General features: G+C 39.8%; 46 protein-coding genes, 20 tRNA genes and 6 rRNA genes (2 of these 72 cut by a window edge). 69 read left to right on the forward strand and 3 right to left on the reverse strand.

What is annotated here, in order from left to right:
* The 18 genes from veg to spoVT all read left to right on the forward strand — a co-directional run.
* A protein-coding gene (veg, locus tag MHH98_RS00270; RefSeq protein WP_038179237.1) for a biofilm formation stimulator Veg crosses the window boundary here: on the forward strand, positions 1 to 128 show its final stretch. Its footprint begins 136 nt before the window's first position; the window shows 128 of its 264 coding nt (coding positions 137-264); the start codon falls outside the window, past its left edge; it ends in the stop codon at positions 126 to 128.
* A gap of 127 nt (positions 129 to 255) precedes the next feature.
* On the forward strand, positions 256 to 438 hold the full coding sequence (locus tag MHH98_RS00275; RefSeq protein ID WP_340710448.1) for a small, acid-soluble spore protein, alpha/beta type: 183 nt from the start codon (positions 256 to 258) through the stop codon (positions 436 to 438).
* Positions 439 to 677: 239 nt separating this feature from the next.
* On the forward strand, positions 678 to 1,544 hold the full coding sequence (ispE, locus tag MHH98_RS00280) for a 4-(cytidine 5'-diphospho)-2-C-methyl-D-erythritol kinase (protein ID WP_038179241.1): 867 nt from the start codon (positions 678 to 680) through the stop codon (positions 1,542 to 1,544).
* A gap of 56 nt (positions 1,545 to 1,600) precedes the next feature.
* Positions 1,601 to 2,413: a pur operon repressor gene (purR, locus tag MHH98_RS00285; RefSeq protein ID WP_038179243.1), complete on the forward strand. Its 813-nt coding sequence runs from the start codon at positions 1,601 to 1,603 to the stop codon at positions 2,411 to 2,413.
* A gap of 17 nt (positions 2,414 to 2,430) precedes the next feature.
* Positions 2,431 to 2,805, forward strand: coding sequence for a RidA family protein (locus MHH98_RS00290; RefSeq protein WP_038179245.1), 375 nt, complete (start codon positions 2,431 to 2,433; stop codon positions 2,803 to 2,805).
* 273 nt (positions 2,806 to 3,078) lie between these two features.
* Entirely contained in the window at positions 3,079 to 3,375 is a 297-nt protein-coding gene (gene spoVG / locus MHH98_RS00295; protein ID WP_038179247.1) for a septation regulator SpoVG, read from the forward strand.
* Positions 3,376 to 3,847: 472 nt separating this feature from the next.
* On the forward strand, positions 3,848 to 5,218 hold the full coding sequence (gene glmU, locus MHH98_RS00300) for a bifunctional UDP-N-acetylglucosamine diphosphorylase/glucosamine-1-phosphate N-acetyltransferase GlmU (RefSeq protein WP_076035402.1): 1,371 nt from the start codon (positions 3,848 to 3,850) through the stop codon (positions 5,216 to 5,218).
* A 22-nt stretch (positions 5,219 to 5,240) separates the two neighbouring features.
* Positions 5,241 to 6,200, forward strand: coding sequence for a ribose-phosphate diphosphokinase (locus MHH98_RS00305; RefSeq protein ID WP_038179251.1), 960 nt, complete (start codon positions 5,241 to 5,243; stop codon positions 6,198 to 6,200).
* 84 nt (positions 6,201 to 6,284) lie between these two features.
* A complete protein-coding gene (locus MHH98_RS00310; RefSeq protein WP_038179254.1) occupies positions 6,285 to 6,896 on the forward strand; it encodes a 50S ribosomal protein L25/general stress protein Ctc in 612 nt (203 codons plus the stop codon).
* 231 nt (positions 6,897 to 7,127) lie between these two features.
* Positions 7,128 to 7,274 carry a teichoic acid D-Ala incorporation-associated protein DltX gene (dltX, locus tag MHH98_RS00315; protein ID WP_076035401.1) on the forward strand — a complete coding sequence of 49 codons (147 nt, stop codon included), beginning with the start codon at positions 7,128 to 7,130 and terminating at the stop codon, positions 7,272 to 7,274.
* 17 nt (positions 7,275 to 7,291) lie between these two features.
* Positions 7,292 to 8,812: a D-alanine--poly(phosphoribitol) ligase subunit DltA gene (gene dltA, locus MHH98_RS00320; RefSeq protein ID WP_076035400.1), complete on the forward strand. Its 1,521-nt coding sequence runs from the start codon at positions 7,292 to 7,294 to the stop codon at positions 8,810 to 8,812.
* On the forward strand, positions 8,809 to 9,978 hold the full coding sequence (dltB, locus tag MHH98_RS00325; RefSeq protein WP_038179258.1) for a D-alanyl-lipoteichoic acid biosynthesis protein DltB: 1,170 nt from the start codon (positions 8,809 to 8,811) through the stop codon (positions 9,976 to 9,978). The genes dltA and dltB overlap by 4 nt, the downstream gene beginning before the upstream one ends.
* Before the next feature lie 17 nt (positions 9,979 to 9,995).
* Positions 9,996 to 10,229 (forward strand): D-alanine--poly(phosphoribitol) ligase subunit 2, encoded by a 234-nt coding sequence (gene dltC / locus MHH98_RS00330; protein ID WP_038179260.1) that lies wholly within the window; start codon positions 9,996 to 9,998, stop codon positions 10,227 to 10,229.
* A complete protein-coding gene (gene dltD, locus MHH98_RS00335) occupies positions 10,226 to 11,401 on the forward strand; it encodes a D-alanyl-lipoteichoic acid biosynthesis protein DltD (RefSeq protein ID WP_038179262.1) in 1,176 nt (391 codons plus the stop codon). Before dltC ends, dltD begins: the two co-directional genes overlap by 4 nt.
* Positions 11,402 to 11,549: 148 nt before the next feature.
* The gene (pth, locus tag MHH98_RS00340; RefSeq protein ID WP_038179264.1) at positions 11,550 to 12,107 is read left to right on the forward strand and encodes an aminoacyl-tRNA hydrolase; all 558 of its coding nucleotides are present in this window, start codon (positions 11,550 to 11,552) and stop codon (positions 12,105 to 12,107) included.
* A 61-nt stretch (positions 12,108 to 12,168) separates the two neighbouring features.
* Entirely contained in the window at positions 12,169 to 12,396 is a 228-nt protein-coding gene (locus MHH98_RS00345) for an anti-sigma-F factor Fin family protein (RefSeq protein WP_038179266.1), read from the forward strand.
* A 146-nt stretch (positions 12,397 to 12,542) separates the two neighbouring features.
* Positions 12,543 to 16,070, forward strand: coding sequence for a transcription-repair coupling factor (mfd, locus tag MHH98_RS00350; RefSeq protein WP_038179269.1), 3,528 nt, complete (start codon positions 12,543 to 12,545; stop codon positions 16,068 to 16,070).
* A gap of 82 nt (positions 16,071 to 16,152) precedes the next feature.
* Positions 16,153 to 16,689: a stage V sporulation protein T gene (gene spoVT, locus MHH98_RS00355; protein WP_038179271.1), complete on the forward strand. Its 537-nt coding sequence runs from the start codon at positions 16,153 to 16,155 to the stop codon at positions 16,687 to 16,689.
* 44 nt (positions 16,690 to 16,733) lie between these two features.
* Here the strand turns inward: spoVT and MHH98_RS00360 are convergent, their stop codons facing one another.
* On the reverse strand, positions 16,734 to 17,051 hold the full coding sequence (locus MHH98_RS00360) for a hypothetical protein (RefSeq protein WP_038179273.1): 318 nt from the start codon (positions 17,049 to 17,051) through the stop codon (positions 16,734 to 16,736).
* A gap of 237 nt (positions 17,052 to 17,288) precedes the next feature.
* On the opposite strand from MHH98_RS00360, the gene MHH98_RS00365 reads away from it, so the two are divergent.
* The 7 genes from MHH98_RS00365 (at position 17,289) to MHH98_RS00390 (ending at position 22,950) form a co-directional block, all read left to right on the forward strand.
* A complete protein-coding gene (locus MHH98_RS00365; protein WP_038179275.1) occupies positions 17,289 to 18,896 on the forward strand; it encodes a putative polysaccharide biosynthesis protein in 1,608 nt (535 codons plus the stop codon).
* A gap of 15 nt (positions 18,897 to 18,911) precedes the next feature.
* Complete coding sequence (gene mazG, locus MHH98_RS00370; protein ID WP_340712165.1) at positions 18,912 to 20,378, forward strand: nucleoside triphosphate pyrophosphohydrolase; 1,467 nt, start codon at positions 18,912 to 18,914, stop codon at positions 20,376 to 20,378.
* 3 nt (positions 20,379 to 20,381) lie between these two features.
* Entirely contained in the window at positions 20,382 to 20,672 is a 291-nt protein-coding gene (locus MHH98_RS00375) for an RNA-binding S4 domain-containing protein (RefSeq protein ID WP_038179279.1), read from the forward strand.
* Between the two features lie 459 nt (positions 20,673 to 21,131).
* Entirely contained in the window at positions 21,132 to 21,431 is a 300-nt protein-coding gene (yabP, locus tag MHH98_RS00380; protein ID WP_038179281.1) for a sporulation protein YabP, read from the forward strand.
* Entirely contained in the window at positions 21,428 to 21,892 is a 465-nt protein-coding gene (yabQ, locus tag MHH98_RS22035; RefSeq protein WP_038179283.1) for a spore cortex biosynthesis protein YabQ, read from the forward strand. Before yabP ends, yabQ begins: the two co-directional genes overlap by 4 nt.
* Positions 21,893 to 21,970: 78 nt before the next feature.
* Positions 21,971 to 22,393, forward strand: a complete 423-nt coding sequence (locus MHH98_RS00385) for an FtsB family cell division protein (RefSeq protein WP_038179285.1) — start codon at positions 21,971 to 21,973, stop codon at positions 22,391 to 22,393.
* A gap of 125 nt (positions 22,394 to 22,518) precedes the next feature.
* Positions 22,519 to 22,950: a S1 domain-containing RNA-binding protein gene (locus tag MHH98_RS00390; protein WP_038179287.1), complete on the forward strand. Its 432-nt coding sequence runs from the start codon at positions 22,519 to 22,521 to the stop codon at positions 22,948 to 22,950.
* 245 nt (positions 22,951 to 23,195) lie between these two features.
* On the opposite strand, the gene MHH98_RS00395 is transcribed toward MHH98_RS00390, so the two are convergent.
* Together MHH98_RS00395 and MHH98_RS00400 are read right to left on the reverse strand one after the other, a co-directional pair.
* Positions 23,196 to 23,267 (reverse strand) — tRNA-Glu (locus MHH98_RS00395).
* A gap of 38 nt (positions 23,268 to 23,305) precedes the next feature.
* Positions 23,306 to 23,379 (reverse strand) — tRNA-Met (locus MHH98_RS00400).
* A 183-nt stretch (positions 23,380 to 23,562) separates the two neighbouring features.
* Between MHH98_RS00400 and MHH98_RS00405 the strand changes: the two genes are divergently transcribed.
* The 44 genes from MHH98_RS00405 to cdaA all read left to right on the forward strand — a co-directional run.
* The gene (locus MHH98_RS00405) at positions 23,563 to 25,977 is read left to right on the forward strand and encodes a SpoIIE family protein phosphatase (RefSeq protein ID WP_051448547.1); all 2,415 of its coding nucleotides are present in this window, start codon (positions 23,563 to 23,565) and stop codon (positions 25,975 to 25,977) included.
* A gap of 16 nt (positions 25,978 to 25,993) precedes the next feature.
* Positions 25,994 to 27,406: a tRNA lysidine(34) synthetase TilS gene (gene tilS, locus MHH98_RS00410; protein ID WP_038179289.1), complete on the forward strand. Its 1,413-nt coding sequence runs from the start codon at positions 25,994 to 25,996 to the stop codon at positions 27,404 to 27,406.
* A gap of 29 nt (positions 27,407 to 27,435) precedes the next feature.
* On the forward strand, positions 27,436 to 27,978 hold the full coding sequence (gene hpt, locus MHH98_RS00415; RefSeq protein WP_038179291.1) for a hypoxanthine phosphoribosyltransferase: 543 nt from the start codon (positions 27,436 to 27,438) through the stop codon (positions 27,976 to 27,978).
* A gap of 129 nt (positions 27,979 to 28,107) precedes the next feature.
* Positions 28,108 to 30,129: an ATP-dependent zinc metalloprotease FtsH gene (gene ftsH / locus MHH98_RS00420; protein ID WP_340712166.1), complete on the forward strand. Its 2,022-nt coding sequence runs from the start codon at positions 28,108 to 28,110 to the stop codon at positions 30,127 to 30,129.
* Between the two features lie 120 nt (positions 30,130 to 30,249).
* The gene (locus MHH98_RS00425; protein WP_340712167.1) at positions 30,250 to 31,014 is read left to right on the forward strand and encodes a type III pantothenate kinase; all 765 of its coding nucleotides are present in this window, start codon (positions 30,250 to 30,252) and stop codon (positions 31,012 to 31,014) included.
* 18 nt (positions 31,015 to 31,032) lie between these two features.
* Positions 31,033 to 31,914, forward strand: coding sequence for an Hsp33 family molecular chaperone HslO (gene hslO / locus MHH98_RS00430; RefSeq protein ID WP_038179296.1), 882 nt, complete (start codon positions 31,033 to 31,035; stop codon positions 31,912 to 31,914).
* 364 nt (positions 31,915 to 32,278) lie between these two features.
* Positions 32,279 to 33,208 (forward strand): cysteine synthase A, encoded by a 930-nt coding sequence (gene cysK, locus MHH98_RS00435; RefSeq protein ID WP_038179298.1) that lies wholly within the window; start codon positions 32,279 to 32,281, stop codon positions 33,206 to 33,208.
* 217 nt (positions 33,209 to 33,425) lie between these two features.
* Complete coding sequence (locus MHH98_RS00440) at positions 33,426 to 34,805, forward strand: anthranilate synthase component I family protein (protein WP_340713515.1); 1,380 nt, start codon at positions 33,426 to 33,428, stop codon at positions 34,803 to 34,805.
* Positions 34,802 to 35,395, forward strand: a complete 594-nt coding sequence (gene pabA / locus MHH98_RS00445) for an aminodeoxychorismate/anthranilate synthase component II (RefSeq protein ID WP_076035397.1) — start codon at positions 34,802 to 34,804, stop codon at positions 35,393 to 35,395. The genes MHH98_RS00440 and pabA overlap by 4 nt, the downstream gene beginning before the upstream one ends.
* Positions 35,395 to 36,231, forward strand: a complete 837-nt coding sequence (pabC, locus tag MHH98_RS00450; protein ID WP_038179302.1) for an aminodeoxychorismate lyase — start codon at positions 35,395 to 35,397, stop codon at positions 36,229 to 36,231. The genes pabA and pabC overlap by 1 nt, the downstream gene beginning before the upstream one ends.
* Positions 36,231 to 37,082 (forward strand): dihydropteroate synthase, encoded by an 852-nt coding sequence (gene folP / locus MHH98_RS00455; RefSeq protein ID WP_340712168.1) that lies wholly within the window; start codon positions 36,231 to 36,233, stop codon positions 37,080 to 37,082. Before pabC ends, folP begins: the two co-directional genes overlap by 1 nt.
* 50 nt (positions 37,083 to 37,132) lie before the next feature.
* Positions 37,133 to 37,501: a dihydroneopterin aldolase gene (gene folB, locus MHH98_RS00460; protein WP_038179306.1), complete on the forward strand. Its 369-nt coding sequence runs from the start codon at positions 37,133 to 37,135 to the stop codon at positions 37,499 to 37,501.
* A complete protein-coding gene (gene folK / locus MHH98_RS00465) occupies positions 37,498 to 38,019 on the forward strand; it encodes a 2-amino-4-hydroxy-6-hydroxymethyldihydropteridine diphosphokinase (protein ID WP_038179308.1) in 522 nt (173 codons plus the stop codon). Before folB ends, folK begins: the two co-directional genes overlap by 4 nt.
* A complete protein-coding gene (locus MHH98_RS00470; RefSeq protein WP_038179310.1) occupies positions 37,971 to 38,177 on the forward strand; it encodes a helix-turn-helix domain-containing protein in 207 nt (68 codons plus the stop codon). Before folK ends, MHH98_RS00470 begins: the two co-directional genes overlap by 49 nt.
* A 29-nt stretch (positions 38,178 to 38,206) precedes the next feature.
* Positions 38,207 to 39,235 carry a tRNA dihydrouridine synthase DusB gene (dusB, locus tag MHH98_RS00475; RefSeq protein WP_076065984.1) on the forward strand — a complete coding sequence of 343 codons (1,029 nt, stop codon included), beginning with the start codon at positions 38,207 to 38,209 and terminating at the stop codon, positions 39,233 to 39,235.
* Between the two features lie 170 nt (positions 39,236 to 39,405).
* Positions 39,406 to 40,890 (forward strand): lysine--tRNA ligase, encoded by a 1,485-nt coding sequence (lysS, locus tag MHH98_RS00480; RefSeq protein ID WP_445684001.1) that lies wholly within the window; start codon positions 39,406 to 39,408, stop codon positions 40,888 to 40,890.
* Between the two features lie 566 nt (positions 40,891 to 41,456).
* Positions 41,457 to 43,009: ribosomal RNA gene (locus tag MHH98_RS00485) — 16S ribosomal RNA — on the forward strand.
* A 184-nt stretch (positions 43,010 to 43,193) separates the two neighbouring features.
* Positions 43,194 to 46,123 (forward strand): 23S ribosomal RNA (locus MHH98_RS00490).
* 128 nt (positions 46,124 to 46,251) lie between these two features.
* Positions 46,252 to 46,367: ribosomal RNA gene (rrf, locus tag MHH98_RS00495) — 5S ribosomal RNA — on the forward strand.
* A 9-nt stretch (positions 46,368 to 46,376) separates the two neighbouring features.
* A tRNA-Val gene (locus MHH98_RS00500) sits at positions 46,377 to 46,452 on the forward strand.
* A gap of 17 nt (positions 46,453 to 46,469) precedes the next feature.
* A tRNA-Thr gene (locus MHH98_RS00505) sits at positions 46,470 to 46,545 on the forward strand.
* 12 nt (positions 46,546 to 46,557) lie between these two features.
* Positions 46,558 to 46,633, forward strand: a tRNA-Lys gene (locus MHH98_RS00510).
* A gap of 20 nt (positions 46,634 to 46,653) precedes the next feature.
* Positions 46,654 to 46,738: transfer RNA gene (locus MHH98_RS00515), tRNA-Leu, on the forward strand.
* Positions 46,739 to 46,763: 25 nt separating this feature from the next.
* A tRNA-Gly gene (locus MHH98_RS00520) sits at positions 46,764 to 46,838 on the forward strand.
* Positions 46,839 to 46,844: 6 nt separating this feature from the next.
* Positions 46,845 to 46,933: transfer RNA gene (locus MHH98_RS00525), tRNA-Leu, on the forward strand.
* A 32-nt stretch (positions 46,934 to 46,965) separates the two neighbouring features.
* Positions 46,966 to 47,042 (forward strand) — tRNA-Arg (locus MHH98_RS00530).
* Between the two features lie 4 nt (positions 47,043 to 47,046).
* Positions 47,047 to 47,123: transfer RNA gene (locus MHH98_RS00535), tRNA-Pro, on the forward strand.
* Positions 47,124 to 47,142: 19 nt separating this feature from the next.
* A tRNA-Ala gene (locus tag MHH98_RS00540) sits at positions 47,143 to 47,218 on the forward strand.
* 147 nt (positions 47,219 to 47,365) lie between these two features.
* A 16S ribosomal RNA gene (locus MHH98_RS00545) occupies positions 47,366 to 48,918 on the forward strand.
* Positions 48,919 to 49,013: 95 nt separating this feature from the next.
* Positions 49,014 to 49,090: transfer RNA gene (locus tag MHH98_RS00550), tRNA-Ile, on the forward strand.
* Between the two features lie 13 nt (positions 49,091 to 49,103).
* Positions 49,104 to 49,179: transfer RNA gene (locus MHH98_RS00555), tRNA-Ala, on the forward strand.
* Between the two features lie 96 nt (positions 49,180 to 49,275).
* Positions 49,276 to 52,205, forward strand: a 23S ribosomal RNA gene (locus tag MHH98_RS00560).
* Between the two features lie 128 nt (positions 52,206 to 52,333).
* Positions 52,334 to 52,449: ribosomal RNA gene (rrf, locus tag MHH98_RS00565) — 5S ribosomal RNA — on the forward strand.
* Together the 16S, 23S and 5S rRNA genes with 11 tRNA genes alongside form the textbook arrangement of a ribosomal RNA operon.
* A gap of 837 nt (positions 52,450 to 53,286) precedes the next feature.
* A tRNA-Asn gene (locus tag MHH98_RS00570) sits at positions 53,287 to 53,361 on the forward strand.
* 13 nt (positions 53,362 to 53,374) lie between these two features.
* Positions 53,375 to 53,447 (forward strand) — tRNA-Thr (locus MHH98_RS00575).
* 144 nt (positions 53,448 to 53,591) lie between these two features.
* Positions 53,592 to 53,666 (forward strand) — tRNA-Glu (locus tag MHH98_RS00580).
* Positions 53,667 to 53,693: 27 nt separating this feature from the next.
* Positions 53,694 to 53,769 (forward strand) — tRNA-Val (locus MHH98_RS00585).
* 10 nt (positions 53,770 to 53,779) lie between these two features.
* A tRNA-Tyr gene (locus MHH98_RS00590) sits at positions 53,780 to 53,863 on the forward strand.
* A 32-nt stretch (positions 53,864 to 53,895) separates the two neighbouring features.
* Positions 53,896 to 53,970: transfer RNA gene (locus tag MHH98_RS00595), tRNA-Gln, on the forward strand.
* Between the two features lie 13 nt (positions 53,971 to 53,983).
* Positions 53,984 to 54,056, forward strand: a tRNA-Lys gene (locus MHH98_RS00600).
* 301 nt (positions 54,057 to 54,357) lie between these two features.
* Positions 54,358 to 55,263 carry an arginase gene (gene rocF, locus MHH98_RS00605; RefSeq protein WP_038186584.1) on the forward strand — a complete coding sequence of 302 codons (906 nt, stop codon included), beginning with the start codon at positions 54,358 to 54,360 and terminating at the stop codon, positions 55,261 to 55,263.
* A 259-nt stretch (positions 55,264 to 55,522) separates the two neighbouring features.
* Positions 55,523 to 56,086 (forward strand): RNA polymerase sigma factor SigW, encoded by a 564-nt coding sequence (gene sigW, locus MHH98_RS00610; RefSeq protein ID WP_038186582.1) that lies wholly within the window; start codon positions 55,523 to 55,525, stop codon positions 56,084 to 56,086.
* A gap of 13 nt (positions 56,087 to 56,099) precedes the next feature.
* Entirely contained in the window at positions 56,100 to 56,720 is a 621-nt protein-coding gene (locus MHH98_RS00615) for an anti-sigma factor family protein (protein ID WP_038186576.1), read from the forward strand.
* Between the two features lie 116 nt (positions 56,721 to 56,836).
* On the forward strand, positions 56,837 to 57,671 hold the 5' portion of the coding sequence (gene cdaA, locus MHH98_RS00620) for a diadenylate cyclase CdaA (RefSeq protein ID WP_038186573.1). Its footprint extends 8 nt past the window's final position; only the first 835 of its 843 coding nucleotides appear in the window; its start codon is at positions 56,837 to 56,839; its stop codon lies off the right edge, out of view.

Here is a 57,671-nt window from a genome sequence, read left to right on the forward strand (position 1 = left end):
TTGTAGTTGATCTTGATCAAGATGAAAACGCTTTTGAGCGAGTTTCTTACAGCTACACAGATATTTTAACAGAAGCAGTAGAGATTACATTTGACGATGACATCAAAGAATTGGTCATTGCCAAGTAAGTGCATTTATAATCGAATATTTTTTTCGGACACTTGTAACGTATTCTTTGCGTAAGAATATTTTATGAGTGTTTTTGTTTTTTTTTGAACATACTATAACTGTCAGTCATCTAAGGAGGAATTTCGAATGGCTAGAAAACGTATCATGTCGGATCGTTTGAAAGAAGAAATCGCAAAAGACCTTGGATTTTACGATGTAGTAGAGCGAGAAGGATGGGGCGGGATCAAATCACGAGATGCCGGTAATATGGTCAAAAGAGCAATCGAAATGGCACAACAGCAATTAGCTGATGAAGCAAAATCAAAGTAGATTGATGATTGTCCAAAATTGATGCACTGACAATTGGCTGCCTCACAGCTTGAGCTTTCAACTGTGAGGTAGCTTTTCGTTTTTAAAATAAAGAATTAACAGGTATAAAAATCTCACAAACGGTGAGGTTGAAGTTTATTTACAAAGGTCTTCCTGTGGTAGAATAATAATCAGTGAAAAAAGCACGAATAATAGAATCACTTTTTTGTATAAAAACCTGCTAGGAAGGGGGCAGCGTTATGCTTTACGTAAAAGCACCTGCCAAGATTAATTTAACACTAGATGTACTTTACAAACGTCCCGATGGTTATCATGAAGTAGAGATGATTATGACAACGGTTGATCTCGCTGATAGAGTCGGCCTTAGAAGTAGAAAAGATGGGCTTATTAAAATTCATTCGACAGATCGCTTTGTACCTGATGATCAAAGGAACCTAGCTTATCAAGCAGCTAAGTTATTAAAAGATACATACAACATAGATAAAGGTGTATCTATTACTATTGATAAACATATTCCAGTAGCAGCTGGACTAGCTGGAGGTAGTAGCGATGCTGCCGCAACTTTGAAAGGTTTAAATACATTATGGAATTTAAACCTAACTATGGATGAAATCGCAGAATTAGGAGCTAAAATTGGCTCCGACGTATCTTTTTGTGTTTACGGTGGCACTGCACTTGCAACAGGCCGAGGAGAGCGCATACAGGCAATTTCTGCGCCCCCAAGTTGCTGGGTAGTATTAGCTAAGCCGACGATTGGTGTCTCAACAGCGGCTGTTTATGGTGGTTTAAACATGGATGAGGTTGTCCATCCGAATACACATCAGATGATTCAAGCCATTGAAGAGGATGATTATGAATTACTTTGTGATACTGTCGGGAATGTACTAGAAACGGTTACATTAAAATTACATCCAGAAGTAGCAGTGATTAAAGAACAAATGAAACGTTTTGGAGCGGATGCCGTATTAATGAGTGGTAGCGGTCCAACGGTGTTTGGCCTCGTACAGAATGAGGCCCGTGTAAGTCGTATTTATAATGGATTAAGAGGCTTTTGTGATGAAGTATATGCAATTCGTATGCTTGGAGATCGCGATTCCCTTGATTAAATACGTATAATTGTGGTATTTTTTGTATAAATCATTCGTGTTCAGGAGAGGATTTCATGAAATGGAAGCGTAGCGAACGTCTTGTAGACATGACGCATTATTTATTGGAGCATCCACAGCAGTTGATCCCTCTTACATTTTTCGCAGAATTGTATCAATCGGCCAAATCTTCTATTAGTGAGGATTTATCGATTGTTAAAGATACATTTGAGGAAAGAGGGATTGGTCTTCTTGTGACTGTTCCAGGAGCTGCTGGGGGAGTAAAATATATTCCTAAAATGCCAGAAGAGGCTGTTAAAGAAGTTATGCAAGAGCTCTTAAAAGAGTTAAGTCATTCAGATCGACTATTGCCAGGTGGATACTTATTTATGACAGATTTACTCGGTAATCCCGAATTAATGAACCGCGTAGGAAAAGTATTTGCCTCGGCATTTTGCGATAAAGAAATTGATGTTATTATGACAGTAGCAACAAAAGGTATTTCAATTGCCCACGCTATTGCGAGACATTTGAATGTACCTGTAGTTGTAGTACGTCGTGATAACAAAGTAACAGAAGGCTCCACTGTAAGTATTAACTATGTATCTGGATCATCGCGTCGTATTCAAACGATGGTGCTATCAAAGCGTAGCATGCAAAGTGGCCAACGTGTACTTATTACCGACGACTTTATGAAAGTTGGCGGTACAATGAATGGCATGAAAAACTTGCTAGAGGAATTCGACTGTACACTAGCTGGTATTGCTGTGTTAGTAGAGGCTGAACATCTAGACGAGCGCTTAGTAGATGATTATTATTCACTTGTAAAATTAAAAGAAGTGAATGAAAAGGATCGTACAATTGCTTTAAGTGAGGGAAACTATTTTTAGAAGGGTGGAAATGAAAGATGGAAGTAGTAGCAACAAAAAATGCGCCAGCAGCAATTGGCCCATACGTACAAGGTATGATTTTAAATAATGTTTTTTATAGCTCAGGTCAAATTCCTTTAACACCAGCCGGAGAGTTTGTAGATGGCGACATCACTGAACAAACAAACCAAGTTTTTGAGAATCTAAAAGCAGTTCTTAAAGAAGCAGGCACTTCTTTAGAAAAAGTAGTTAAAACAACAGTGTTTATAGCGGATATGAATGACTTCGCAGCAATGAATGAAGTATATGCGGCGCAATTTGGTGAGCATAAACCTGCTCGTACAACTGTAGAAGTTGCACGTTTGCCAAAAGATGCAAAAGTAGAAATTGAAGTCATAGCAGTAATCGGCTAAGTAGAGAGTAGCTTTAAGAAAAGATGAAATATGAAAAGACTATCAATAAGCTTAAGCTTATTAGATAGTCTTTTTTGTATATAATCATTTTATTTGTAAAAACTGGATAGGATAAATAAGTAATTTAAAGACAATTAGTGACTAATACATAATAGGATTGTAAACATTCGAAATTTTTAAAAAATAAATAAGGAAAAAGAAGGAATCTATAAATTTACATAGAATAAAGTAGATAGAGTCATTTTGGCATCTTAGATGAGAGGTGGTGAGAGAATGGAAGTTACAGATGTAAGATTACGTCGTGTACAAACTGATGGACGTATGCGTGCCATTGCTTCCATCACACTTGACAACGAATTTGTAGTTCATGATATTCGCGTCATTGATGGTAACGCAGGGCTATTCGTAGCAATGCCTAGTAAGCGCACTCCAGACGGAGAATTTCGTGACATTGCACATCCGATTAATTCTGGAACTCGTACGAAAATTCAAGAAGCTGTACTTAAAGCTTATGAAGAGTCGAGTGATGAAGAAGCGACGGTTTATGAAGAACATCAGGAAATTCAATAATCCGCAAATTTAGAGCCCATTCATATAGAATGGGCTCTTTTTCGTGTATATTAAATTTTTTACGTTTGCTAGTTTAGTAAATAGAGAAATAGGAGTCTACAAACTACTTAGATAAGAAATAATTAATAGATTTTTATGCTGATAATACAATTATATAAAAATTTGTATTAAATCTTCGCATGTGAATATTCTTTATAGACTTAAAATCTATTTATTTATTAGTCATATATATAGTGTTAAAGAAACTAAATTAGAGGGATATTTGAATATTGCTATTTATTTATATGGGATAAACGCTTTAAAAGTAAGTTTTATTTTAAAAGTATAGTTACTGGAATTTTTTTATAAAAAAACAAAAGATTTTAATAATAAATTGTTTGTCATAGTTTTGTCAAGTGGGGAAGCCTTGAAAATTAACTAAATTTGCTTTATAGTCAAAAGAGAAAATCAGCTAAAATGGAGGACTTGCGAAATGACGAATGTTTATGCCGTTATACTGGCTGCTGGCCAAGGTACGCGTATGAAGTCCAAATTATATAAAGTTCTTCATCCGGTTTGTGGAAAACCAATGGTTGAGCATGTAGTTGATCATATTCAAACATTAGATGTTGAACGTATAGTAACGATCGTAGGTTATGGTGCTGAAAAGGTAAAGGAACAACTTGGTGAAAAAAGTGAGTATGTATTACAAGCGGAACAGCTTGGTACTGCACATGCCGTTCAACAGGTGGAACCGATCCTTGGAGATTTAGAAGGCACAACGATTGTAATTTGTGGGGATACACCTTTAATTCGCCCCGAAACAATGAAAGCGTTGTTCGAGCATCATGAATCTAATCATGCCAAAGCAACAATTTTAACTGCTATTGCTGAAGACCCTACTGGCTATGGTCGAATTCTTCGCTCTACAGATCAACAGGTTGCTCAAATTGTTGAACAAAAAGATGCAACTCCTGAACAACGACAAGTAAAAGAAATCAACACTGGCACATATTGCTTTGATAATAAAGCGTTATTTGCTGCGTTGAAACTTGTAAAAAATGATAATGCCCAAGGTGAATACTATTTACCGGATGTCATTGAAATTTTACAAAAACAAGGTGAAGTAGTTGCGGCATATGTAACTGAAAACTTTGCTGAAACGCTTGGTGTTAACGACCGCTTTGCTTTATCTCAAGCTGAAGAAACAATGCGTGCTAGAATTAACGAACAACATATGCGCAATGGGGTGACGATTATTAACCCTAGTAACACATATATAAGCGTTGATGCACAAATTGGTCGTGATACAGTCATCCAACCAGGTGTTATCATAGAAGGTGCTTCTAGCATTGGAGAAGATTGCATCATTGGTCCTAATAGTCATATTCAAAATAGCCGAATTGGAAATCGTACGACTGTCCATTCTTCTGTAGTACGTGAAAGCGTCATCGGTGAGGATACAGCTGTTGGTCCATTTGCACATATCCGACCAGATTCTGATTTGGGCGATCGTGTGAAGATTGGAAACTTCGTTGAAGTGAAGAAAACAAAAATAGACAATGGTAGTAAAGTGTCTCATTTATCGTACTTAGGAGACGCTGAAGTAGGTACTGAAGTCAATATAGGTTGCGGTACAATTACCGTCAATTATGATGGGAAAAACAAGTTTAAAACAGTGATTGAAGATAATGCTTTTGTGGGTTGTAACTCTAATTTAGTTGCACCCGTAACGGTAGGAAAAGGCTCATATGTAGCAGCTGGTTCGACAATTACAAAAGATATACCCGCTGACGCACTAGCAATTGCACGTTCTAGACAAGAAAATAAAGATAATTATGTTACCAAACTAAAATTAAAATAATTAAAATTACCAGGAGGCCATCATGCCGTATCAATATGCCAACTCAAAGTTAAAAATCTTTTCATTAAACTCGAATATACCTTTAGCTGAAGAAATTGCTAAAGAAGTAGGTGTCGAGCTAGGAAAATGCTCCGTTAAACATTTCAGTGATGGAGAAATTCAAATTAATATTGAGGAAAGTATTCGTGGTTGTGACGTATTTATCGTACAGTCTACTTCAGCTCCAGTAAACGAAAACTTAATGGAATTACTTATTATGGTAGATGCCGTGAAACGTGCTTCAGCGCGCACAGTAAACGTAGTATTACCTTACTATGGTTATGCTCGCCAAGATCGTAAAGCGCGTGCACGTGAACCGATTACGGCTAAATTAGTGGCTAACTTACTAGAAACTGCAGGAGCTACTCGTGCAATCGTTCTTGACTTGCATGCTCCACAAATTCAAGGCTTCTTCGACATCTTAATGGATCACTTAATCGGTGTACCGCTATTATCTGATCATTTCAAAGCAAAAGGTTTCAAATCAGAAGATGTTGTTATCGTATCACCAGACCATGGTGGTGTAACACGTGCTCGTAAAATGGCGGATCGCTTAAAAGCTCCAATAGCTATAATTGACAAACGTCGTCCACGTCCAAACGTTGCAGAAGTTATGAATATTGTTGGTAGTGTTGATGGTAAAGTAGCAATCTTAATCGATGATATTATTGATACGGCAGGTACAATTACAATCGGTGCTGACGCATTAGTTAAAGCAGGTGCTAAAGAAGTTTACGCTTGCTGTACACACCCTGTATTATCAGGTCCAGCTATTGAGCGCATTGATAACTCTGTTATTAAAGAATTAGTGATTACAAACTCTATTCAATTACCGGATGAGAAAAAATCACCTAAAATTAAACAACTATCTGTTGCAACTCTATTAGCTGATGCAATTGTAAGAATCTATGAGAACAAATCAGTAAGTACTTTATTTGATTAATAATGGTAAATGTTTGAATTCCTAGCTAACAGGGTACATATATTAATGTGACTATGTTAACTAGGAAGGGAGACATGTATCTATATGAGTACTGTAGTTCATGCAAAAAAGCGTAAGGTTGAAAATCATTCTGCACTAACTGAACTTCGACAAAGAGGTTTTGTACCAGCTGTGGTATATGGTTATAAAACAGAGGCAACTCCAATTACGATTAATGCAAGAGAGTATGAAAAAGCATTACGTTTAGATGGTAAAAATTCCATAGTAACATTAGAAATTGATGGTGAAAAATTAAACGCCGTATTAAATGAAGCTCAAAAATGTGCATTGAAGGGGACATTAGTTCACTTAGATTTTTTAGCAGTTAATATGTCAGATGCTTTAGAAGTGAGTGTACCAGTAAATCTTACTGGCGATTCATTAGGGGCAAAAGAGGGCGGCATTCTCCAACAGCCTAATCGTGAAGTAACAATTAAAGTTAAACCATCAGATATTCCTGAATCAATAGAGGTTGATATTTCAACGTTAGAGATTGGTGACACTTTAGCTGTTGGTGATATTCGTAGCACGTCAACATTCGAAATTCTAGATACGGATGACTTTCTTCTTGTTACGGTATCTGCGCCTACAGTTGAAACTGAATCAACAGAAGTTGATGAAAAAGCAACTTCTGAAGAGATTATCGGTGCAAGATAAAATAAATTTCAAAAAAAGGCTTACCATCTATAAATAAGGATGGTAAGCCTATTTCTTTACCCTAACTACTATTTATTTGAAAAAATGTAGTCTTTAGGTCTTCATGTTGTTGAAGGTAGGAACAACTTTTACTTCATTACGTCTAATGTAATGGTATTGACATGATATTGTAATAATAGATGAAATGGTGTATCGTAAATGATTAAATTGTAGAAATGTGAGGTAAATAGGATGGAGAAAGTAAGAAAGCTTTGGAATCATACTGTAACGTATGTGAGTATGCGGACGATTTATTACTTGGCGATTCTCATTTTACTCGTTCTCTTATATGGTTTTCAGGATATGAATGCCGGTCCATTCATATATACAGAATTTTAAAGTTAGGAGGGTTACCATTGAATATACTTTCGGCTATTCAAAATATAGCCTTAAATAATGAAGATTCTATTGCATTTCAAAATGGAGATGCGACATTAAGTTATGGAGATTTATGGAAACAGTCAGAATCATTAGCCGCGTATTTAACCACTTTAAATCTCCCGAAGAAAGCACCTATTATAGTATACGGTCATATGGCACCCATGATGGTTAGCTCCTTTTTAGGAGTCGTAAAATCAGGTCACCCATATATTCCAGTGGATGTATCAATTCCAAAAGAACGCATTCAAAAAATTATTAATTGCTCAGGTGCAGCATTTCTCATCGAAACAGAGAATCTAGAAAGAGATTCACTTCAGGAGTCATCAATTTCTTATATGTCTGAAGATCAATTAGCAAATATAGTTGCTAAACACTCCAATGGAACATCAACATCTACTTGGGTGAAAGAAAATGATAATTTTTATATTATTTATACATCTGGTAGTACAGGAAATCCTAAAGGTGTTCAAATTTCAGCTCAAAATTTAGAGAGCTTTGTTAATTGGATGCATGAAGATTTCCCGATAACAGAGGGCAAGGTATTTTTAAATCAAGCACCATTTTCATTTGATTTGTCAGTAATGGACCTTTACCCTGCACTAACGACGGGTGCTACATTATTCGCAATTACAAAAGAGATGATAGCAAATCCTAAGGTTTTGTTTGGGCAATTAGCACAGTCAAAAACAAATGTTTGGACATCCACTCCATCATTCGTACAAATGTGTTTAATGAATCCTGAATTTAATAGTGGGATGCTACCGTCGTTAAATACGTTCCTATTTTGCGGAGAAGTATTGCCGACAGAAGTTGCAAACAAGTTATTGAAATTGTTCCCGAACGCACGCATTTTCAATACATATGGACCAACAGAGGCAACTGTAGCTGTTTCAGCAATAGAAGTAACCGCTGAATTATTAGATGATCATATTTCTTTACCAATAGGTTATATAAAAGGTGATACTCAAATGCTTATTATAGATGAGGATGATCAAATTTTACCTGATGGTGAAAAAGGTGAAATGATTATTGTTGGACCAAGTGTTAGTAAGGGATATTTAGGAGAAGAAACATTAACTGAAAAAGTCTTTTTTGAATATAAAGGGCAACAAGCGTATCGTACAGGTGATGTCGGATATCAGAAAAAAGGCTTACATTTCTATAGTGGTCGTGCAGATTTCCAAGTCAAGGTTCATGGCTATAGAATGGAAATCGAAGAAATAGAAAACCATTTATTACAATGCCAGTATGTAGATTCATGTGTAGTTGTACCGATTTATAAAAATGAGGCTATTGATTTTTTAGCAGCATATATCGTGCCTAAAGAACACGCTTTTGAAAAAGAATATCAATTATCAAGCGCTATAAAAAAGGAACTAGCAAAAGGTTTGCCAGCATATATGATTCCAAGAAAATTTAATTACTGTGATCAGTTACCTATGACATCCAATGGTAAAATAAATAGAAAACAATTAGTAGCTGAGGTTATGGTATGATTCCATATGGCTCGTTTATATTTTTCTTTTTAATTGGCATTTTACTTTTACCTACTATTATTCTTGGATTGTTAGGTAAATCATCAAAAATTTATAATATGCTTGTATCTATTGTTATATTGGCCGTCATCTTCGGGAATTCGAAAACCGGTGCAATATCTATTATTTTGTTTACGATTTTTCAAATTGTTTTAATTAAAGGTTATCATCATTACAGAAAAGAACGTAATAATACAGTTGTATTTTGTACGATGGTTGTATTATCAATATTGCCATTAGTGCTTGTGAAAGTACTACCGTTACTCGGTTTGAATCATGTATTTGGATTCCTTGGTGTTTCTTATATTACATTTAAGTCCGTACAGATAGTTATTGAAACACGTGACGGCTTGATGAAGAAGCAGACACTACCAGTTGGTGAACTTATTTACTTCCTACTATTTTTCCCGACTGTCTCATCTGGTCCAATTGATCGTTGGAGAAGGTTTGAGAAGGATGTTAATAAGACTTTTTCAAAAGAGGAGTATAAAGAACTTTTATATTTAGGCATTAATAGTATTTTCCGAGGGTTCTTATACAAATTTATTTTAGCATTTTTAATTTACAACAAAATTCTTGTGTATTTACCAGATCACGCAACTTATATTCATTCACCATTTTGGTCTAACGTAGCATATATGTATGTTTACAGCCTTTATCTATTTTTTGACTTTGCAGGTTATAGTGCCTTTGCTATAGGGGTCAGCTACTTAATGGGAGTTAAAACACCAGAAAACTTCAACATGCCATTCATTAGTAAAAATATTAAAGACTTTTGGAATCGTTGGCATATGAGTCTATCATTCTGGTTTAGAGACTATGTATATATGCGATTTGTATTTTGGATGACAAAGAAAAAGTGGATTAAAAATCGCTATACGGTTTCTAATATTGGTTATTTTCTATTATTCTTCATCATGGGTGTTTGGCATGGGTTAGAATGGCATTTTGTTATTTATGGCTTGTATCATGCAGCACTTATTGTGGGATATGATTTCTTCGATCGGTGGAATCGAAAACATAAACTATGGCCAAAAAATAAATGGACACATGTTGTATCTGTGTTTATAACATTTAACTTTATTTGCTTTGGATTTTATATTTTCTCTGGACAACTATTTAAATAATAAGGAGTTAGATTAAGATGGAAAAACAAAAAGTATATGAATTATTAGCAGAGGTATGTCAGGAAGATGTAGTTGTAGAGCAACCTGATATTGATTTATTTGAAGAAGGTTTACTAGATTCGTTTGGCATTATTACGTTTCTAGTAGAAGTAGAAGAAAAATTTGGTATTTCAGTATCGATTACAGAGTTTACGCGCGAGGAGTGGAATACACCGAATCGTATCGCAGAGCAGTTAGCTGAGCGTGTATGAGAAAGTATGCCTTCTTACCGCTCATCATTGCGGTAATTCTGTTTTTAGTATTTTTATTTATACCAAATAAATGGCTTGGTTTTTTAATCTCAGATAAAGATGTAGAACATTCCAAAACAGCTCTGAATCCATTAATGTTCCAAGGGGAGTATTTCCAAAATCGTTTACTACAAGAGCCGAATATGTTCCCAATCTATGGCTCATCTGAGTTAAATCGCTTTGATCCATTCCATCCATATAACTATTTTAAAGCCAATGACGAAGGCTTTACGACGTATTTACATGGCCGTGGGGGTACGCAATCCATTCATCATTTTTTGAATTTTGCAGAGCAAGAAGGGAATTTGAAAAATAAGAAATTGGTATTTATTATTTCACCGCAATGGTTTACAGAAACAGGTGTTGATGATTTCCATTTCTCACCTAACTATTCAATGTTGCAGTCTTACGATTTAGCGTTGAATAATAAGATGGATCCTCAGTTGAAGAAAAAAGCAATGGAGCGTCTTTTGCAGTTTGATAGTGTACAAAGAGACTTTGTTTTATCAACAATTTATGAAAATGAAGTAACAGATGGTGTCAAGTACCCAATAAAAGCAGCTTTAGCAAAACCAGTAGCTTTAATAAATAAAAAGTTAATGGAGAAAAAAGATTTGTATTACTCCATCATGGCAGAACCGCTTGAAAAACTACATGCAAATCCAGAAATGGTTGCTGGAAAATCTTTTGAGCAGTTGAAGAAGCATGCAGATGAATATGGTAGTCAGCGAATTACAACAAATGATTTATCTATTAACGATAAATATTATAAAAAGAAGATAGAGTTCAAGTTAGATGAACTCAAAGACTTCCGTAAACACGAAAGCTACACAGAGTCACCTGAGTATGAAGATTTTCAAATGGTCTTAGATGTACTAAAGGATGCGGGTGCTAAACCAATGTTCGTATCTATTCCTGTGAATGGAAAATGGTACGATTATGCAGGGTTCCCAAAAGAACGTCGAGAAGAATATTATGCGAAGATTAATAAGCAGGTGCAAAATGCTGGTTTCCCACTTGTTGATTTTACTGGTTACGAGTACGAGCCGCATTTTATTAGTGATACAATTCATATTTCATGGAAAGGTTGGGTATATCTCGACCGGGAAATGGCCGATTATTGGAAACAATAGCTATATAGAAAAAATCGTTTTATCATTTTATGATAGAGCGTTTTTTTTTAGGAAAAAGTCGAAAAACCACTAATAATTGCATTTTTTCATAATTTCCAACGGTATGTGATAAAATAGCATGGATTAGGCAGAAAAGGAAGATGCTATTATGAAACTAATAATTGGTCTCGGCAATCCGGGCAAAACATATGAACATACACATCACAATGTCGGTTTTGATACCATCGACATATTAGCAGCAAAATGGGGCGTATCATTAAATCAATCAAAATTTAATGGTATGTACGGCACTATTCACCGCCCAGAAGGCAAAGTAATGCTATTGAAGCCACTTACGTATATGAATATTTCTGGTGAATGTGTAGGTCCAATCATGGATTATTTTGATATCGATATCGAGGATATCATTGTTATTTATGATGATTTAGATTTGGATAAAGGAAAATTACGCTTGCGTCAAAAAGGTAGTGCTGGCGGACACAACGGTATAAAATCATTAATCCAGCATTTAGGTACTCAAAACTTTAACCGTATTCGTATTGGCATTAGCCGCCCACCTGCTGGTATGAAGGTCTCTGATTATGTTCTTGCAAGGTTTTCGAAGGAAGATCAACCTATAATGCAGGATGCTTTTGAAAAAGCAGCGGATGCTTGTGAGTATGCACTGGACAAGCCATTTATAGATGTTATGAATCAATTTAATTAATGATTGAGCATAAATTGCTATGTGACTGTCTATACTTTTTATAAAGGAGGGCATGTTGCATATGGCAATTCATTATCGCTGTCGGCACTGTGAAACTGAGGTTGGGCTACTGCCTTTCGATTCAGAAGAGAGTGTCCGCAAGTTACATCAATTAAATGAAGCGGAAGCAGAACAATACATTCATAAAGACCATAATGGAGATACAACGGTCGATTGTATTTGTGAGCATTGTGAAGAATCTTTAAAACAATTTCCAGACTATTATGCGTTAAAAAAGTGGCTACAATAATGAAGAATGCTTTGGTGCGCTATGCGTCCAAGGCCTTTTTCTGTATATGAATGAAAAGAAAAATGAAATAGATAGACTATTTACTCGCAAAATATAGATAGAGCAAATAGATTCATTATATTTTTTTGAAGGAAGGAGGGCTTCATTTGGAGATATTACGTAAATTGTTCTCTCAAGATATGCATATAACAAAATTATTGGAAGATTTGCAGCAAGATAATGGTCCTCAGTTAATTACGGGCCTTTCTGGTAGTGCGCGTCCAGCCTTTTTAGATACGATTTATGGGGCTATAGAGAAGCCAGTATATATCATCTCGCCAAATCTATTGCAGGCGCAGAAAATGTATGATGATTTAGTGAAGTTAATGGGCGAGGATCTTGTACATTATTATCCAGCTGATGAATTTATCGCAGCTGATATGTCGATAGCAAGTCCTGAGTTAAGAGCGCAACGAATTGAAACAATTGACCATATGTTACATGAACAAAAGGGGATTTACATTATTCCAGTAGCAGGTCTACGTAAAATGATGTCTCCAAAAGAGCAATGGCTTGATTTGCGTCTTCAAACGGCAGTCGGTGACGATGTCGATGTGGAAGCATGGTTGAATCAGCTTATTGTAATGGGCTATACACGAGGTCAGATGGTGACAACGCCAGGAGAATTTGCATTACGTGGTGGTATCTTAGATATTTATCCACCTTATATGGAAGTGCCAGTACGTATTGAATTGTTCGATACAGAAGTAGATTCAATCCGAACATTCTCAGCTGATGATCAGCGTTCAATTGATAAACTACAAGATGTACGTATTTTGCCTGCGACAGAATTCGTTTTAACGCGAGTTGATAGAGTAATACTGGCTGAAAAGCTAGAGGATGCATTGGCTGAAAGCTTACGTAAAGTGAAAGCGCAAGATGTTAAAGAAGCACTCTATCAAAATATCCAAGCTGATATTGAAATGCTAAAGCAAGGTAACTTACCTGATTACGCCAACAAGTATGGATCGCTTTTATATGATAAGCCATCTTATTTAGGTGATTATTTTGCCCAAAATGCCCTTGTTGTATTTGATGAATTAGGCAGAGTACAAGAAGTAATGGATGCATGGGAGAAAGAAGAGAAAGAATGGTTCTTGAGCCTCCTAGAAGAAGGGAAAATGGTGCATGCCGTGAAACCTTCATATTCACTAAAAGAAATTTTTGCGATGCTAAAACAACCAAAACTATTCTTTGCTCTATTTACACGTGCATTTTCAGGTGTTCAGTTTAAGAAAACTACAAGTTTCTCATGTAAACCAATGCAACATTTTCATGCGCAAATACCTCTGTTGAAAAATGAGATGGAGCGATGGGAGCAAGGGAAATTTACGGTGCTCTTTGTGGCGGAAGGTAAAGATCGTCTGCGAAAAATGCAAACAGTGTTGGATGATTACGATATTCATATACAACTCGGGGAACCGAATGGAGCGGGTGTTTATGCAATTGAAGGCGCATTGACAGCTGGCTTTGAACTCCCATTACAGCGTTTAGCGATTGTTACGGAAGAGGAGCTATTTAAACAAAAGCAAAAAAAGAAATCGCGACCTCAAAAAATGACGAATGCCGAGCGTATTAAAAGTTATACCGAAATTAAACCTGGAGATTATGTCGTTCATATTCACCACGGTATTGGGAAATATATCGGTATCGAAACTTTAGAAGTAAAGGGATCACATAAAGATTATTTACACATTCGTTACCGAGCAGATGATAAATTATTCGTACCAGTTGATCAAATTGATTTAATCCAAAAATACGTTGCTTCTGAAGACCGTGAACCGAAGCTACATAAGCTGGGCGGAGCAGAGTGGAAACGTGCGAAAAGTAAAGTGTCATCTGCAGTACAAGATATTGCCGATGATTTAATAAAACTATATGCAAAACGTGAAGCTGAAAAAGGTTTTGCCTTTACTCCAGATGGTGATGAACAACGCACTTTTGAAGCGGCGTTTCCATATGAGGAAACAGAAGATCAATTACGTTCTATTCGTGAAGTCAAACACGATATGGAACGCGAGCGTCCAATGGATCGACTTGTTTGTGGTGATGTTGGTTATGGTAAAACGGAGGTTGCCATTCGTGCAGCCTTTAAAGCAATTATGGATGGTAAGCAAGTAGCTTTCCTTGTACCTACAACCATTTTAGCTCAGCAGCATTATGAAACGATGGTAGAACGTTTCCAAGAGCAGGCAGTTTCTATTGGTTTACTTAGCCGCTTCCGTACGAAAAAACAGCAAACAGAAACATTAAAAGGGTTAAAAGACGGTACGATAGATGTCGTCGTCGGTACACATCGTCTCTTATCTAAAGATGTGGTATATCGTGACTTAGGATTACTCGTAGTCGATGAAGAACAACGATTTGGTGTGACGCATAAAGAAAAGATCAAACAATTAAAAACGAATGTCGATGTATTAACATTAACAGCAACACCAATACCTCGTACATTACATATGTCGATGGTTGGTGTCCGTGATTTATCTGTAATCGAAACGCCACCTGCAAATCGCTTCCCAGTCCAAACATATGTCATGGAGCATAGTGGTGCGCTTGTGCGTGAAGCCATTGAGCGTGAAATGTCACGCGGTGGGCAGACGTTTTATTTATATAATCGTGTTGAAGATATGGCGAAAAAGGTGCAAGAGATCCAAGAGCTCGTACCTGAAGCGCGAGTCGGCTTTGCACATGGCCAAATGAGTGAGTCTGAGCTAGAATCTGTTATTCTTGGATTTTTGGACGGAGATTATGATGTGTTGGTCACGACAACAATTATTGAAACAGGTATTGACATTCCAAATGTGAATACATTAATTGTACACAATGCTGATCGCATGGGTTTATCGCAGCTTTATCAATTAAGAGGACGCGTTGGGCGTTCCAATAGAGTAGCCTATGCTTATTTCATGTATCAACGTGATAAAGTACTGACAGAGGTAGCAGAGCAACGTTTGCAAGCGATTAAAGAATTTACTGAACTTGGCTCTGGATTTAAAATTGCTATGCGTGATTTATCAATTCGGGGTGCAGGGAATTTACTTGGATCTCAACAACATGGCTTTATCGATTCTGTCGGATTTGACTTATATTCACAAATGCTTGAAGAAGCAATAGAAGAACGACGTAGTGGTACGAAAAAAGAAGACATACCTGAAATTGAAATAATTTTACCGTATGACGCATACATTCCTGATCAATATATTCCAGATGGCTATCAAAAAATTCAAATGTATAAACGTGTAAAAGCGATGGAAAATGAAAATGACTATCTTGAAATTATTGATGAATTGCAAGATCGATTTGGTGATATACCTTTTGAAACCGAACGTTTATTACGTATTGCACGAATGAAAGTTTGGGCGAAGGAAGCAGGAGTCACTTCAATTAAGGAAACGAATAAAGTTATTACTATTCAAATTTCAGAGCAAGGTACGGCGAATATAGATGGCGCAAAAGTTGTCTCAGAATCATTGAAGTTCGGGCGGGCTGTAGGCTTCCGGATGGATGGGCAACAACTATTACTTACAATAGATGAGCGCAAAATGGATAAACAATTACCGTTTGATATTTTAGAAGCTATTATGAAACTTTTGCCTACTGCAAAAAGGGAAGAATCTGCACCTGTTGCTGAGTAATACCCTTTTTGCATAGAATGCCCATTTGTGAACCATACTAGGACAAGTATAACTATATTTTGTCGAAAGTGAGGCAACACGAATGAAAGCAACTGGCATTGTACGACGTATTGATGATTTAGGGCGCGTCGTTATCCCAAAAGAAATAAGAAGGACTTTACGCATTCGTGAAGGCGACCCGTTAGAAATTTTCACGGATCGCGAAGGGGAAGTTATTTTAAAGAAATATTCACCTATTAGCGAATTGAGTGACTTTGCAACTTCGTATGTAGAAACATTATATGAAACGCTTGGTACGGCTGCTTTAATTAGTGATCGAGATGAAATGATTGCAGTGGCAGGAGTATCAAAAAAGGATTATGTTAATAGACAGCTCTCATCATTTGCTGAAGAAAGTATTATGCAACGATCCATTCTAGTAGAGAAGCATGAAAGCTCTGTAGAGTTGGTTCCAGGTCAAGTTGAGCAAATAAAATCTTACTGTGTGGCACCAATTATCGTGTCAGGTGACCCAATTGGCGCTGTTTATATATTGTCAAAGGTGCACTTTATTGGTGACTCAGAGCAAAAAGTAGCTGAAACTGCTGCTCATTTTCTTGCTAAGCAAATGCTTGATTAACATGAAAAAAGTCTTCCTCGCAATTTTTACGAGGAAGACTTTTTTTATTTTATCATTTTAATATTAGAAGGATGTACTATTCTTGAAAAATTAAGCAACTTCATTAAATCATCGGTATTTGATTCATTATGGTTAGCTGTTTGTTTCGTGGTATCTTCCCGCATTTCGGAAATTAATATTTTAGTGCCATCCTCTTTGACGAGGTACTGACGTACATAACCATTTTCTTTTTCAATTAAAACCCGATTTTTTTTCGGTTTTGATTTTAATGCAGCATAGATATATGAACTTTGTAGTATATGTGGCTGATTAAATTTCGCCGCGTTATGAAATGTTTTAATATTCGCTACATTCATCTTCAAAGTAATCCCTCCTCTATACTCTTTAATTAATAATTTTATCGGATGCTTTTACTGGTATTGAACTAAAAGTCACTTATTAATAATCTAATACTATATAAAGAAAGTGATTTTCTAATAAATATAGTTCTTTAGGCATGTTATAACCTGTTTTTTATGGATAAGCATCAATATGCTATACTGATGACACTTAGATTATTATGAATTTTGGTGAACGATGTATAGGAAAGAGGATTTGAAATGCCTGAGAAGTGGGGAATGAAGGTATATGTGAAGGGAGTGGCCTTATTAACGCTTGCTGCTCTTTTTGTCAAAATACTGAGCATGGTGTATCGAGTCCCTTTTCAAAATTTAGTTGGGGACCAGGGATTTTATATTTATCAGCAAGTGTATCCATTTATAGCGATTTTCGTTGTTTGGACGTCGAGTGGATTTGCTGTCGCCATTTCTAAATTACTTGCTGAAGCTGAAGATCGTGATGAAGGAGTGTTGCGCGGTGAATTATTACGGGTGGTATTTTATTATTTATGTATTTTATCCACCCTTTTCTTCATCATTTTATTTTGTGGAGCTGATCTATTTGCGAAATGGATGGGCGATCCAGAATTAGCTTCACTTTTACGTACAGGTTCCTTTGTTACATTATGTATGCCAGCGATTGCTGTTTATAAAGGTTTCTTTCAAGCTCGCGGTATGATGACACCAGTTGCCTATGCACAAGTGATGGAACAAACTATTCGTGTCCTTGTCATCTTAGGTGGTACTTGGCTTGTTATGACGACGACCACTTCTTTGTATCAGGCAGGGCAAATGGCGGTGGCAGGCACTGTTGTTGGTGAACTAGCTGGTATCATTTTATTATGGATGTATTTTAAAAAGTTTAAGCGAGGGAACAAAATATCCGTAAGGAAAAAGGTAGCTATCTTTCCTGTATTAAAGGAATTGACAGTTTTAAGCATTACGGTCAGTATGAGTGGCCTTTTACTATTGTTTTTTCAACTAGTTGATTCATTTACTGTTTTTGAAACACTTACGAAAAGTGGAATTTCAACCTTAGAGGCAATGGAAACGAAGGGAATTTACGATAGAGGGCAGCCACTTGTGCAAGTCGGGCTTGTTATTGCAACATCGTTATCCCTTGCAATTGTCCCTCTTGTTGCCCATACATCAAAAAAGGATAATGGGCGAGGAGCTGAACGGTTTATTCAACTGACCTATCGTACGGCCTTGTTATTTGGTTTTGCTGCGACGCTTGGTTTAATGCTCGTTATGCCTTATGTAAATGAGATGCTATTTGAAACACGTGAGTTATCTAATGTATTGATAGTATTTGTAGCGCAAATTATATGGTTGTCACTTATTCTAACGCTGACAGCCATGCTTCAAGGGTTAGGGAAATTAAAAATACCGACTTTAATATTAATAGTAGGTTTTATAGTGAAAGTGCTTTGTAATGAGTTGTTTATTATAAGGTGGGGTATCATAGGCGCGGTATATGCTAGTAATTTAGGTTTAATATGTTCAGCTATTGGATTGATCTATTATTTTAAAAAAATTAGACCAATTCGTTTCGCACCCACACGTTTTTATATATGTATGGGATTTGCCTCAGCCGTCATGATAACTTGTGTACTGTTATGGAGTTATTTTACCGAGCAGTGGCTCTTTGCTTCTTTACCTTCGCGATTGAACGCAGCATTGACTGGAAGCACAGCAGCATTGATAGGGGCGTTTGTGTTTTTGACAATCATTGCGAAGTGTGGAGTTCTAAATAGTAGGGATTGGTTTTTACTACCATTTGGACGCAGAATGGCCAGTTATCAATTATGGCTACAACGAAAGAAATAAGGATAGGTGAAAATTATGCATCAATTGACAATAATTGGCCTCGGAGCTAGTGACTTTGAACAGCTACAAATAGGTGTTTATCGTAAGTTACAGCAGGCAAAGAAAATATATGTACGTACGATAGACCACCCAGTATTAAATGAGTTAGCAACTGAAGGAATCGAATTTGAAAGCTTTGACTATATCTATGAAAAGCACGATGATTTCCGACCAGTTTATGAAGAGATTGTAGAAACGCTTTTAAGTTATGTGGAGAAAGAAGATATAATGTACGCAGTACCTGGACATCCACTCGTAGCAGAGTTAACTGTTCAACTATTAATAAAAGCTGAAAAAGAAGGCAAAGTAAAGCTTAACATTGAGGGAGGTCAAAGTTTCCTAGATCCAATCTTCGGTGCATTACGTATCGATCCAATCGATGGCTTCCAATTGGTAGATGGAGCAACTTTCTCATCACATGAAGTGAATATGAAGCAACATCTATTAATTGCACAAGTATATGATACTTTCAGCGCTTCAGAAGTAAAACTGACATTGATGGAAAAATATCGTGAGGATTATCCAGTTACAATCGTTACTGCAGCAGGATCAAAAGGCGAAAAGCTACGTACAGTTCCTTTATACGAATTGGACCGTGCAGCAGAAATTGATAACTTAACAACCGTCTACGTGCCTCCAGTAACGAATCGTGATGGAGCTCTTCGTGAATGGTCAACTTTCCGTGAGATTATTTCAACATTGCGTGGCCCTAATGGTTGTCCTTGGGATCAACAACAGACGCACGAAAGCTTGAAAAGATATATGCTAGAGGAAGTGCATGAGTTCCTACAAACGGTCGATGAGCAAGATGATGAGCATATGATTGAAGAGCTTGGTGATGTGCTACTACAAGTATTTTTACACGCACAAATTGGTGAAGATGAAGGATTCTTCAACCTAGAGGATATATTAGAAGCAGTAAGCACTAAGATGATTCGTCGTCATCCTCATGTATTTAGTGATGTTACTGTAGATAGTGTGGAAGAAGTAAATGCTAACTGGGAAAAAATTAAAAGTAAAGAAAATGCTAATGGTGAGATACCGGAACCTCTATTAAAAGGTGAGTACCGAGCAGCATCTTCACTGCAAACGTCTTATAACTATCAAAGACGAGCGGCAAAAGTTGGTTTTGAGTGGCCTACGACAGAAGGTGTTTGGGAAAAGTTCTCCGAAGAATTGCAGGAATTCCGAGCAGAAGTAGCGAATGGAACGAATGAAACACGTCTCGATGAATTTGGCGATGTGCTATTTACATTAGTGAATATCGCACGTGTATATAAAATTTCAGCTGAAGAAGCCATGATCCACGCAAACCGAAAATTTGCTAGTCGCTTTGGGTATGTTGAAGCGCAAGTAATGGCTGGTAAAAAAGATTTTAAAGCTTATAAGTTTGAAGAGTTAGATGCCTTTTGGAACGAGGCAAAATCAGAAGGAGGGAAATAAAATATGAGATTAGATAAATTTTTGAAAGTATCACGTTTGATTAAACGCCGCACATTAGCAAAAGAGGTTGCCGATCAAGGTCGTATTACAATTAACGGTAAAGTGGTGAAGGCAAGTACTGCTGTAAAAGCAGGTGACGAACTCGCAATCCGATTCGGTCAAAAAGTTGTAACGGCACGAGTTGAAGAATTGAAAGATACAGTAAAAAAAGAAGACGCTGCAAGAATGTTTACGATTATAAAAGAGGAGAAATTAGAGAAGATTGAACCGCAATTTATCGATGATGAGAACTAGCTGATTTTGAAAGTAGATGTTGCTTAAAGAGAAATAGTATTTTAAGCATTGATCTATATTTTGTTTGAATGATTTTATAAGAGGTTGCCCTGAAAATTAGTATTCACTAAATTTTAGGACAACTTTTTTAATTGGACAATTCCAAAGCTAGTTCTCCAAAGTAACACTGACCAGTAAACATGATAGGGGGAAGTTACAAATTATTAATGAATAAGAATATCTTATGTAAGGATACATAGAAATGAGCAGGTATATGCAGTAAATCATTGTTATACTTGTTTCTTCTATCTATTTAAAGAGTGAATGTTGAAGAGGTAACGCTAAAATAGTACTAAAATGACTGCAAAGCGTTTTGAAAAACCTATCTATAAACAAATATCTGAATGGAAATTAGCAGTTTTATCATAAAGGGTTTGTCCGCAGCATATAGTTTAAAGACAGGACAAGGGAGGGGAATCATTGACGTTACAGCCGGATAATGCAACGTACACAATTCCAACAGGGGATCATTTGCTAACGGTCAGAAATCGCAAACGAATGGATGTCACTTCGGTGAAATCAATCGAGCGCTTTGATCAAGAAGAGTTTTTAGTGCACACTTCGCAAGGACATTTACTCATCAGAGGTGAGGAATTACGTATTGTCCATTTGGATGTAGACAAGGGTTTATTGACACTTGAAGGAACAGTGAAGACGCTACAGTATGATGACGAAGACAACGGCTTGTCTAAAAGCTTCCTTCATAAAATATTTGGATGACCGTAACAGCGCAATTTCTCAGCCTTCTCGTCATGATTGCTAGTGGAATTGTAGGAGCAGCATGTATAGATCTAGTACGTACGATTAAATATTATGCACCCCCGCGGTCATTCAGAAGAAAAGGCTATATAGCGTTAGAGCTGATAACTTGGCTTATACTCGGTATAGCTAGTTTTTATTTACTATTTAATGTGCGAGCTGGTGAATGGCGTATTGTTGATCCAATAGCACAGCTCGCAGGTTTTTATTGTTATCAGTTATACTTCCAATCGGTATTTCGCTTTGGAGGTCGTCTAATATACATTATTTTACTTAGGCCATTGTGGTTAATTTTTAATTTTTTCGTTTCGATCATAAGGTGGATAATCCGCGCCATAATGCGTGTTGTAAGGCTCCTGCTGTTACCATTTACGCCATTGGTTAAAAAAACTAAACAGTTAAGGCTTAAAAAATCAAGGTAAATTCGTTATAATGGAGAATACACATACAATAACAATGAAGAAGCTAGAAGAATTATTATTTAGGGAGGGATAACGAGGATGAATAATCGTAACAAAAAAGCTAGTGGAGAAAATTCAGTTGCTGCCATTCGTCGAGAATACATCGAGTCCATGGAACGGCAGGAAAAGAAAAAACGAGCCATGAAAATACGTCTTTATCGAAGACTGGCACTTTTCACAATCGCATTTGTTCTCGTTATGGGGTCCCTAGTATTTACATTGATAAATCAAAAGAAGACACTCGCTAAAAAAGAACAGCAAAAAATTGAGCTAACCCAGAAACTTTCAGACACCCAAGACCAACAAGAGGAATTGAAAATTCAAATTTCGAAGCTAAATGACGATGATTATATCGCCAAATTAGCACGTAAAGAGCTTTTCCTTTCTGAAGCTGGTGAAATTATTTTCTCAATTCCAGAAAATACCGAAAAAGATGAGAAAAATGGGGATTCGAAAGAGTAGTCTTATTGACACTCTTTTTTTGTTGGATATAATTAGAAGTGAGAATCTAACCGAGTTTTAAGATTCATAATTTGATTACATGGCTTACAAAGTCGCTTGATTTATTAAGGAGGAGCATTTTTTTTATGTCAATTGAAGTAGGCAGCAAGGTACAGGGTAAGGTAACAGGTATCACAAATTTTGGAGCATTCGTAGAGCTGCCAAATGGCTCAACAGGTCTGGTGCACATTAGTGAGGTTGCAGACAATTATGTAAAAGACATCAACGAACATTTGAAAGTTGGAGAAATGGTTGAGGTTAAAGTAATGAATGTCGAAGCGGATGGCAAAATTGGTTTGTCTATTCGTAAAGCAAAGCCTCAAGCAGAACGACCAGAGCGGCCTCAACGCCCACGTCATAATAATCGTTCAAATGATCGTAATGATAACCGTCATCAACCAAAAGAGAATTTTGAACAAAAAATGGCACGATTCTTAAAAGACAGTGAAGATCGTCTTGCAACGCTAAAACGCGCTACAGAATCTAAACGTGGTGGCCGTGGCGCAAGAAGAGGGTAACTTGCTGGCTATTTTAATCGTAGAAAAAGTGTGAAATAGATTTTTGAGCAATCCAAGTACGTCGTGGGTTGCTTTTTTAATTGTTTATACCTGACGAATTGTACTATTAAATGCAATACAAACAAACTAAAATTCGCCTATAACGACACCTCTGTAGACAATTTGCCACGTATATGTATATACCGTACTTAATTTGACATATAAAAAAGCAACTTTCTCATCATGAGAAAGTTGCTTTTTTATGATGACCCCTACGGGATTCGAACCCGTGTTACCGCCGTGAAAGGGCGGTGTCTTAACCGCTTGACCAAGGGGCCAAATAATATTGGCACAGATGGCCCAGATAAAAAAATTATGGCGGCAGAGGGGATCGAACCCCCGACCTCACGGGTATGAACCGTACGCTCTAGCCAGCTGAGCTACGCCGCCGTTTTAAACAACATAATAAATAATACAAGATAAAGTGTGTAAGTGTCAAGCTGTTTTATGAAATTATTTTCTTAAAAAAAGCAATTTCTCGTCGAAAAGTTTTTTTTCATGAAAACACAAAAAGACAAAGTTTATGGAATATTCAATCTATAATGGTGGCAATGTTCAGGAGGAGGTTGTTTTATGAAGATGTGGCATGAAGGAATAGCGCAAAATCAAGCAATTAAGAATACATGGGCAAGTGTAGCTAAGAGAAAATACCGAATATGGCTATCAGTTTTGTTTTTATTTTGTTCCTTTTACTTATCTCAAGCCGTGTTATTTGAAGCAACGGTACCATTCTTCCTACCGATTGCAGCAATTGCATTTACTAGATATCCAAGGTGGATGAGTTGGACATTGGTAGGAGGATTGTGCGGAAGTCTTACATTAGGTTTCGGGCAAACAACCATTCATATATTGGAATTGTTGTTTTTATTACTCCTTTTAAAAACCCCTTTTAAACGATTACCACTTCCTGTAATAGTAGGGTTTAGTATTTTGACGGTTCAAATAGTTTGGCAATATATTTCGTACAATGGGCATCCTCCAATTCTTGTATGGCTATACATCGGATATGAAGGTGCATTAGCAATCTTCATGACACTCTTTTTGGGTATCCTTTTCTTACCGATGCATCAGTTAATGACGGCCAGATGGTCTTTTGAGCGACTCGGTGCAGCACTGATCGTAGGGGCTGTGGTATTAACCGCTATGGACGATGTTGTTCTTAGCTTCTTATCAGTATCACGTATTGCTATGCATTTACTTATACTTGTATCTGCATTAGTTGGCGGTGTCACATTAGCGACAGCTGTAGCAGTGCTAACAGGTATGATACTTAGTCTATCTCAATTATCTTTTAGTGGAATGATGGCAGTTTACGCGGTAACCGGTTTATTTGCAGGGGTTTGCAAAAATGCCGGTAGGTTTTGGATTGCCACAGGGGGCATTATGGCGAGTGTCTTTTTTTCATTGTATGATGCGACACTGCCACTTGATTATACATTCTTTATGTCTATTGCATTTGCTACCTTACTATTTTTTATCTTCCCACAGAAATGGGTTCTTTATTGGCAAAATCAATTATATCCAAATAGGGATGAAGTGCTTTTAGAAAGGCAGAAGTGGTTAACGGAAAGGCTCAATACGAAGCTTGTAGATTTTCATCACTTCGTAGATTTTATGAAAGAGCTTGTACATGATCGTTTTGGGAATGTGAACAAAACTGTAGCAGAAGAGAGGCAGGAGCAACCGCTCGCAGTTTGCCAATCTTGCTTTAAGTACGATAAATGTTGGAGCAATAGTAAAAGTGAGATGCCAGATTTAACGCAGAGATGGCTGGATGCAAGTGCTACTGCGAATGCAGCGACAAGATTGCAACTTGATGAAAAAATTCGTTATAAATGTGTGAAGTCCGCGCCGTTTTTGTCCGCACTGGAGGAGAAGGTTTCGAAAAAGCAACTTAGTGGTCAGTTTTACCACGGTCGTAAGATGATTGCTTTGCAATTGCGGGATATGTGCCAGCATATCGATATGGTGATGAATGATATGACGGGGGAAGCAGTGTCTTTTCAGCATAAAGAGGACGAGCTATCAGAAGAGCTAAAACTTGCTGGAATTGAACATTTTCAAGTAGATATTTTATCAAATGAGACAGGGAATCGGAAAATTGTTTGCTGTTTACCAGAGAAAAAGGCCATGTGGGAAACAGATCAAACATTAGCAGAGCGCTTAGTGCTACCAATTTTACAAAGTGTGTTTAATGAGCCGTTTGAAATCGCGAGAACTGCTATGAAGGACAGTCCGTATCCACATTTGCAGATGACATTTCAATCTTCGGTTCGATTCCATATGTCTTATGATGTATATACGTCTTCGAAGCAGAATACGATTTACTCTGGTGATTCACACGCCGTTTTCCCACTTCATCAAGGGCTTACGGCCGTTATGTTATCAGACGGAATGGGACATAGTAAAAAGGCACATCAGGAAAGTAGACGTCTCATTCGATTAATGCGTGAATGCATGCACCATCAAATGGCACCCGAAACAGCCATGCATACATTGCATTATGTCATGTCTTTGAAAAATGATAGTGATATGTACGCGACAATGGATTTTGCACTTGTGGATTTACAAGTCGGCACTTTATGGTCCTGGAAAGCAGGGAGTATGGCAACTTATTTAGTACGAGGGGAAAGGTGTATTCGATTAGAGAGTAAGAGTGAGCCAGTAGGGTTTATGACATCATTTTCAGTAGAAGCAGATCAAGTATCACTAAAAGCAGGGGATATAATTTTCATGTGTACGGATGGTCTGTTCTTTGAAAATAAGTCTTGGGAGGAGCAGGAAAGTAAACTAATTCGTCATTTACAGGAGCTGGAGAATTGCCCAGCTGAGGATATGTGTGCATCTGTTTTACGTGCATTTCGAGGTCAGGATGTACCAAATGATGATTGTACACTCGTCGCAATCCGTATTGAACATAAAATTTCAAATTGGTCTTTATTTAAACCATCTTCGGCGGCTATTTCTGAGCAAAGAATGGTAAGATAGTGAATGAGGTGAGAAGATGGAACAACTCGAACAAAAAGCTTATCAATACATGAAGTATTATCATTTATGTAATGAAGGTGACCGTCTTCTCGTTGCTTGTTCGGGAGGTGCTGATTCAATGGCACTTCTGCATTTTTTGTATAAAGAGAAAGACCGATTGGGTGTCACTGTTGCGGCGATTCATGTGAATCATATGTTGCGTGGGGAAGATGCTGAAAGGGACCGTCAATTTGTTGAAGCTTTTTGCCAAGAACGTGACATTCCTGTTTATGCTATTGATATACCTATTCCTGAGATTTTACAACGTGAGAAAGGGAATTTACAGGCTATATGCCGAAGAGAGCGTTATCGGTATTTCGAGAAGATCATGATAGAAAGTTCAAGTACGCATCTTGTAGTTGCGCACCATGCAGATGATCAAGTAGAAAGTGTCATAATGGCACTTACACGAGGCTCGAGTGCTTCCGGAATTACTGGGATTAAACGAGAGCGACCATTTGCAAACGGGCATCTAATACGTCCATTTTTATCTGTGACGAAGAATGACATTCATACTTATTTACAACGAAACGAACAGGCTTATCGAGAAGATTCTAGTAATAAAAAAGATTCTTATACACGTAATCGAATTCGCCATCATGTTGTACCGTTACTTGCAGGTGAAAATCCACGTGTTGCTGATGCATTTCGTCAGTATACCGAAAAGGCACAAGCGGATGAAGATTTATTGCAAAGTTTAGCGCAAGAAGCTTTTCATGAAGTTGTGGCAATAATAAATGAAGATTCATGGAGAATTTGCATAAAAGCATTCCAAAATAAGCCACTCGCTTTACAAAGAAGAATCATTCTACTACTATTAAAATATCTATATAAAGATACAACAATTGTACAAAGTTATACCCTGTGGAATTCTATTCTCGAACTGACTTCATCGACGGCTGGAAATGCAACTTTGCATTTACCAAAAGGTGTTGTAGCAATTCGTCAATATGATGAGCTAATTATCAAGAAAAAACAAATTTCAAGTGTAGAAAAGTTGCCTTTAATGGTTACGCTTAATACATGGACGAATTTGACGAACAATTTGCGTGTATACATAGGAAAGTTATCTGATGAAAGGCCATCTGATACTACCCCGTCCGCAAAGACTTATTTTTTTCAAATTGAGCAAGTCCCATTGCCGTTATATGTCAGAACGAGAATGAATGGAGACCGTATCAATTTACTTGGCTTGAATCAACATAAGCGCATATCTCGTATTTTTATTGACGAGAAGGTACCAATGGCACTTAGAGACGAATGGCCAGTTATTGTTACGCAAGAAGATGAGGTCATTGCACTTCCTGGTCTTCGTATAGGTAATTGTTTTTCTTATTGCGAACGCTCTACTGATGATGCATTCTTCATCGTAGATCAACAAACTTTGTAGTGTCTATATACAATCAAGGAGGAACTAAGATGCTTCAAAAAGACATCGAAAAAGTATTAATTTCTGAGGAAGATTTACAAGTTAAAATTCGTGAGATTGGGGAATCCTTAACGGAGGAATATCAAGAGAAGTTTCCTTTAATGATTGGTGTACTAAAGGGTGCGATGCCATTCATGGCGGATTTAATGAAACGAATCGACACTTATGTTGAAGTAGATTTTATGGATGTAACTAGTTACGGTAATGCTACTGTATCTTCTGGTGAAGTGAAAATCGTTAAAGACTTAAACACAAGTGTTGAAGGCCGTGACATTTTAATCGTAGAAGATATTATTGATAGTGGTCTAACGCTAAGCTACTTAGTAGACCTTTTCAAATATCGCAAAGCAAAATCAATTAAAATCGTTACATTATTAGACAAACCAACTGGTCGCAAAGTAGACTTAAAAGCTGACTTTGTAGGTTTTGAAGTACCAGATGCATTTGTTGTAGGATATGGATTAGATTACGCAGAAAAATATCGTAACTTACCATACATTGGGGTGCTAAAGAAAGAAGTTTATTCATTTTAATAACAATGTTAAAATTTTGACAATTTTACATTGAAACTTCTTTTTCGAAATGCTTTTCGTTGTACGCCTTAATGTTCATATGTTAAGATTTACTATAGTTTTTCTGTTTACCTTGTGAGGAGGCTGGGGATGAATCGAATATTTCGATACACCATATTATATTTATTAATTTTCCTCGTGATCATCGGGATTTTTGGTACGTTTAATAACTCGAACCAACCGACGAAAGAAATACAGTATCACGAGTTCATAACAGCACTAGATAAAGGCAAAGTAACCCGAGCGGAGTTACAGCCTGACAAATTGGTTTATGTCGTTAAAGGTGAATTAGAGGGTTACAAAAAAGGTGAATCTTTCGTAACAAATGTACCTCGTGATAACCAAGCAGTAATGGATAAAATTGATGCTGCGGCAAAAAACAACTCGAAAATCAACTTTTTACCTGCTCCTGAAACGAGTGGATGGATTCAGTTCTTTACTGGAATTATTCCATTCATCATCATCTTTATCCTGTTCTTCTTCTTATTGAATCAGGCACAAGGTGGCGGTAATCGTGTAATGAGCTTTGGTAAAAGTAAGGCTAAGCTGTATGACGATCAAAAGAAAAAGGTTCGTTTTACAGATGTAGCTGGTGCAGACGAAGAAAAACAAGAACTTGTAGAAGTAGTAGACTTCTTAAAAGATCCTACTAAATTCAATGATATTGGAGCGCGTATTCCAAAAGGAATTCTACTTGTAGGGCCTCCTGGTACTGGTAAAACTTTACTAGCGCGTGCGGTAGCCGGTGAAGCTGGCGTACCATTCTTCTCTATTAGTGGTTCTGACTTCGTTGAAATGTTTGTTGGTGTGGGTGCTTCACGTGTTCGTGATTTATTCGAAAACGCGAAGAAAAACGCACCTTGTATCATATTCATCGATGAAATTGATGCTGTTGGTCGCCAACGTGGCGCAGGATTAGGCGGCGGTCATGATGAACGTGAACAAACTTTAAACCAATTGCTTGTTGAAATGGATGGTTTCGGTGAAAACGAAGGTATTATTATCGTCGCTGCAACGAACCGCCCAGACATCCTAGACCCAGCATTATTACGTCCAGGTCGTTTTGACCGTCAAATTACTGTTGGACGCCCAGATGTAAAAGGTCGTGAAGCAGTTCTTAAAGTACATGCTCGTAAAAAACCTTTAGATGAATCAGTGGACTTAAAAGCAATTGCTCAACGTACACCTGGATTCTCTGGCGCAGATTTAGAAAACTTATTAAACGAAGCTGCACTTGTAGCTGCTCGTACGAATAAGAAGAAAATTGACATGGGAGATATCGATGAAGCAACAGACCGTGTAATTGCAGGTGTTGCTAAAACGAGCCGTGTCATTTCACAAAAAGAACGTAATATTGTTGCATACCATGAAGCAGGTCACGTTGTTGTTGGATTAATATTAGATGAAGCTGAAAAAGTTCATAAAGTAACAATTGTCCCTCGTGGTCAAGCTGGCGGTTACGCAGTAATGCTTCCAAAAGAGGATCGTTACTTCATGACTAAACCGGAGCTTCTTGATAAAGTTGCAGGGTTACTTGGTGGGCGTGTAGCTGAGGATATCGTCTTTGGTGAAGTTTCAACAGGTGCTCATAATGACTTCCAACGCGTAACGAGTATTATTCGCTCAATGGTTACCGAATACGGTATGAGTGATAAACTTGGTCAATTGCAATTTGGTTCAAGCCAAGGAGGCAATGTCTTCTTAGGTAGAGATATCAATTCTGAACAAAATTACTCAGATAAAATTGCTTACGAAATTGATCAAGAGATGCAAAGCATGGTAAAAGAGCAATATGACCGTACAAAACGTATTCTTACTGAAAATCGTGATCTTCTAAATTTAATTGCTACAACTTTACTTGAAGTTGAAACATTAGATGCAGAACAGATTCAACATCTAAAAGACCACGGAACGTTGCCAGATAGACCTTATAACCAAAGTAATGGTAAAAAGGCTGATCTAGTACTTGAAAGTAATGAATCTAAAAATGTAACTTTAGTTAAAGAAGAAAAGCTTGATGTATTTGGAACTGCTGATCCAACATCAAGTGACCTACCTACTGAAAAGCAGGATGGAACATCAAATGATGGTATTCAAGAAGAACAAAAATAATAACTATTAAATTAGAAGCTGATTGACCTTTGTGTTCGCATAAGGCAATCAGCTTCTTTTATTAGGCCAAAATATGTTATGATTCTTTCAGAAAACTGTATGTAAGTGAGGCTTGGGTTGATGATTTTAGTAATGGATACTGGGAATACGAATATTTCACTTGGTATATTTAACGATGACAAACTTATGCATCATTGGCGTATGGAAACTGACCCGCATAAGACAGAAGATGAATATGCAATGCAGGTTAAATCATTGTTCACACATGTGGATTTATCTTTTGCTGATATAGATGGTATTATTATTTCTTCAGTAGTGCCTCCGATAATGTTTTCACTAGAGGCAATGTGTCGTAAGTATTTTTCGCTAGAGCCATTGATTGTTGGACCTGGTGTGAAAACAGGTCTGAATATCAAATATGAAAATCCGAGGGAAGTTGGTGCTGATCGTATCGTGAATGCTGTAGCTGCACTTCATGAGTATGAATCGCCACTGATTATTGTAGATTTCGGTACGGCAACAACTTATTGTTATTTGAATGATAAAGGTGACTATATGGGTGGGGCAATTGCGCCAGGGATTAATATTTCAACAGAAGCGTTATTTGCACGTGCTTCTAAATTGCCGCGTGTTGAAATTATGCGACCTGGTAATGTTATTGGAAAGAATACGGTATCTGCTATGCAATCCGGTATCGTTTACGGTTATGTTGGACAAGTAGAAGGTATCGTTAGTCGAATGAAGGTGCAGAATAAGAAGGAACCACTTGTAATTGCAACGGGTGGAGTTGCTTCATTAATTGCGAAAGAATCAACAATTATCGATATTGTTGATCCATTTTTAACTTTAAAGGGATTGCGTATAATATATAAGAGAAATCAATAAGAAAAGAGGAATATAAGAGTGGGAGATTATTTAGTAAGAGCGTTAGGGTTTAATAATAGTGTGCGTGCATTTGCTGTGAGTACAACTGAAACGGTTGGGGAAGCACAACGTCGTCATGATACTTGGCCAACAACTTCTGCGGCACTTGGTCGTACAATGACTGCATCAGTGATGATGGGTGCTATGTTAAAAGGTGAAGATAAAATCACTGTTAAAGTTGAAGGTAATGGACCAATTGGTTCGATGATCGTAGACGCGAATGCACAAGGTGAAGTTCGTGGTTATGTTACAAATCCGCATGTAGAATTTGATTTGAATCCTCAAGGAAAACTAGATGTACGCCGAGCTGTTGGTACTGAGGGTGCATTAACAGTTGTGAAAGACTTAGGTTTACGTGACTTCTTCTCTGGACAAGTGCCGATTGTTTCTGGGGAAATTGCAGAAGATTTCACATATTATTTTGCTACATCTGAACAGGTACCTTCATCAGTAGGTCTTGGTGTGTTGGTAAATACAGATGATTCTATCCTGGCGGCTGGTGGATTTATCATACAACTGCTACCTGGTGTAGATGATGAAACGATTACTCAAATTGAAAATCAATTATCGAAAATCGAACCGGTTTCTAAAATGATTCAAAAAGGGTTCACTCCTGAAGAAATCTTAAAAGCTGTACTAGGTGAAGATAATGTTCAAATGCTAGATACAATGCCAGTGAAATTTGAATGTAGCTGTTCAAAAGAACGTTTTGGCGCAGCTATCCTTAGCTTAGGTGAAAAAGAAATACGTGATATGATTGAAGAAGATGGAAAAGCAGAAGCTCATTGTCACTTCTGTCAAGAAAAGTACCAATACTCAAAAGAAGAATTAGAAGGATTCATAACAGAAATTAATTCTTAAAATGATAGTAAATCTATTCTGAAGAATGTAATTTAAGTTAGTCTGTATCTTAATTAAATGCCTAAATATTTATATTGTGAAGACATATTGATACATGACAAAGACTTATAAAATAATGATATCTAGACTACTCTGCACATACTAATTGTAGAGTAGTCTTTTTTATTTTACATGAGTGGAATGAATATACACGTCTACAAGGAATAATCTTTAGAGTTTATTGGATGGGATTTGTTGCTTAGGAATATAGTTTGCATTTTTAGTAGAGTAAATAGTTTTTCATTTGACAAACGTAACCAATAGGTTGTAAAATTAAGATAATTTAAAACCTATAAAATTACTAGGAATTAGGAGTGAGTAAAAGATGAGTAGATTAGTTAATTCAGTAACAGATTTAATTGGTAAAACGCCAATCGTGAAATTGAATAATGTAACAGGACCAAATGACGGTAATGTTTACGTAAAACTAGAATACTTTAACCCGGGCAGCAGTGTTAAAGACCGTATTGCTTTAGCGATGATTGAAGCTGCTGAAAAAGCTGGTAAGTTAAAAGAAGGAAGCACATTAATTGAGCCGACAAGTGGTAATACTGGTATTGGTCTTGCAATGGTAGCGGCTGCTAAGGGATATAAAGCAGTGTTAGTAATGCCTGATACAATGAGTATGGAACGTCGCAATTTACTACGTGCTTACGGAGCGGATCTTGTTTTAACACCTGGCGCTGAAGGGATGAAAGGTGCAATTGCAAAGGCGAATGAGCTTTCTGAACAAAATGGTTGGTTTGTTCCTCAACAATTTGAAAACCCTTCAAACGCTGAAGTTCACCGTGTAACAACTGGTCCAGAAATAGTTGAAGCATTTGATGGCTTAAATCTTGATGCGTTTATTGCTGGAGTTGGTACTGGCGGTACAATTACAGGTGTAGGGGAAGTATTAAAAGAAAAATATCCTGAAATTGAAATTATCGCAGTAGAACCAAAAGATTCTCAAGTTTTAGCTGGGGCACAACCGGGACCTCATAAAATACAAGGGATCGGAGCAGGTTTTGTTCCGAAAGTGTTGAATACTGAAATCTATACTTCGATCTTCCCTGTGGAAAATGACGCTGCATTTGATACAGCACGTAAAATTGCTAAAGAAGAAGGAGTATTAGGTGGTATTTCATCTGGTGCAGCTATTTTCGCGGCAATTGAAACAGCCAAACGTCTTGGTAAAGGTAGAAACGTTTTAGCGATTCTTCCATCGAATGGAGAACGATACTTAAGTACGCCTCTTTACCATTTTGACGACTAATTCAACTTCATTAACTTCTAAGCGGGGCATATTCGTGCCCCGTTTTTTTATTTTTGTTTATATTTTCTCTAGAACTTTGCTCTCTGACTTTCATTTTCATATACTGTTAGATGTTGGTGTAATTTATAAAGTGAAATTTGTTAAGTTAAAATATAGATTTAATTAATTGGAGGAAGATTTCTTGAGCTTATCATTAATCAACTACCCATCTTTTTCGATGGACAAGCAGTCGTTCTTTTATGCGTTTAAGGAACTTGTAAAAGATGAAAAATATCATTTGTTATTAGAAAGTGGCCGCGGCGGTCAGCAGTCAGTGGCAGGATGGAACCCGATGGCTGTAGTACGTTCGACTGATGACGGCTTACTGATTTCCTGGCGCGATGGACAAGAGGAAACACGAGTAGGAGAATCGCTACATTTATTGGAAGCTTTAATAGATGAATATAAATTGCCTGTTAATGTGGAGTTCCCTGATTTCCAAGGTGGTGCAGCAGGATTTATCTCATACGACTATGCACGAAAAATTGAGAACCTGCCAAACCTAGCGGAGGATGATCTGCAGATACCAGATTTGTATTTTTATCTATTCGATGAATGGGCGGTATATGATGTAGCGGAGGAACAAGTTCATTTGATGAAGCTTTCTTCTAGCGATGTTGACCTTGCGAAACGTGAACGCGATTGGCAACTGGCAGGAGAGAAGGGGCTAAAATCACAAAAATTTGCGGAGGGTGCGGCTACTGATGTTGTGCATGATGTAACAAAATTACAAGTGTCTCTATCGGCTGATGTTTTTGAAGAGGCTGTCCGTAAAGTGCAAAACTATATTGCGCAAGGTGATGTATTCCAAGTGAATCTGTCCGTTAGACAAGCAAAAGAGCTTGGTGCAGAACCTATGCAAATGTATGAGGCGCTACGTTCGTTTAATCCTTCTCCGTATATGGCATTTATCCAATCCCCTGAGTTTGCTGTTGTTTCAGGTTCTCCTGAATTACTTGTGAAGAAAAAAGGGCAGGAGCTTTCAACTCGGCCGATAGCAGGAACTCGTCCGAGAGGGAAAGATATCGTTGAAGATGAACGATTGGCACAGGAATTAATTGATAATGAAAAGGAACGCGCTGAACATGTTATGCTCGTTGATCTAGAGCGTAATGATTTAGGTCGTGTCTCAAAATATGGAACCGTTGAAGTGAATGAGTTTATGGTGATTGAGAGATATTCGCATGTTATGCACATTGTTTCGAATGTAAGGGGCATTGTAGATGAAAATTGTTCAAATGCAGATGTAGTAAGAGCGCTTTTCCCTGGCGGCACAATTACAGGTGCACCAAAAATTCGAACGATGGAAATTATTGAGGAACTTGAAACAGTTCGTCGGGGGTTATACACAGGGTCGATAGGTTGGCTAGGATACAACGGTGATTTAGAACTGAATATCGTTATCCGTACAGCTTTTATTAAAGAAGAGATGGCGTATATACAAGCGGGTGCGGGTATTGTGATTGATTCTATTCCTACTAATGAATATATTGAATCTCTAAACAAGGCAAAAGCTTTATGGCAAGCGAAGGCAATGGCGGAGGAGTGTAACGTATGATTTTAATGATTGATAACTATGATTCATTTACCTATAATCTCGTGCAATATTTTGGTGAATTTGGACAAGAGCTTATTGTGAAAAGAAATGATGAGCTAACAGTGCAGGAGATTGCAAAGCTTGCGCCTGCTATGATTGTTATCTCACCAGGGCCTTGTAGTCCGAATGAAGCCGGTAGAAGTCTAGAAATCATTGCTCATTTTGCAGGGAGCATTCCAATTTTTGGTGTCTGTCTAGGGCATCAAGCAATTGCGCAAGTATTTGGTGGGAAAGTTATTCGTGCAGAACGTTTAATGCATGGTAAAACATCACCTGTACAGCATGATAGTAAAGGTGTAAATAGAGGGCTACCAAATCCATTTCAAGCAACGCGTTATCATTCACTAATTGTTGAACGTGAGACTTTACCTGAGTGCCTTGAAATTACTTCGTCGACAGCAGAAGGTGAAATTATGGGGATTCGTCATAAGGATTATCCGGTTGAAGGTGTTCAGTACCATCCGGAGTCAATTATGACAGAGGAAGGTAAGAAGATATTGCAAAACTTTATCGAGTGCTATTGTGAGGTTACTGAAGGAAGTGGTAATTAATGTGGTGTTGGATGAACGGAGAGTATGTACAGAGTGAGGATTTAAGAATTTCGCCATTTGATCACGGCTTTTTGTATGGATTAGGCTTCTTTGAAACATTTCGTACCTATGAAGGAGACGTATTTCTCTGGGAAGATCACTGTAAAAGGTTGCAACGAGCATTAGATGATTATCATATCGTATTGCCTTATAGCTTTGATGAATTGTTAGCAGTTATTCGTGAGTTGGATAAACGTTGTGATGGAGAAGATGGTTATTTTCGATTGAATGTATCGGCAGGTGCACATGATATTGGATTAAAGCCAACAAGTTATACTGAACCAACCGTTATTGTATTTCGTAAATCTTTGCCTAGGATGGTAAGAGGGCAAGAGAAATCCGCGGTATGGTTGAATACAGAACGTAATACGCCTGAGCAATCAATCCGCCATAAATCGCATCACTATGCGAATAATGTATTAGCTCGATTTGAAGTACCGTCTTTAGCTGATTTGGAAGGGTTTTTCGTGAATGAAGAAGGTTTTGTAGCGGAAGGTATAACGTCAAATATTTTTTGGGTGACGAATGGTAAGGTATATACTCCTTCTATTGAAACTGGTATTTTACCAGGTATTACGCGCGGGCAAGTGATGCAACAAATAACGGTTATAGAAGGGTTCTTTACTCGAGAGCAGCTAGAACAAGCGGACGAGTGCTTTATAACAACGTCCGTCCAAGAACTTATCCCAATCCGCTCTTTGCAAGGGAAAAATTTCCTAGGAAATAACGGGCCGGTTTACAAAGCTCTACACGAGCAGTATGTTAAAAGCATAAATGATGCGAAAGGAAGACCTTGATGAACCTAGACAATTACGCAATACCACTAACTATCGATGGGCATATACTCGACTTCCATAAAGAGACGTTTGTGATGGGTATATTAAATGTAACGCCAGACTCTTTTTCAGATGGCGGAAAATATAACGATTTAGAATCAGCAGTTGCTCAAGCAAAGCAAATGGTCACAGATGGTGCGAAGGTTATTGACATCGGAGGCGAATCAACTCGCCCTGGGCATACTCAAATCTCAGTCGAAGAAGAATTAGCTCGTGTTATACCTATTATTAAAGAGCTTCGTAAAGAGGTAAATGTATTGATCTCAATCGATACATATAAAGCGGAAGTAGCAAGACAAGCTGTTTTAGCAGGTGCACATATAATTAACGATATTTGGGGAGCTAAGTACGATCCTGAAATTGCTAGTGTGGCTGCAGAATTAAATGTGCCAATTATTTTAATGCATAACCGCGACAATGAAGAATACGGGGCAAATTTCTGGGAGGTAGCAAAAGCTGATTTAGAAAAGAGTTTGCAAATAGCCAAAGCTGCTGGGGTACCTGATGCACACATCTGGTTAGACCCGGGGATTGGATTTGCGAAATCACATCATGAAAATGTATTGATGATGCAGGTTTTGCCGCAATTGGTAGAAATGGGTTATCCTGTATTACTTGCAACGTCTCGCAAAAGAATGATTGGTAATATCTTAGACCTCCCAGTGACAGAACGGGTGGAAGGTACAGGTGCTACAGTCTGCTTCGGAATCGATAAAGGTTGCCATATGGTACGTGTACATGATGTTAAGGAAATCGCTCGTATGACACGGATGATGGATGTCTTATTAGGTAAACAACCAAATGTAGAATGATAAGATTTATCTTGAAATAATATTTTTAATGATGAAGTGGAGTGTTAATAATGGATTATATCCATGTAAAAGATATGGAGTTTTATGGCTATCATGGTGTATTAGCTGCCGAAACTGCTATTGGTCAGCGTTTTAGGGTATCGATATCACTGGCGGTAGATTTACATCAAGCTGGTGAGACAGATGAGCTTGAATATACAGTGAATTACGCGGAAGTGTATATGATTTGCAAAGAAATTGTTGAAGGCGAACCTTACAAATTAATCGAAGCTGTTGCAGAGCAAATAGCGACTCGTATTCTGTCTACATATGAGGGACGAGTAAAAGGGTTACGTGTAGAAATGATTAAACCTGACCCGCCGATTCCAGGTCATTACCGGGAAGTATCTGTTGAATTGACAAGAGGTGAGTTTAAATGAACGAAGTTTTTATTTCGCTAGGTTCAAATATAGGCGAGCGATTGCAAACTTTGCGACATGCAGTCAAGTTACTAACTGAACATCCAGAAGTGGAAGTTGTTGCGGTGTCTTCTGTATATGAGACTGATCCTGTTGGCTTTATAGACCAAGATGCATTCCTTAATATAGTTGTGCAAATTCGTACTTCGTTGAATCCGGAAAAAACACTTGAATTGTGCCAAGCGATTGAGAATGAGTTAAAGCGTGTGCGCGTAATTCGTTGGGGTCCAAGAACGATAGACCTTGACATTTTGCTTTATAATCACGACAATATTCAAACAAAGACACTAATTGTTCCGCATCCTAGAATGCATGAACGTGCTTTTGTTCTAGTACCATTATTGGAAATCGCTCCAGATCTCATTTATCCTAAAACAAACGAAGCGTTGCAATCAATGCTATCTAGTGTTGGGAAAGAAGGCGTACGACAATGGAAAACGATCGCTGGGGTAGAAGAATTCGTGCATTTCGAAAACTAAAAAGAATTCAGCAGGTCGAATTTGCGAAAAAAGTTGGTATGTCTACTTCAATTTTAGGTAAAATTGAACGTGGGGATCGTTTGCCAACAGAAGAACAGTTACAAATCATAGCGACAGCGCTTGATATAAAAATGGACGAATTAAAAGGTAGAGAATAAGCACCAACCATATATGGAGGAAACAGAGTATGACATTAACAAATGACAACCCGTTCAAAATCGGCGACATTGTTATGGATAACCGAGTAGTACTTGCGCCGATGGCAGGTATTTGTAATTCGGCTTTCCGTCTAACAGTAAAAGAATTTGGAGCGGGTTTAGTATATGCAGAAATGATTTCAGATAAAGGGATTGTTCATCGTAATGATAAAACAATGAGTATGCTTTATATCGATGAACGTGAAAACCCACTTTCGTTACAAATATTTGGTGGCGATAAAGAAACGCTTGTAGAAGCAGCTAAATATGTAGACCAAAATACAACGGCGGATATTATCGACATCAATATGGGGTGCCCAGTAAATAAAATTATCAAATGTGAAGCAGGGGCTAAATTGCTTCTAGATCCAAATAAAGTATATGAAATGGTAGCGGCAGTAGTAGATAATGTGAAAAAACCAGTCAGCGTGAAAATGCGTATTGGGTGGGATGACGAGCATGTCTTTGCAGTCGATAATGCCAAAGCAGTAGAACGTGCTGGAGCATCTGCAGTTGCTGTCCACGGTCGTACACGTGTTCAAATGTATGAAGGTCATGCAAATTGGGATATTATTCGTCAAGTAAAAGAGAACGTAAACATTCCTGTTATCGGAAATGGAGATGTAGAAACACCTCAAGATGCGAAACGTATGATTGAACAAACTGGGGTAGATGGCGTTATGATCGGTCGTGCAGCACTGGGTAACCCTTGGATGATATACCGTACAGTGGAATATTTGAAATCAGGTAAATTAATTGATGAACCAAGTGTTCGTGAGAAAATTAATGTTTGTCTTCTTCATTTTGAACGCCTAATGGCCTTAAAGGGAGAAGTTGTAGCGGTTCGTGAAATGCGTAAACATGCTTCGTGGTACTTAAAAGGCATTCGCGGTAATGGTAAGGCACGTAATGCCATTAACCAAACTGAGACAGCGTTAGAATTAAGAGTATTACTGAATACCTTAGTAGAAGAATTTGAAGAACGAGAAGCAGCAGAAAAAGCTATCCATATTATTTAATGGAACTCCGAGTCGTCGCCTTTGAAGTGACGGCTTTTTTCTTTAGGAGCTAATGGATTATGAAGTATTTACTAGTAAATGATGATAAAGACGTGAATCGTTAAGCAAAATTGTGTACAATAAGTACATTATGGACTGCATAGCGGAACAAAAAATGAGGAGTGAATATCGTGTCTGAAGAATTAAATGACCAAATTTTGGTGAGACGCCAAAAGATGGCTTCTATTAGAGAAAACGGCTTAGATCCATTCGGTGCCCGTTTTGAACGTACGCATTTATCAAACGAAATTAAAGAACAGTATGTGGATTTTACTAAAGAACAATTAGAAGAAGATTTACATGAAGTTGTAATCGCGGGTCGTATTATGACAAAACGCGGTAAAGGTAAAGCTGGTTTCGCGCATATTCAAGATTTAGGTGGACAAGTACAAATTTATGTTCGAAAAGATGCTATTGGTGAAGAAGCATACGAATTGTTTAAACAAGCGGACCTAGGAGACATCGTAGGTATTCGCGGTAATGTTTTCCGCACTCAGGTAGGAGAACTTTCTGTTAAAGCATTAGAATTTACTTTCCTAACTAAATCACTACGCCCAATGCCAGAGAAATTCCATGGCTTAAAAGATGTAGAGCAACGTTATCGTCAACGTTACTTAGATTTAATGACGAGTGAAGAAAGTAAACAAACTTTCATTACTCGCTCAAAAATTATTCAAGCTATCCGCCGTTACTTAGATGGTAATGGTTACCTTGAAGTAGAAACACCAATGCTACACACAATTGCAGGTGGAGCAGCCGCTCGTCCTTTCATTACGCATCACAATTCGTTAGATATGGAATTATATATGCGTATCGCTATTGAACTTCATCTAAAACGATTAATCGTTGGTGGGCTTGAAAAAGTATATGAAATCGGTCGTGTATTCCGTAATGAAGGTATGTCAACGCGCCATAACCCAGAATTCACTATGATTGAATTATATGAAGCTTATGCTGACTATCGTGACATTATGGCACTTACAGAGAATTTAATTTCTCACGTAGCACAAGAAGTATTAGGTACAACTGATGTGCAATATGGCGACGATGTTATTAGTTTAGCGCCAGGTTGGACTCGTCTGCACATGGTAGATGCAGTTAAGGAAGCAACAGGTGTAGACTTCTGGACTCCAATGTCTAAAGAAGAAGCACGAGCGCATGCAAAAGAACATGGTGTTGAAATTAAAGACTCTATGGAAGTGGGTCATATTATTAATGAATTCTTCGAACAAAAAATAGAAGAAACATTAGTTCAACCTACATTTATCTATGGTCACCCAGTGGAAATTTCTCCGTTAGCTAAGAAAAACCCTGAAGATGAGCGATTCACAGATCGTTTTGAATTATTCATTGTACGTCGTGAGCATGCAAATGCCTTTACTGAATTAAATGATCCAATCGATCAACGTGAACGCTTTGAAGCGCAGCTTGCTGAAAAAGAAGCGGGTAATGACGAAGCGCACGAAATGGATGATGACTTCATTGAATCGTTAGAGTATGGTATGCCGCCAACAGGTGGATTAGGTATCGGCATTGATCGCTTAATCATGTTGTTAACGAATTCACAAACTATACGTGATGTATTATTGTTCCCTACAATGCGTCCACGTGATTAAATACTAAGGTTTTCTTATAGAAAAGACTCTAGTTAATGCTAGAGTCTTTTTTGTTTACGTTCTATTAGAGTGGTTAGCTTTTTGTTTGAAAATTACTAAGAAGTTCATTACAATAGAAGACAAGCTATTTTTGAAAGCATCTAATATTAACTTATATATAAGTTTACTTTTTTGAAAAAAGATGTTGCATTAGAATTAATATAGTGGTATATTAATTGAGTTGCTAATTTAGCTAACAAAACGGTTTGAAAATAACTTAAAAAAGTTGTTGACACTGAGTAGTGAATTTGATAAGATATAAAAGTTGCTGATAAACAAGCAATGATAACAAGTTTGAAACAACGGTTTGAAAATAACTTAAAAAAGTTGTTGACAACGAAAAGTTATCCTGATATAATATTGAATGTCGCTAACGAAGTGGCAAACAAAATGAACCTTGAAAACTGAACATGCAAGACGTTAATCAATAAATGTTTTTGAACATCAACTCTGTTGGTGGATCAAAACAAAAATAGATATCATCTTCGGATGATACGCTAGCAAAGCTAATGAGCTTTCAAACTACTTTTATGGAGAGTTTGATCCTGGCTCAGGACGAACGCTGGCGGCGTGCCTAATACATGCAAGTCGAGCGAATGATGAAGAAGCTTGCTTCTTCTGATTTAGCGGCGGACGGGTGAGTAACACGTGGGCAACCTACCTAGTAGATTGGGATAACTCCGGGAAACCGGGGCTAATACCGAATAATCCATTTTGTCACATGGCAAAATGCTGAAAGGCGGTTTCGGCTGTCACTACTAGATGGGCCCGCGGTGCATTAGCTAGTTGGTGGGGTAACGGCCTACCAAGGCAACGATGCATAGCCGACCTGAGAGGGTGATCGGCCACATTGGGACTGAGACACGGCCCAAACTCCTACGGGAGGCAGCAGTAGGGAATCTTCCACAATGGACGAAAGTCTGATGGAGCAACGCCGCGTGAGTGATGAAGGTTTTCGGATCGTAAAACTCTGTTGTAAGGGAAGAACAAGTACGTTAGTAACTGAACGTACCTTGACGGTACCTTATTAGAAAGCCACGGCTAACTACGTGCCAGCAGCCGCGGTAATACGTAGGTGGCAAGCGTTGTCCGGATTTATTGGGCGTAAAGCGCGCGCAGGTGGTTTCTTAAGTCTGATGTGAAAGCCCACGGCTCAACCGTGGAGGGTCATTGGAAACTGGGAGACTTGAGTGCAGAAGAGGAAAGTGGAATTCCAAGTGTAGCGGTGAAATGCGTAGAGATTTGGAGGAACACCAGTGGCGAAGGCGACTTTCTGGTCTGTAACTGACACTGAGGCGCGAAAGCGTGGGGAGCAAACAGGATTAGATACCCTGGTAGTCCACGCCGTAAACGATGAGTGCTAAGTGTTAGGGGGTTTCCGCCCCTTAGTGCTGCAGCTAACGCATTAAGCACTCCGCCTGGGGAGTACGGCCGCAAGGTTGAAACTCAAAGGAATTGACGGGGGCCCGCACAAGCGGTGGAGCATGTGGTTTAATTCGAAGCAACGCGAAGAACCTTACCAGGTCTTGACATCCCAATGACCGCTCTAGAGATAGAGTTTTCCCTTCGGGGACATTGGTGACAGGTGGTGCATGGTTGTCGTCAGCTCGTGTCGTGAGATGTTGGGTTAAGTCCCGCAACGAGCGCAACCCTTGATCTTAGTTGCCATCATTTAGTTGGGCACTCTAAGGTGACTGCCGGTGACAAACCGGAGGAAGGTGGGGATGACGTCAAATCATCATGCCCCTTATGACCTGGGCTACACACGTGCTACAATGGACGATACAAAGAGTCGCTAACTCGCGAGGGTATGCTAATCTCATAAAATCGTTCTCAGTTCGGATTGTAGGCTGCAACTCGCCTACATGAAGCCGGAATCGCTAGTAATCGTGGATCAGCATGCCACGGTGAATACGTTCCCGGGCCTTGTACACACCGCCCGTCACACCACGAGAGTTTGTAACACCCGAAGTCGGTGAGGTAACCTTTATGGAGCCAGCCGCCGAAGGTGGGATAGATGATTGGGGTGAAGTCGTAACAAGGTAGCCGTATCGGAAGGTGCGGCTGGATCACCTCCTTTCTAAGGATAATTACGGAAACAGATCTTGGATCTGTCGATTAACGTCTTGCGTTCAGTTTTGAAGGCTCATTGTAAAATGATCTTCAAAACCTTGTTCTTTGAAAACTGGATAAAACGACATTGAAGCAAATTAAGTAACACATTTTTTATTATTAAGTTTTTTAGGCTTAATAACTAACTTTTAGGTTAAGTTATTAAGGGCGCATGGCGGATGCCTTGGCACTAGGAGCCGAAGAAGGACGGCACTAACACCGATATGCTTCGGGGAGCTGTAAGTGAGCTTTGATCCGGAGATTTCCGAATGGGGGAACCCACTGTTCGTAATGGAGCAGTATCTTGACGTGAATACATAGCGTCTTGATGGCAGACCCAGGGAACTGAAACATCTAAGTACCTGGAGGAAGAGAAAGAAAAATCGATTCCCTGAGTAGCGGCGAGCGAAACGGGAATAGCCCAAACCAAGAGGCTTGCCTCTTGGGGTTGTAGGACACTCTATATGGAGTTACAAAGGAATGAGTTAAACGAAGCGGTCTGGAAAGGCCCGCCAGAGCAGGTAACAGCCCTGTAGTTGAAAGTTCATTCTCTCTTGAGTGTATCCTGAGTACGGCGGAACACGTGAAATTCCGTCGGAATCTGGGAGGACCATCTCCCAAGGCTAAATACTACCTAGTGACCGATAGTGAACCAGTACCGTGAGGGAAAGGTGAAAAGCACCCCGGAAGGGGAGTGAAATAGATCCTGAAACCATGTGCCTACAAGTAGTTAGAGCCCGTTAATGGGTGATAGCGTGCCTTTTGTAGAATGAACCGGCGAGTTACGATTACATGCGAGGTTAAGTTTTAGAAGACGGAGCCGCAGCGAAAGCGAGTCTGAATAGGGCGAATGAGTATGTGGTTGTAGACCCGAAACCAGGTGATCTACCCATGTCCAGGGTGAAGGTAAGGTAACACTTACTGGAGGCCCGAACCCACGTACGTTGAAAAGTGCGGGGATGAGGTGTGGGTAGCGGAGAAATTCCAATCGAACCTGGAGATAGCTGGTTCTCTCCGAAATAGCTTTAGGGCTAGCCTCGTGATAAAGAATCCTGGAGGTAGAGCACTGTTTGAACTAGGGGTCCATCCCGGATTACCGAATTCAGACAAACTCCGAATGCCAGTGATTTATGCACGGGAGTCAGACTGCGAGTGATAAGATCCGTAGTCAAGAGGGAAACAGCCCAGACCACCAGCTAAGGTCCCAAAGTAATTGTTAAGTGGAAAAGGATGTGACGTTGCTTAGACAACCAGGATGTTGGCTCAGAAGCAGCCATCATTTAAAGAGTGCGTAATAGCTCACTGGTCGAGTGACGCTGCGCCGAAAATGTATCGGGGCTAAACAATTCACCGAAGCTGTGGATGGACATCTTAGATGTCCGTGGTAGGAGAGCGTTCTAAGTGCTGTGAAGTCAGACCGGAAGGACTGGTGGAGCGCTTAGAAGTGAGAATGCCGGTATGAGTAGCGAAAGACGGGTGAGAATCCCGTCCACCGAATGACTAAGGTTTCCTGAGGAAGGCTCGTCCGCTCAGGGTTAGTCGGGACCTAAGCCGAGGCCGATAGGCGTAGGCGATGGACAACAGGTTGATATTCCTGTACCACCTATTTACCATTTGAGCAATGGGGGGACGCAGTAGGATAGGGTAAGCATGCTGTTGGTTATGCATGTTCAAGCAGTGAGGCGTGAAATGAGGCAAATCCCATTTCTATAACGTTGAGCTGTGATGACGAGGACGTATGTCCGGAGTTCCTGATTTCACACTGCCAAGAAAAGCCTCTAGCGAGGTAAAAGGTGCCCGTACCGCAAACCGACACAGGTAGTCGAGGAGAGAATCCTAAGGTGTGCGAGAGAACTCTCGTTAAGGAACTCGGCAAAATGACCCCGTAACTTCGGGAGAAGGGGTGCTCTAGTAGGGTGAAAGCCCGAGAGAGCCGCAGTGAATAGGCCCAGGCGACTGTTTAGCAAAAACACAGGTCTCTGCAAAACCGTAAGGTGACGTATAGGGGCTGACGCCTGCCCGGTGCTGGAAGGTTAAGAGGAGTGCTTAGCGCAAGCGAAGGTGCGAATTGAAGCCCCAGTAAACGGCGGCCGTAACTATAACGGTCCTAAGGTAGCGAAATTCCTTGTCGGGTAAGTTCCGACCCGCACGAAAGGCGTAACGATCTGGGCACTGTCTCAACGAGAGACTCGGTGAAATTATAGTACCTGTGAAGATGCAGGTTACCCGCGACAGGACGGAAAGACCCCGTGGAGCTTTACTGTAGCCTGATATTGAATTTTGATACATCTTGTACAGGATAGGTAGGAGCCAGAGATTCCGGAGCGCCAGCTTCGGAGGAGGCGTTGGTGGGATACTACCCTAGATGTATTGAACTTCTAACCCATGCCCCTTAGCGGGGTAGGAGACAGTGTCAGGCGGGCAGTTTGACTGGGGCGGTCGCCTCCTAAAGAGTAACGGAGGCGCCCAAAGGTTCCCTCAGAATGGTTGGAAATCATTCGTAGAGTGTAAAGGCATAAGGGAGCTTGACTGCGAGACCTACAAGTCGAGCAGGGTCGAAAGACGGGCTTAGTGATCCGGTGGTTCCGCATGGAAGGGCCATCGCTCAACGGATAAAAGCTACCCCGGGGATAACAGGCTTATCTCCCCCAAGAGTCCACATCGACGGGGAGGTTTGGCACCTCGATGTCGGCTCATCGCATCCTGGGGCTGTAGTCGGTCCCAAGGGTTGGGCTGTTCGCCCATTAAAGCGGTACGCGAGCTGGGTTCAGAACGTCGTGAGACAGTTCGGTCCCTATCCGTCGTGGGCGTAGGAAATTTGAGAGGAGCTGTCCTTAGTACGAGAGGACCGGGATGGACACACCGCTGGTGTACCAGTTGTTCTGCCAAGGGCATCGCTGGGTAGCTATGTGTGGACGGGATAAGTGCTGAAAGCATCTAAGCATGAAGCCCCCCTCAAGATGAGATTTCCCATTACGCAAGTAAGTAAGATCCCTCAAAGACGATGAGGTAGATAGGTTCGAGGTGGAAGTGTGGCGACATACGGAGCTGACGAATACTAATAGATCGAGGACTTAACCAAATTTTACTTAACAAACTTCAATGTAATTTATCCAGTTTTGAGAGAACAAGAAAAACTTATTAAAAAAGTTTAAAAAACACTTGCTTTTAGCTAAGTGAAGTGATATAATAATTCTTGTCTTAAAATAGTCTAGTGACGATAGCAAAGAGGTCACACCCGTTCCCATGCCGAACACGGAAGTTAAGCTCTTTAGCGCCGATGGTAGTTGGGGGTTTCCCCCTGTGAGAGTAGGACGTTGCTAGGCGAATAATATGGAGGATTAGCTCAGCTGGGAGAGCACCTGCCTTACAAGCAGGGGGTCGGCGGTTCGATCCCGTCATCCTCCACCATTTTTCAAATAAACATTGCCGGTGTAGCTCAGTTGGTAGAGCAACTGACTTGTAATCAGTAGGTCGAGGGTTCGACTCCTTTCGCCGGCACCATTCATTTTATTTGAGCCATTAGCTCAGTTGGTAGAGCATCTGACTTTTAATCAGAGGGTCGTAGGTTCGAATCCTACATGGCTCACCATTTTTTAAAAAACATTATATGCGGGTGTGGCGGAACTGGCAGACGCACTAGACTTAGGATCTAGCGCCGCAAGGCGTGGGGGTTCGACTCCCTTCACCCGCACCATAATTTTTAAGTTTATCAGCATATTGCGGAAGTAGTTCAGTGGTAGAACACCACCTTGCCAAGGTGGGGGTCGCGAGTTCGAACCTCGTCTTCCGCTCCAAAATATGCCGGGGTGGCGGAACTGGCAGACGCACAGGACTTAAAATCCTGCGGTAGGTGACTACCGTACCGGTTCGATTCCGGTCCTCGGCACCATTTCTTTTAATTTAATACAAGTGATAATATATGCGCCCGTAGCTCAATTGGATAGAGCGTCTGACTACGGATCAGAAGGTTGTGGATTCGACTTCTGCCGGGCGCGCCATTAACGGGAAGTAGCTCAGCTTGGTAGAGCACTTGGTTTGGGACCAAGGGGTCGCAGGTTCGAATCCTGTCTTCCCGACCATTATTACTTATACCCATACGGGGCCTTAGCTCAGCTGGGAGAGCGCCTGCCTTGCACGCAGGAGGTCAGCGGTTCGATCCCGCTAGGCTCCACCATATATATCTTATGAACCTTGAAAACTGAACATGCAAGACGTTAATCAATAAATGTTTTTGAACATCAACTCTGTTGGTGGATCAAAACAAAAATAGATATCATCTTCGGATGATACGCTAGCAAAGCTAATGAGCTTTCAAACTACTTTTATGGAGAGTTTGATCCTGGCTCAGGACGAACGCTGGCGGCGTGCCTAATACATGCAAGTCGAGCGAATGATGAAGAAGCTTGCTTCTTCTGATTTAGCGGCGGACGGGTGAGTAACACGTGGGCAACCTACCTAGTAGATTGGGATAACTCCGGGAAACCGGGGCTAATACCGAATAATCCATTTTGTCACATGGCAAAATGCTGAAAGGCGGTTTCGGCTGTCACTACTAGATGGGCCCGCGGTGCATTAGCTAGTTGGTGGGGTAACGGCCTACCAAGGCAACGATGCATAGCCGACCTGAGAGGGTGATCGGCCACATTGGGACTGAGACACGGCCCAAACTCCTACGGGAGGCAGCAGTAGGGAATCTTCCACAATGGACGAAAGTCTGATGGAGCAACGCCGCGTGAGTGATGAAGGTTTTCGGATCGTAAAACTCTGTTGTAAGGGAAGAACAAGTACGTTAGTAACTGAACGTACCTTGACGGTACCTTATTAGAAAGCCACGGCTAACTACGTGCCAGCAGCCGCGGTAATACGTAGGTGGCAAGCGTTGTCCGGATTTATTGGGCGTAAAGCGCGCGCAGGTGGTTTCTTAAGTCTGATGTGAAAGCCCACGGCTCAACCGTGGAGGGTCATTGGAAACTGGGAGACTTGAGTGCAGAAGAGGAAAGTGGAATTCCAAGTGTAGCGGTGAAATGCGTAGAGATTTGGAGGAACACCAGTGGCGAAGGCGACTTTCTGGTCTGTAACTGACACTGAGGCGCGAAAGCGTGGGGAGCAAACAGGATTAGATACCCTGGTAGTCCACGCCGTAAACGATGAGTGCTAAGTGTTAGGGGGTTTCCGCCCCTTAGTGCTGCAGCTAACGCATTAAGCACTCCGCCTGGGGAGTACGGCCGCAAGGTTGAAACTCAAAGGAATTGACGGGGGCCCGCACAAGCGGTGGAGCATGTGGTTTAATTCGAAGCAACGCGAAGAACCTTACCAGGTCTTGACATCCCAATGACCGCTCTAGAGATAGAGTTTTCCCTTCGGGGACATTGGTGACAGGTGGTGCATGGTTGTCGTCAGCTCGTGTCGTGAGATGTTGGGTTAAGTCCCGCAACGAGCGCAACCCTTGATCTTAGTTGCCATCATTTAGTTGGGCACTCTAAGGTGACTGCCGGTGACAAACCGGAGGAAGGTGGGGATGACGTCAAATCATCATGCCCCTTATGACCTGGGCTACACACGTGCTACAATGGACGATACAAAGAGTCGCTAACTCGCGAGGGTATGCTAATCTCATAAAATCGTTCTCAGTTCGGATTGTAGGCTGCAACTCGCCTACATGAAGCCGGAATCGCTAGTAATCGTGGATCAGCATGCCACGGTGAATACGTTCCCGGGCCTTGTACACACCGCCCGTCACACCACGAGAGTTTGTAACACCCGAAGTCGGTGAGGTAACCTTTATGGAGCCAGCCGCCGAAGGTGGGATAGATGATTGGGGTGAAGTCGTAACAAGGTAGCCGTATCGGAAGGTGCGGCTGGATCACCTCCTTTCTAAGGATAATTACGGAAACAGATCTTGGATCTGTCGATTAACGTCTTGCGTTCAGTTTTGAAGGTTTATAAAACCTTATATTTTTCCGAAAAAGGGGCCTATAGCTCAGCTGGTTAGAGCGCACGCCTGATAAGCGTGAGGTCGATGGTTCGAGTCCATTTAGGCCCACCATTTTTCTTTTTTTGGGGCCTTAGCTCAGCTGGGAGAGCGCCTGCCTTGCACGCAGGAGGTCAGCGGTTCGATCCCGCTAGGCTCCACCAATATTGTTCTTTGAAAACTGGATAAAACGACATTGAAGCAAATTAAGTAACACATTTTTTATTATTAAGTTTTTTAGGCTTAATAACTAACTTTTAGGTTAAGTTATTAAGGGCGCATGGCGGATGCCTTGGCACTAGGAGCCGAAGAAGGACGGCACTAACACCGATATGCTTCGGGGAGCTGTAAGTGAGCTTTGATCCGGAGATTTCCGAATGGGGGAACCCACTGTTCGTAATGGAGCAGTATCTTGACGTGAATACATAGCGTCTTGATGGCAGACCCAGGGAACTGAAACATCTAAGTACCTGGAGGAAGAGAAAGAAAAATCGATTCCCTGAGTAGCGGCGAGCGAAACGGGAATAGCCCAAACCAAGAGGCTTGCCTCTTGGGGTTGTAGGACACTCTATATGGAGTTACAAAGGAATGAGTTAAACGAAGCGGTCTGGAAAGGCCCGCCAGAGCAGGTAACAGCCCTGTAGTTGAAAGTTCATTCTCTCTTGAGTGTATCCTGAGTACGGCGGAACACGTGAAATTCCGTCGGAATCTGGGAGGACCATCTCCCAAGGCTAAATACTACCTAGTGACCGATAGTGAACCAGTACCGTGAGGGAAAGGTGAAAAGCACCCCGGAAGGGGAGTGAAATAGATCCTGAAACCATGTGCCTACAAGTAGTTAGAGCCCGTTAATGGGTGATAGCGTGCCTTTTGTAGAATGAACCGGCGAGTTACGATTACATGCGAGGTTAAGTTTTAGAAGACGGAGCCGCAGCGAAAGCGAGTCTGAATAGGGCGAATGAGTATGTGGTTGTAGACCCGAAACCAGGTGATCTACCCATGTCCAGGGTGAAGGTAAGGTAACACTTACTGGAGGCCCGAACCCACGTACGTTGAAAAGTGCGGGGATGAGGTGTGGGTAGCGGAGAAATTCCAATCGAACCTGGAGATAGCTGGTTCTCTCCGAAATAGCTTTAGGGCTAGCCTCGTGATAAAGAATCCTGGAGGTAGAGCACTGTTTGAACTAGGGGTCCATCCCGGATTACCGAATTCAGACAAACTCCGAATGCCAGTGATTTATGCACGGGAGTCAGACTGCGAGTGATAAGATCCGTAGTCAAGAGGGAAACAGCCCAGACCACCAGCTAAGGTCCCAAAGTAATTGTTAAGTGGAAAAGGATGTGACGTTGCTTAGACAACCAGGATGTTGGCTCAGAAGCAGCCATCATTTAAAGAGTGCGTAATAGCTCACTGGTCGAGTGACGCTGCGCCGAAAATGTATCGGGGCTAAACAATTCACCGAAGCTGTGGATGGACATCTTAGATGTCCGTGGTAGGAGAGCGTTCTAAGTGCTGTGAAGTCAGACCGGAAGGACTGGTGGAGCGCTTAGAAGTGAGAATGCCGGTATGAGTAGCGAAAGACGGGTGAGAATCCCGTCCACCGAATGACTAAGGTTTCCTGAGGAAGGCTCGTCCGCTCAGGGTTAGTCGGGACCTAAGCCGAGGCCGATAGGCGTAGGCGATGGACAACAGGTTGATATTCCTGTACCACCTATTTACCATTTGAGCAATGGGGGGACGCAGTAGGATAGGGTAAGCATGCTGTTGGTTATGCATGTTCAAGCAGTGAGGCGTGAAATGAGGCAAATCCCATTTCTATAACGTTGAGCTGTGATGACGAGGACGTATGTCCGGAGTTCCTGATTTCACACTGCCAAGAAAAGCCTCTAGCGAGGTAAAAGGTGCCCGTACCGCAAACCGACACAGGTAGTCGAGGAGAGAATCCTAAGGTGTGCGAGAGAACTCTCGTTAAGGAACTCGGCAAAATGACCCCGTAACTTCGGGAGAAGGGGTGCTCTAGTAGGGTGAAAGCCCGAGAGAGCCGCAGTGAATAGGCCCAGGCGACTGTTTAGCAAAAACACAGGTCTCTGCAAAACCGTAAGGTGACGTATAGGGGCTGACGCCTGCCCGGTGCTGGAAGGTTAAGAGGAGTGCTTAGCGCAAGCGAAGGTGCGAATTGAAGCCCCAGTAAACGGCGGCCGTAACTATAACGGTCCTAAGGTAGCGAAATTCCTTGTCGGGTAAGTTCCGACCCGCACGAAAGGCGTAACGATCTGGGCACTGTCTCAACGAGAGACTCGGTGAAATTATAGTACCTGTGAAGATGCAGGTTACCCGCGACAGGACGGAAAGACCCCGTGGAGCTTTACTGTAGCCTGATATTGAATTTTGATACATCTTGTACAGGATAGGTAGGAGCCAGAGATTCCGGAGCGCCAGCTTCGGAGGAGGCGTTGGTGGGATACTACCCTAGATGTATTGAACTTCTAACCCATGCCCCTTAGCGGGGTAGGAGACAGTGTCAGGCGGGCAGTTTGACTGGGGCGGTCGCCTCCTAAAGAGTAACGGAGGCGCCCAAAGGTTCCCTCAGAATGGTTGGAAATCATTCGTAGAGTGTAAAGGCATAAGGGAGCTTGACTGCGAGACCTACAAGTCGAGCAGGGTCGAAAGACGGGCTTAGTGATCCGGTGGTTCCGCATGGAAGGGCCATCGCTCAACGGATAAAAGCTACCCCGGGGATAACAGGCTTATCTCCCCCAAGAGTCCACATCGACGGGGAGGTTTGGCACCTCGATGTCGGCTCATCGCATCCTGGGGCTGTAGTCGGTCCCAAGGGTTGGGCTGTTCGCCCATTAAAGCGGTACGCGAGCTGGGTTCAGAACGTCGTGAGACAGTTCGGTCCCTATCCGTCGTGGGCGTAGGAAATTTGAGAGGAGCTGTCCTTAGTACGAGAGGACCGGGATGGACACACCGCTGGTGTACCAGTTGTTCTGCCAAGGGCATCGCTGGGTAGCTATGTGTGGACGGGATAAGTGCTGAAAGCATCTAAGCATGAAGCCCCCCTCAAGATGAGATTTCCCATTACGCAAGTAAGTAAGATCCCTCAAAGACGATGAGGTAGATAGGTTCGAGGTGGAAGTGTGGCGACATACGGAGCTGACGAATACTAATAGATCGAGGACTTAACCAAATTTTACTTAACAAACTTCAATGTAATTTATCCAGTTTTGAGAGAACAAGAAAAACTTATTAAAAAAGTTTAAAAAACACTTGCTTTTAGCTAAGTGAAGTGATATAATAATTCTTGTCTTAAAATAGTCTAGTGACGATAGCAAAGAGGTCACACCCGTTCCCATGCCGAACACGGAAGTTAAGCTCTTTAGCGCCGATGGTAGTTGGGGGTTTCCCCCTGTGAGAGTAGGACGTTGCTAGGCACATCAAAGCACAGCTGATTTAATCAGTTGTGCTTTTTTATTTAGAAAATAGTTATAATAGGTAGGGTTGTGGAATTCTTGATTTCTCCATATTGCGTATGGAACTTTTTATCATCAGATAATTCGTTTTCAACTTATTTTCATATACAATCGATGTGCAGAGTTATTAGATAAGTATTGAATCACTGAATATCAGCTCCAATTTACAAATCCGCCATTAGCTACTCTTGAGTTGTGTAAAACGGATATAGACAGGCATCCAATTATTGCATTTTATAATTGTGAAATGCTGAGTTTCTTTGTTTTACATAATAATTTGGATGTGTAGTCATATTCAGATAATTCCAATACAATTTTATTAGGCTCATGCTTAACAAATTATTTGTATTATAGAAAAGGTTATGCAACAAACATACTATCTCAGTTACCGATGTATATAAAAGGAAAATATCCGCTTATTAATGGAATAGTTCTAGCAGCTAATGATGGTAATATAGTTGCGCAGGAATTATACAGAAAAGTGGAGTTTGTGTATAAAAGTATAAGAATCCAAATTGAAAATAGTCCACCAATTGTTATGAAAATATCATTTTAATAGCCTTTAGGAGCATAATCGATATATGTTGGTAATCTAACGTTAGATTACGCTTAAAACGCCTTAAAACGCTTAAATAGGGTTTTTATGATAGTTAGAATTGCTGTAAAAAATATAGGTATATTTAAATGCATAATAATTAAAACTTTTTTCCTTAAATAGCTTGAAATGTTTTAATATGCTGTTATAATAATATTTGTGTTCGATAAAAGTAACATCTAAAGAAGCGATAATATTATTGTTCCGAAGTAGCTCAGTGGTAGAGCAATCGGCTGTTAACCGATCGGTCGTAGGTTCGAGTCCTACCTTCGGAGCCATTTTTTTGTCTATGCTTCCATAGCTCAGCAGGTAGAGTGCTTCCATGGTAAGGAAGAGGTCACCGGTTCGAGCCCGGTTGGAAGCTTTCAATTATTTATCCAGAAGTAGAAAAATATCGAATTTTGTTTAGTAAGATGAATTTTTTAATATTTTTTAAATAAAGTATTGCATTTTTATTTAAATAGTGTTAATATAATTCTTGTCCTGTTTTAAGCAGTACAGCATTAATGGCCCCTTGGTCAAGCGGTTAAGACACCGCCCTTTCACGGCGGTAACACGGGTTCGAATCCCGTAGGGGTCACCATTTTTAAAAATTATTTTACATATCCATGGAGGATTAGCTCAGCTGGGAGAGCACCTGCCTTACAAGCAGGGGGTCGGCGGTTCGATCCCGTCATCCTCCACCATATTTTTTTCGGAGGGGTAGCGAAGAGGCTAAACGCGGCGGACTGTAAATCCGCTCCTTCGGGTTCGGCGGTTCGAATCCGTCCCCCTCCACCATTTTTTTATATAAAATATTCATTATTCATTGTTGGGGTATAGCCAAGCGGTAAGGCAACGGATTTTGATTCCGTCATGCCCTGGTTCGAATCCAGGTACCCCAGCCATTTTTAATTTTATGAGCCATTAGCTCAGTTGGTAGAGCATCTGACTTTTAATCAGAGGGTCGTAGGTTCGAATCCTACATGGCTCACTTTCATATAAAATTTCAACCTCTTTCTACACTTTGTAGAGAGAGGTTTTTTTGTGGTTAGTAGTGTAAAAAAATAAGGGGTCCCCTATACTTTTCAAGGGGTATTTTTAATAGAGTGCGTAACTTTGTATAACTACTGATAAATTCAATTTGAACAATAGTGTAGTACTTACTTTTGTTGCAACTTTGTTCTCTATTTAAGTGTTTAATATTTTGTATAAATATTCAGAATTTTGTGGGGTTGAGCCAACATGATTCTAGCATTTACAATATAGGTAATACACAAAGGGGGAATAAAATAATGCATAAATTAAATGTTTCATTAATAGGTGTACCAATGGATCTTGGTCAAACACGTCGTGGGGTTGATATGGGACCAAGTGCGATCCGATATGCGGGCGCTGTAGAAAGATTAGAAGCAATGGGCTATGAAGTGATAGACGAGGGTGATATTGAGATTGGGATATCTGAGCGTGAGGTATCAGCTGATACAAACTTACGAAATTTATCAGCTGTAACTGAAGCCAGTACAAAGCTTGCAAATAAGGTACATGATGTCGTTTTACAAAATCATTTTCCGCTTGTGCTTGGTGGAGATCATAGTATTGCAATAGGCACACTTGCAGGTTTATCAGACCATTATGAGAATTTAGGAGTTATTTGGTATGATGCACATGCAGATTTGAATACAGGTGATACTTCACCATCTGGTAATATTCATGGTATGCCACTAGCTGTAAGTATTGGACTTGGTCATGAAAAGCTGGTAAACATTCGTGATTATGCTCCAAAAGTGAAACCTGAGAATATTGTAATTATAGGTGCTCGCTCGGTGGATCCAGGGGAACGTGAATTAATAAAAGAAAAAGGAATTAAAGTGTACACCATGCATGAAATTGATAGAGTGGGAATGACTAAAGTTATTCAAGATGCAATTATTTATTTGAGAGGGAAAAATGTAGATGGATTGCATTTGTCACTGGATCTAGATGGAATAGACCCGCTTTACACGCCAGGAGTTGGGACGCCTGTTCCAGGAGGTATTACATATCGTGAAAGCCATTTAGCGATGGAGATGTTATATGAATCAGAAATGATTACCTCAGCTGAATTTGTAGAAGTAAATCCAATCCTAGATGAAAAAAATAAAACAGCAGATGTAGCAGTTGCTTTAATGGGATCGTTATTCGGTGAAAAATTAATGTAATGTAAAAGGACGGGCATGCCCGTCCTTTTATAATTGCTGAAAAGTTTAGGTTTTTTTGAAATGGGAACTTATTGGCAAGTAATTAAGTCCTGAAAAGAAGAGTTTCTTATGAATTTGAATCATTTTTACTTACATATTTGTTATAATTATGGAAGAAAGATTTTTTAGAGCTTTAAAAAATTTTTTTCAAAAAAATGAAACTTACATTATGGGCGACTCGTATATAGAATAACAGCCGCATGGGCGGAGGGAAATCACAATGGACGCATTAATCAACAAGAGAATAAAACAAGTGCTGAAAGGCGATCAAAGTGCGTATTCTGATATTGTGAGCCTCTACCAGCAAAAGCTGTACCAAGTTTGTTATCGCATGCTTGGCAATCAACATGAAGCGGAAGATATAGCGCAGGAGGCATTTGTCCGTGCGTATATTAATCTTCATACTTTTGATTTGAATCGAAAATTTTCGACTTGGCTGTACCGTATAGCGACGAATTTATGTATAGACCGTATAAGGAAGAAGAAACCGGACTATTACTTAGATGCACAAGTTGCTGGAACGGACGGTCTAGATATGTATTCTCAAATTTCCTCATCAGATAGGCTGCCTGAGGAAGAAGTAGAAAGAATGGAGCTGCAGGAGCGAATTCAATATGAAATTAGCCAGTTGCCAGACAAATATCGAACAGTCATTGTCTTAAAGTATATAGAGGAATTGCCATTGCAGGAGATTAGCGAGATTTTAGATATGCCACTTGGGACAGTCAAAACTCGAATTCACAGAGGGCGTGAAGCTCTGAGAAAGCAATTAGGCAATCTGTAGGAGGGATTTCACTATGAATGCGTGTCCAAAACATATTGGTGAATACATGCATGAATATTTAGATGGTGATATTAGTCGTGAACATGAAATCGAGCTAAAAGCACATTTGCAAAGCTGTGATAACTGTCGACAACATATGCAGGAGCTAAATAGCACAATTGCCTTTGTCAAAAGTGCTGCCGTCGTTTCAGTACCTCTGGATTTCAAGCAAAACGTTATGGTTCGTCTACCTAAAGGAAGATCAGGAGCCGGTGTCCAAAGATGGCTACGTCGCCATCCTATATTTGTTGCAGCAGCAATGTTTTGTATCTTAATGAGTGCCTCGCTTCTTACAGGCTTTAATGATAATAAGGAATTTTCAGTGACCAAACAGCCAAACTTAGTTGTAGAGGGGCAAACAGTCATCGTACCTGAAGGGAAGACTGTGACAGGTGATATCGTAGTCAAGAATGGGGATATCCTTGTAAAAGGTTCGGTAGATGGTAATATCACAGTGATTAATGGTCAATATATGGCTTCAACAGCAAATGTCACAGGTCAAATAGATGAGATTAATCAAGCATTTGAATGGCTTTGGTATAAAATTAAAAATGGTGGAAAAGAAATACTTTCATTTTTAGGGAAAAACGAATAAAACAAATGAAAAAGTCTACTGTTTGAGGTAGACTTTTCTGTTTCATCTAAGCAAGTAAAGTAAGAGTTGTGCTATACTGAACACATATGCACTCGCTAGAAAAGTGGGGGATCCACATGTCTTTTATTAATGAAATTACACAATTTACCGACAATGTATGGATTAGAATGTTGATGAACATTCTGGACATTCTTTTAGTATGGTTTGTTATTTATAAAATTTTAACCTTAATAAGAGGAACAAAAGCTGTCCAATTATTAAAGGGAATATTCGTCATCATTATTATTCGTATTATTACTGTATATGCAGGCCTTAATACACTGGGATGGATGATGCAACAGGTTATCAATTTTGGTTTCCTCGCTATTATTATCATATTCCAACCAGAGTTACGTCGAGCACTAGAACAACTTGGTCGTGGTAAGCTATTTGCTCGTAGTAATTTACAAGAAGATGAAGAGCGTACACGCTTAGTAAGCGCGATGTCAAAATCCGTTAGTTACATGGCGAAGCGACGTATTGGAGCGCTTGTTTCTATCGAACGCGAAACAGGTTTGAATGATTATGTAGAAACAGGGATTCCGATGTTCTCTGAAATTTCGTCTGAATTACTAATTAATATCTTCATACCTAATACACCATTACATGATGGAGCAGTAATCGTTCAAAAGAACAAAATTGCAGCTGCAGCTTGTTATTTACCATTATCAGAAAGTCCATTTATCTCGAAAGAACTAGGTACACGTCATAGAGCCGCTATAGGTATTAGTGAAGTGACTGATGCCATAACAATTATTGTATCAGAAGAAACGGGAGCAATTAGTTTAACGGTTAATGGAGATTTACACCGTGACCTTTCAATTGAAGAATTTGAAGCGCGTTTACGTAAAGCGTGGTTTGGCCCCGAGCTAGAAGCAACAAATACCTCTAAGTGGAGCTGGAGGGGGAATA

It is taken from the genome of Viridibacillus sp. FSL H8-0110 (assembly GCF_038003565.1).
In the GTDB taxonomy this organism is placed as follows: domain Bacteria; phylum Bacillota; class Bacilli; order Bacillales_A; family Planococcaceae; genus Viridibacillus; species Viridibacillus arenosi.

Coding starts and splice junctions, on each gene's coding strand:
- glmU (WP_076035402.1), top strand. CDS start 3,848: ATGACGAATGTTTATGCCGTTATACTGGCTGCTGGCCAAGGTACGCGT.
- pabA (WP_076035397.1), top strand. CDS start 34,802: ATGATTTTAATGATTGATAACTATGATTCATTTACCTATAATCTCGTG.
- dusB (WP_076065984.1), top strand. CDS start 38,207: ATGACATTAACAAATGACAACCCGTTCAAAATCGGCGACATTGTTATG.
- tilS (WP_038179289.1), top strand. CDS start 25,994: ATGGAACAACTCGAACAAAAAGCTTATCAATACATGAAGTATTATCAT.
- hpt (WP_038179291.1), top strand. CDS start 27,436: ATGCTTCAAAAAGACATCGAAAAAGTATTAATTTCTGAGGAAGATTTA.
- MHH98_RS00310 (WP_038179254.1), top strand. CDS start 6,285: ATGAGTACTGTAGTTCATGCAAAAAAGCGTAAGGTTGAAAATCATTCT.
- yabQ (WP_038179283.1), top strand. CDS start 21,428: ATGACCGTAACAGCGCAATTTCTCAGCCTTCTCGTCATGATTGCTAGT.
- sigW (WP_038186582.1), top strand. CDS start 55,523: ATGGACGCATTAATCAACAAGAGAATAAAACAAGTGCTGAAAGGCGAT.
- MHH98_RS00390 (WP_038179287.1), top strand. CDS start 22,519: ATGTCAATTGAAGTAGGCAGCAAGGTACAGGGTAAGGTAACAGGTATC.
- rocF (WP_038186584.1), top strand. CDS start 54,358: ATGCATAAATTAAATGTTTCATTAATAGGTGTACCAATGGATCTTGGT.
- pth (WP_038179264.1), top strand. CDS start 11,550: ATGAAACTAATAATTGGTCTCGGCAATCCGGGCAAAACATATGAACAT.
- folP (WP_340712168.1), top strand. CDS start 36,231: ATGAACCTAGACAATTACGCAATACCACTAACTATCGATGGGCATATA.
- ftsH (WP_340712166.1), top strand. CDS start 28,108: ATGAATCGAATATTTCGATACACCATATTATATTTATTAATTTTCCTC.
- MHH98_RS00345 (WP_038179266.1), top strand. CDS start 12,169: ATGGCAATTCATTATCGCTGTCGGCACTGTGAAACTGAGGTTGGGCTA.
- MHH98_RS00305 (WP_038179251.1), top strand. CDS start 5,241: ATGCCGTATCAATATGCCAACTCAAAGTTAAAAATCTTTTCATTAAAC.
- MHH98_RS00385 (WP_038179285.1), top strand. CDS start 21,971: ATGAATAATCGTAACAAAAAAGCTAGTGGAGAAAATTCAGTTGCTGCC.
- MHH98_RS00275 (WP_340710448.1), top strand. CDS start 256: ATGGCTAGAAAACGTATCATGTCGGATCGTTTGAAAGAAGAAATCGCA.
- mazG (WP_340712165.1), top strand. CDS start 18,912: ATGCATCAATTGACAATAATTGGCCTCGGAGCTAGTGACTTTGAACAG.
- MHH98_RS00470 (WP_038179310.1), top strand. CDS start 37,971: ATGGAAAACGATCGCTGGGGTAGAAGAATTCGTGCATTTCGAAAACTA.
- spoVG (WP_038179247.1), top strand. CDS start 3,079: ATGGAAGTTACAGATGTAAGATTACGTCGTGTACAAACTGATGGACGT.
- dltB (WP_038179258.1), top strand. CDS start 8,809: ATGATTCCATATGGCTCGTTTATATTTTTCTTTTTAATTGGCATTTTA.
- dltC (WP_038179260.1), top strand. CDS start 9,996: ATGGAAAAACAAAAAGTATATGAATTATTAGCAGAGGTATGTCAGGAA.
- MHH98_RS00440 (WP_340713515.1), top strand. CDS start 33,426: ATGGACAAGCAGTCGTTCTTTTATGCGTTTAAGGAACTTGTAAAAGAT.
- folK (WP_038179308.1), top strand. CDS start 37,498: ATGAACGAAGTTTTTATTTCGCTAGGTTCAAATATAGGCGAGCGATTG.
- MHH98_RS00290 (WP_038179245.1), top strand. CDS start 2,431: ATGGAAGTAGTAGCAACAAAAAATGCGCCAGCAGCAATTGGCCCATAC.
- dltX (WP_076035401.1), top strand. CDS start 7,128: ATGGAGAAAGTAAGAAAGCTTTGGAATCATACTGTAACGTATGTGAGT.
- MHH98_RS00405 (WP_051448547.1), top strand. CDS start 23,563: ATGAAGATGTGGCATGAAGGAATAGCGCAAAATCAAGCAATTAAGAAT.
- MHH98_RS00375 (WP_038179279.1), top strand. CDS start 20,382: ATGAGATTAGATAAATTTTTGAAAGTATCACGTTTGATTAAACGCCGC.
- folB (WP_038179306.1), top strand. CDS start 37,133: ATGGATTATATCCATGTAAAAGATATGGAGTTTTATGGCTATCATGGT.
- purR (WP_038179243.1), top strand. CDS start 1,601: ATGAAATGGAAGCGTAGCGAACGTCTTGTAGACATGACGCATTATTTA.
- MHH98_RS00365 (WP_038179275.1), top strand. CDS start 17,289: ATGCCTGAGAAGTGGGGAATGAAGGTATATGTGAAGGGAGTGGCCTTA.
- MHH98_RS00425 (WP_340712167.1), top strand. CDS start 30,250: ATGATTTTAGTAATGGATACTGGGAATACGAATATTTCACTTGGTATA.
- cysK (WP_038179298.1), top strand. CDS start 32,279: ATGAGTAGATTAGTTAATTCAGTAACAGATTTAATTGGTAAAACGCCA.
- ispE (WP_038179241.1), top strand. CDS start 678: ATGCTTTACGTAAAAGCACCTGCCAAGATTAATTTAACACTAGATGTA.
- dltD (WP_038179262.1), top strand. CDS start 10,226: ATGAGAAAGTATGCCTTCTTACCGCTCATCATTGCGGTAATTCTGTTT.
- spoVT (WP_038179271.1), top strand. CDS start 16,153: ATGAAAGCAACTGGCATTGTACGACGTATTGATGATTTAGGGCGCGTC.
- MHH98_RS00615 (WP_038186576.1), top strand. CDS start 56,100: ATGAATGCGTGTCCAAAACATATTGGTGAATACATGCATGAATATTTA.
- pabC (WP_038179302.1), top strand. CDS start 35,395: ATGTGGTGTTGGATGAACGGAGAGTATGTACAGAGTGAGGATTTAAGA.